Below are 55,958 nucleotides of genomic sequence, written 5' to 3'. Positions count from 1 at the left end.
ACCTGAACTGGCGGCCGACATGGCCCGGCAACTGCTCGAGCCGTCCGCGCTGGATATCGGCCTGCGTTCCGGATTGTTCCTGTCTGGCCTGCGGCGCACCGGCAAGACCACCTTCCTCAGGAACGACCTGATCCCGGCGCTGGAGGCCAAGGGCGCGCTGGTGATCTACGTCGACCTGTGGAGCGACACCCAGACCAGCCCGGTGCAACTGGTGCTCGCCGCCGTGCGCAAGGCCCTGCGCGAGCTGCAGACGCCGGCGTCGTCGTTCATGCAGCGGCTCAGGGCCCTGCGCGGCGCCGAGGTGGAGCTGGCCGGGTTCAAGTTCGGCTTCAACCTCGACACCCTGGGCGAGGCGGGCGGCGTGACCTTGGCCCAGGCCCTGGGCGAGGTGGTAGACCAGGCTAAGGCCAATGTGGTGCTGATCGTCGACGAAGTGCAGCACGCCATCACCACCGAAGACGGGCAGCAGATGATGCTGGCGCTGAAGGCCGCGCGTGACGCCATCAACCCACGCCCAGCCCCGGCTGGGCATTTCCTGTTCATCGGCACCGGCTCGCACCGGGCGATGGTCAACGAGCTGACCGCCCGGCGTAACCAGGCCTTCGCCGGCGCCACCAACGTGGCCTATCCGGTACTGGGCGCGGACTATGTGGCGTTCTGGCTTGAACGGCTTGCAGCCGATGGCCTCGACAACCTGCCTTCGCTGGCGGTGGCGACCGAGGCGTTCCAGACGCTGGGCAGCCGCCCCGAAGAGTTCATCCGCGCCCTGCGCCAGTTGATTCATTCGCCCAGCCTGGCTTCTGGAGCGGATGTGGTGTTGCCGGTGATCGCCGCCACACTGCGTTCGGCGGCGGCGGACCTGGAGCTGATGAAAGTCGAGGAACTGGGCGTGCTGGCCCAGGCCATCTTCGCCCGCATCGCCTCGGTGGACGGCGAGACACGCGGGGTGTTCTCCGCCGAGGCGGCGGCGCAGTACTCGAAGGTCGTCGGGCGTGAAGTGCGGGTGGAAGAAGTGCAGCCCGTGGCCAACGACCTGCTGGCGGCCAATCTGATCATTCGCCGTGGGCATGGGTTGTATGGGGTGACGGATCCGTTCGTGCAGGAGATCTGGCGGGAGCGTCAGGCGATGTTGGGCAAGCGCTGAGTCGGCTGCGGTAGCCGATGCTCAAATGACAAGGATGTTGGTGTGAGTGATACCCCTTCGATATTCAAAAAACTGGCTGTACGGCTGCTGGGCTTGTGCGTGGTACTTCCCGTGTTGTTGGTTACGGGATACTGGGGCCTGTTCGCCGTGGTCTTGCTCCCTGGGATGATCTACAACGGCTTCGATGACCCTTGGGATTACCAACTGACCCGTATGGGGCTGGTCATCGTCACTGCGATGGGCTTGTGGGGCGTATACACAGGGCTACGGCTTTATCGGCACTTCCTGCAAAGCACGCGCCCACCAGCGTGGGCCCGCTCTGCCTGGGCGGGGCTGGCGTGCGGCACGGTGGCGAATCTGGCGATCCTCGCCTGGTTGCCGGAGTCGTTGCTGTTCCTGGGGTGGCCTTTGATCGGCAGCGCGGCGTTTGCCTTGCTGTTGCTGCACAGAACCAGGTTTAGCCCGCGCTACCGATGCAGCCCTTGATCAGCCGTTTGTGCTCGGTCAGTGCCTGGTTGAAATCACTGAGCGCGAAGCTCACCGGCTTGCTGTCTGGGTCCCAGTGCGTGGAAGCACCCACTTCCAGCCCGCCAGTGGCGCTGTGCCCGAACCGCCGCCAGTGCACGGTATCGTCGTCGATCACCTGTTCGGTCATCAGTGCAAGCAGTCGAAGTCCATGTCGTCGCTGCACACCAGCAGCGGTACCAGGGTAGAGGTGCCGTCCGCAGCCGGGATGATGCGCCGGTTGGCCAGGGCGTCTTCTTCCTCGTCCAATAACCACATCAAGGACAGGCCGCTGCGTTCCAAGTCAGGTTGGTCCAGGTGCTTGGCAAGCCAGATCTCGATGGGTACGTCATCGATGGCCAGCCAGGCACAGGCGCTGCGCGAACAGCTGGCTTGGTGGCAGAGGGCGGTGAGGCGATGGTGCATGGGATGTCCTTGAAACGAGGTGCTGAGCCGTTGTAATACAGGAAACGCCTGACGATGCCAATGTCAGGTCTGGCTGATCGCGTCATGCCTGTCTTTGTAGGCAATCAGGTCGGGGAACGTGATACCCCGCTCACCGTCGACGCAGGTATGAGGGATTGCCCCCTCGTCCAACTGCTTTGCCAGATACTCGCAAGAAACGTTGAGCGCGTGTGCCGCTTCCGAAATGGTCAGCGTGGGCTTTTCCATGACAATGGTGCGCTCTACACCATGGAATTCATCACGAAGCTTCCGATACCCCAGCCGCGCGTAGAAGCCTTGGGCTGTGATGGACGAAGGAACGCGCAATGCGCTGACGCCAGCCCTGATCGCCGCTGTGTGGATAGCCTTCATCAGCTGCCTGCCGATACCTTCCCCATGATGGATCGGCGCGACAAACACTGTCCTGACGACCTCCCCATCGAGACTTGCCGTCCCCAGCAGATCGTTCTGCTTGACCGCCACGAACACCAACCGGCTATCGAGCAAGGCACTGACCGCCGCAGGTGAAAAGCTCTGCTCTACCTGGGCGATCACCTCTGCCGGGTAATCCTGTGAGTTGGATTCGTGCAGCGCCGCGATCACGAGGCGGCTAATGGCTTGTGCGTCTTCGCGCTTAGCGCGACGGATATGACATTCCATGGACGTATCCCGAACTGATGTCCCCAAAGCCTAACCCGTGTCGAGCGGCCTTGTACTGCGAAGGGGCCGCAAAGCGGCCCCATGCACCTGTGAAGTCAGTGCTTCATCCCCAGCTCCGCATCATCCATCAGCGCCTTGGCCAGCGCGCTCAGGTAATACGATGCCCAGATCAGCTGAGATTTTTCCTCCATGATCCCGGTGATGGTCAGGTCGCACACGCAGCCCATCAACTCCGAAGCCTGTTCCCGTGCGTGCTGGCAAGGGATGCCGGGTTCGATGCAGAACAGCGGGTCGGTATGCCCTTCACCCTGGTAGAACCGGGTCTTGCCCACGGTGGTGTGGGGCGTGGTGTCGTCTGTGCTCATTGCTCAATCTCCCTGAAATGATCGGTGCCTGGGCGAGCTCTCACAGTTAGATCCGCTATCAGCTACACAGCATCTGCCGCGCAATCACGCCGATCCCCTGTGGGAGCCGGCTTGCCGGCGATGAGGCCAGCCCAGGCAACCCATGGCTAACGGCCTAGTGCAGTGTGCGAGGCTCCACCTGCGGCATCTGCACCTGAATCAACGCTGATTCGAGCAGCACCCGCAGCGCCTCCATTTCATGCATCGCGGCCATGACCAGAATCGACACGGGCGATTTGGGATGCAGCAGAACAGCCTGATGCGCCACGGTCTGCGCGCACAGGGCGTACTCCGTGGCCTGGATGATGGTGTCTTCGAGGGAGTGGTGGTTGTGGGGTGGATCGGGGACGATCTTTAGCATCTTCTTATTCCTTCTGGGGACTGCCACCTTTCTGCTGTCAAACAGAAGGGTGGCAGCTGTACGTGGGTTGACAGACCGGCGGAATAAGCAAAGTTCCGGCGCACGCAAGCGTGCCCGCACGTACAGCTACCATTGAGGGCTAGCCGTATGCTTAATACCGTTGCGACCTGTCAAAGTCGATCGCTGAGTTCAGCGACTTGCCGAGACTAGGATGAAGCCTGACGGGTCGCAACGGAAAAAAGGCAGCGATAGGATATTTAGGAAATGGACTACAAGGAAGGGGAAAAGTCTGGTAGTCCCTCAGGTAGGGGATTAAAGGATGGCTTGGGATGCGATGAAAATCTTCGGGGTCTTTCTTTTGTTGAGTAGTTTAGGCAGAATCTATCTATTTGGTCTGGTGAGGAGTTTGTGATGGCAGGGTTGCTTGAGTCAATCCAAGATTTTCCGGTGATTGTTCAGGGCGCTATGGGCTCTGCTCTGTTCGCGCTAGTGCTTTACATCGGGCAAAAATGTACGGGCTACTGCCTTAATAGCTTTCGTTTGGTTTCAAAGCGATCTCGGCTTAGTCAGCTGCGAGAACAGCATATTCGGCTAAAAGCATCAAAGGCAGGTGAGATTTCGGAACAAGGTAGCTTTGCGGCCTTGATGTGGATGAGAGCTTCTCGGCATGTCATAAAGGGTTTGATTTGGTTGGTGTTGGGTATGGCGTTTGATTTTGTCTTAGGCCCTTTAAGTGTGGTTGGTTATATGGGGGCTATTTATTATTTGTTTATGGCGCTCAATATTGTTAGGCCTATTTCTTATGAGCATGACGTCGATGAAAAAATTGCTAAGGTGTCGGGTGAGATGAAAGAGTTATATAAAGATGGCGTTGGGGGTAATAATTGAGAGTTCTGTGTTCTTTTGACTTGTAGGGTTTAGTTGTTTCTGATTTGCTTGCGGCATTGCTGTTCGATGCTTTGTTGAGTTTGTTTAAATTATGTTTTGGTGGTGGGTTCGGGGGCTGTTGGTGGCCCCCTGTCGAGGTAAAGCAAGGTTGTTTGATGGGTGTTACTTTATGTGTGCCGACTAGGTTTTTACTACGTCCTTTGAGGTTGCGCTTAATTTCCTAAAAAAGCAGCCTCCAACAACTGCTTCGTATACCCATGCTTCGGCCCATGAAAAATTTCCCCCGCATCCCCCTGTTCCACTACCTGCCCATGCTTTATCACCACCAACTGATGACTCAACGCCTTGACCACCGCCAGGTCATGACTGATGAACAGATAAGTCAGGTTGTACTTAACCTGCAAATTCCGCAGCAACTCAACCACCTGCCGCTGCACCGTCCGATCCAGCGCCGAGGTCGGCTCATCCAGCAGAATCAACGCCGGCTTCAACACCAACGCCCGAGCAATCGCAATCCGCTGCCGCTGCCCGCCGGAAAACTCATGGGGATACCGATGCCGCGTCCGCGGATCCAGCCCCACTTCCTCCAACGCCGCGATAATCGCCGCTTCCTGCTCGGCCGGCGTGCCGATCTTGTGAATCCGTAACCCTTCGCCAACGATATCCGCCACGCACATGCGCGGGCTCAGGCTGCCAAAGGGGTCCTGGAACACCACCTGCATCTCCCGCCGCAGCGGCCGTACTTCCTTCTGGTTCAGCCCCTCAAGATTCTGCCCATGAAAGCGAATCCCGCCCTGGCTGGAAATCAACCGCAAGATGGCCAGCCCCAAGGTGGACTTGCCCGAACCACTCTCGCCAACGATCCCCAGCGTCTGCCCCTGTGGCAGGCTGAAGTTCACCCCATCCACGGCCTTCACATGGTCCACGGTGCGGCGCAGCAGCCCCTTCTTGATCGGGAACCACACCTTCAAGTCCTTTACCTCCAGCAATGGCGCACCTTCGGCATTCGCAGCCGGTGCGCCGCTGGGCTCGGCGTTGATCAGCATCTGCGTATACGGATGCTGCGGCTTGCTGAACAGCGTGGCGCAATCGGCCTGCTCGACGATCTTGCCGCACTGCATCACGCACACGCGGTGGGCGATGCGGCGTACCAGGTTGAGGTCGTGGCTGATCAGCAGCAGGGCCATGCCCAAGCGCGCCTGCAACGACTTGAGCAGGTCGAGGATCTTCAACTGCACGGTCACGTCGAGCGCCGTGGTGGGCTCGTCGGCGATCAGCAGTTCGGGTTCGTTGGCCAGGGCCATGGCGATCATCACCCGCTGGCGCTGGCCACCGGACAGCTCGTGGGGCAGGGCTTTCAGGCGCTTGTGCGGCTCGGGAATACCGACCAGCTCCAGCAGCTCCAGGGTGCGCGCCGTGGCGGCCTTGCCGGTGAGGCCCTTGTGCAGCAAGAGGATCTCGTTGATCTGCTTCTCGATGCTGTGCAGCGGGTTCAGCGAGGTCATCGGCTCCTGGAAGATCATCGCGATGCGGTTGCCGCGAATGCGCTGCATGGGCTTCTCGCCCAGGTGCAGCAGGTCCTTGCCGTCGTACTGGATGCTGCCGCTCGGGTGCCGCGCCAGGGGGTAGGGCAGCAGGCGCAGGATCGAGTGGGCGGTCACCGACTTGCCCGAGCCGCTTTCGCCGACCAGGGCCAGGGTCTCGCCCTTGCGGATGTCGAAGCTGATGCCGTCGACCACGCGGTTGACCTGCTCGCCAGTGACGAACTCCACCGCCAGGTCGCGGACTTCGATCAGGGTGTCTTGGCTCATGTCATTTCCTCGGGTCGAAGGCGTCGCGGGCGGATTCGCCGATGAATACCAGCAGGCTCAGCATCACCGCCAGCACGGCGAAGGCGCTGATGCCCAGCCACGGGGCTTGCAGGTTGGACTTGCCCTGGGCCACCAGTTCGCCCAGCGAGGGGGAGCCGGCGGGCAGGCCGAAGCCGAGGAAGTCCAGGGCGGTGAGGGTGCCGATGGCGCCAGTGAGGATGAACGGCATGAAGGTCATGGTCGAGATCATCGCATTGGGCAGGATATGCCGGTACATGATCGCGCCGTTGCGCATGCCCAGGGCGCGGGCGGCGCGCACGTATTCCAGGTTGCGCCCGCGCAGGAACTCGGCGCGCACCACGTCCACCAGGCTCATCCACGAGAACAGCAGCATGATGCCCAGCAACCACCAGAAGTTGGGCTGCACGAAACTGGCGAGGATGATCAGCAGGTACAGCACCGGCAGGCCGGACCAGATCTCCAGGAAGCGCTGGCCGGCCAGGTCCACCCAGCCGCCGTAGAAGCCCTGCAGGGCGCCGGCGATCACGCCGATGATCGAGCTGGCGATGGTCAGCGTCAGGGCGAACAGCACCGAGATGCGGAAGCCGTAGATCACCCGGGCCAGCACGTCGCGGCCCTGGTCGTCGGTGCCCAGCAGGTTGTCGGTGGAGGGCGGCGCGGGGGCGGGCACTTTCAGGTCGTAGTTGATGCTCTGGTAGCTGTAGGGGATCGGCGCCCACAGCACGAAGGCGTCTTTCTTGGCCAGCAACTCGCGGATGTACGGGCTTTTGTAGTTGGCCTCCAGCGGGAACTCGCCGCCGAAGGTGGTCTCCGGGTAGCGCTTGAAGGCCGGGAAGTACCACTCGCCGTCGTAGCGCACGGCGATGGGCTTGTCGTTGGCGATGAACTCGGCGCCCAGGCTGAGCACGAACAGCACCAGGAAGATCCACAGCGACCACCAGCCGCGGCGGTTGGCCTTGAAGCGCTCGAAGCGCCGGCGGTTGAGGGGGGAGAGGGCCATGTCAGTGCTCCCGGCTGGCGAAGTCGATGCGCGGATCGACCAGGGTGTAGGTGAGGTCGCCAATCAGCTTCACCACCAGACCGAGCAGGGTGAAGATGAACAAGGTGCCGAACACCACCGGGTAGTCGCGGTTGATCGCCGCTTCGAAACTCATCAGGCCCAGGCCGTCGAGGCTGAAGATCACCTCGATCAGCAGGGACCCGGTGAAGAAGATGCCGATGAACGCCGAGGGGAAGCCGGCGATCACCAGCAGCATGGCGTTGCGGAACACATGGCCGTAGAGCACGCGGGTGCGGCTCAGGCCCTTGGCCTTGGCGGTGACCACGTACTGCTTGTTGATCTCGTCGAGGAAGCTGTTCTTGGTCAGCAGGGTCATGGTGGCGAAGTTGCCGATCACCAGGGCAGTGATGGGCAGCACCAGGTGCCAGAAGTAGTCGAGCACCTTGCCGGTGGTGCTCAGCTCGTCGAAGTTGTTGGAGGTGAGCCCGCGCAACGGGAACCAGTCGAAGTAGCTGCCGCCGGCGAACAGCACGATCAGCAGGATGGCGAACAGGAACGCCGGGATGGCGTAGCCGACGATGATCGCCGAGCTGGTCCACACGTCGAAGTGGCTACCGTGGCGCACGGCCTTGGCGATCCCCAGCGGGATCGACACCAGGTACATGATCAGCGTGCTCCATAGCCCGAGGGAAATGGACACGGGCATCTTCTCGGCGATCAGGTCGATGACCTTGGCGTCGCGGAAGAAGCTGTTGCCGAAGTCCAGCTGGGCATAGTTCTTGACCATGATCCACAGCCGCTCGGGCGCGGATTTGTCGAAGCCGTACATGCGCTCGATCTCGGCGATCAGGGCCGGGTCCAGGCCTTGCGCGCCACGGTAGTTGGAGCCGGCCACCGAGACTTCGGCGCCGCCGCCGGCGATGCGGCTGGTGGCGCCTTCGAAGCCTTCGAGCTTGGCGATCATCTGTTCCACCGGGCCGCCGGGGGCGGCCTGGACGATGATGAAGTTGATGATGAGGATGCCGAACAGGGTGGGGATGATCAGCAGCAGGCGCCGCAGGATATAAGCCAGCATGTCAGTTGGCCTCTTCCGGAACGGTGGCTTCGCTTACCGCGGGCGTGACGTCGGGCTTGATCCACCAGGTGTCGATGCCGATGTCGTACTTGGGTGATACGGCGGGGTGGCCGATATGGTTCCAGTAGGCCACGCGCCAGGTCTTGATATGCCAGTTGGGGATCACGTAGTAACCCCATTGCAGCACGCGGTCCAGGGCGCGGCAGTGCTCGATCAGGCTCTGCCGGGAGTCGGCGTTGATCAACTGCTCCACCAGCTGGTCGATGCCAGGGTCGCGCAGGCCGATGAAGTTGCGGCTGCCGGGGTTGTCGGCGGCGGCGCTGTTCCAGTACTCGCGTTGCTCGTTGCCGGGCGAGTTGGATTGCGCGAAGCCGCCGACGATCATGTCGTAGTCACGCGAGCGCAGGCGGGTGATGTACTGCGACACGTCCACGCGGCGGATCTCGAGGTTGATGCCAAGGTCCGCGAGGTTGCGCTTGAACGGCAGCAGCACGCGCTCGAACTGGGTCTGGGCCAGCAGGAACTCGATGGTCATCGGCTTGCCGTCTTTATCGACCATCTTGTCGTCGACGACCTTCCAGCCGGCCTCCTGCAGCAGCTTGTAGGCCTGGCGCTGCTGGTCGCGGATCATGCCGCTGCCGTCGGTGACCGGGTTGTGGAAGGCGCCGTTGAACACCTCGTCCGGCACCTTGCCGCGCAGCGGCTCGAGGATCTTCAGCTCGGCGGGGCTGGGCAGGCCGCTGGCGGCCATTTCGGAGTTCTCGAAGTAGCTGCCGGTGCGGGTGTAGGCGCCGTTGAACAGCTGCTTGTTGGTCCATTCGAAGTCCAGCAGCAGGCTGATGGCGTGGCGCACGCGGATGTCCTGGAACATCGGCTTGCGCAGGTTGAAGATGAAGCCCTGCATGCCGACGGGGTTGCCGTTGGGCAGCTCTTCCTTGATCAGCCGGCCGTCGCGCACGGCGGGCACGTCGTAGGCGGTGGCCCAGTTCTTCGCGCTCACCTCCAGGCCGTAGTCGAACTGGCCGGCCTTGAGGGCTTCGAGGGCGACGGTGTTGTCGCGGTAGGAATCGAAGGTCATCACATCGAAATTGTAGAAGCCGCGGTTGATCGGCAGGTCCTTGGCCCAGTAGTCCTTGACCCGCTCGTAGCGGATCGAGCGGCCGGCCTTCACCTCGGCGACCTTGTACGGGCCGCTGCCGAGCGGGATCTCCAGGTTGCCGCGGTCGAAGTCGCGGCCTTGGTACCAGTGCTTGGGCAGCACCGGCAGCTGGCCGAGGATCAGCGGCAGCTCGCGGTTGTTGTTGTGCTTGAACTTGAACAGCACCGTGAGCGGCGTTTCGGCGACTACTTCTGCGACGTCGGCGTAGTACTGGCGGTACAGCGGCGCGCCGTCCTTGATCAGGGCGTTGAAGGTGAATACCACGTCCTCGGCGCGCATCGGGTGGCCGTCGTGGAAGCGTGCCTCGGGGCGCAGGTAGAAGCGCACCCAGCTGTTGTCGGGGGCCTTTTCGATCTTGCCGGCCACCAGGCCGTACTCGGTGAAGGGTTCGTCCAGGCTCTGGCGCATCAGGGTGTCGTAGATGGCGCCGACGTTGTCGGCGGGCACGCCCTTGTTGATGAACGGGTTGAGGCTGTCGAAGCCGCCGAAGCTGGACTGGCGAAAGGTGCCGCCCTTCGGTGCGTCGGGGTTGACGTACTCGAAGTGCTTGAAGTTGGCCGGGTATTTCGGTGCCTCGTCGTACAGGGTCAGGGCGTGTTGCGGGGCGGCCACGGCCGGGAGCGTGAGGCAGGTCAGCAGCAGGCTCGCGGCCAGGCGGCGCAGGGTCGGCGTCATTTGGCTTTCTCCGAAGGCTTCTTGATCCACCAGCTGTTCAGCCCGAGGGTGTAGGGCGGCGTGATGACGAAGGCGAACCGGTTGCGGTAGGCCAGGCGGTGATTGTCGAGGTACCAGTTGGGGATCATGTAGTACTGCCATGAGAGCACGCGGTCCAGGGCGCGCGCGGCGGCAATCTGGTCATCGCGGCTGCGGGCGGCGAGCAAGGTGTCGAGCAGGTGGTCGACCACCGGGTCCTTCACGCCAGCATAGTTCTTGCTGCCCTTGGTGGCGGCCTGGCTTGAGTGGAAATACAGCCACTGCTCGAGGCCCGGGCTCAGGGTCTGGTTCAGGGTCATCAGGATCATGTCGAAATCGAACTGGTCGAGCCGTTGTTTGTACTGGGCGCGGTCCACGGTGCGCAAGCGCGCATCGATGCCGATGCTGGCCAGATTTTCGACATAAGGTTGCAGGATGCGTTCGAGGTTGGGGTTCACCAGCAGCAGCTCCAGCCTGAACGGTTGGCCTTTGCTGTCGACCAGGCGCTGGCCGTTGAGCTTCCAGCCGGCCTGGGCGAACAGGGCCAGGGCCTGGCGCAGGGCGGGGCGGCTGATGCCGCTGCCGTCGGTGTGGCTGACCTGGTAGGGCTCGGTGAACAGCTTGTCCGGCAACTGGTCGCGGAATGGCTTGAGCAGCAGCCATTCCTTGCCGGTGGGCAGGCCGCTGGCGGTGAAGTCGCTGTTCGGGTAATAGCTGGTCGAGCGGCGGTAGGCGCTGCTGAACAGGGCGCGGTTGGTCCACTCGAAGTCGAGCATCAGGCCTAGCGCCTGGCGCACCCGTGGGTCGCTGAACGCGGCGCGGCGACTGTTCATGAACAGGCCTTGGGTTTGCGTGGGGATCTTGTGCGGAATCTGCGCCTTGATCACCTCGCCACGGCGTACGGCGGGGAAGTTGTAGCCGTTGGCCCAGTTCTTCGCCTGGTGCTCGATGTAGATGTCGAATTCACCGGCCTTGAACGCTTCGAAGGCCACGGTGGCGTCGCGGTAGAACTCGTATTCGACACGCTTGAAGTTGTACTTGCCGCGGTTAACCGCCAGGTCCTTGCCCCAGTAGTTCTTCACCCGTTCGAACACCAGGCGTCGGCCCGGCTGCACCTCGGTGATGCGGTACGGGCCGCTACCCAGTGGTGGTTCGAAGGTGGTGGCCTTGAAGTCGCGCTTGGCCCAGTAGTGCTTGGGCAGCACCGGCATCTCGCCCAGGCGCAGGATCAGCAGCGGGTTGCCAGCGCGCTTGAACACGAAGCGGATGCGCAGCGGGCCGAGGATATCGACCCGGGCCACTTCCTGCAGGTTGGTGCGGTAGATCGGGTGGCCGTCCTTGAGCAGCGTGCGGTAGGAAAACGCCACGTCCTGCGCGGTGATCGGCACACCATCATGGAAGCGCGCCTCGGGGCGCAGGTTGAACACCACCCAGCTGCGGTCCTCGCTGTACTCGACCGAGCGGGCGATCAGGCCGTAGCTGGAGGTGGGTTCGTCGCCGGACGGGTCGTACATGCCGGTGCCGACCATCAGCGGCTCGTTCAGCTCGCTGATGCCGTACTGCAGGAAGTTGGGCGTGGTGACCGGGCTCGAGCCCTTGAAGGTGTAAGGGTTGAGCGTGTCGAAGGTGCCGAAGGCCATGGCCCGCAACGTGCCGCCTTTGGGGGCTTGCGGGTTGACCCAGTCAAAGTGGGTAAAGCTGGCCGGGTACTTGAGCGTGCCGAACTGCGCGTATCCGTGGCTTTCGCTCACCATCGCGACGGCGGGGAAGCTCAAGGCCAGGCTGAGTGACAGCAGGAGGGGACGTATCAAGTCGGCATCCGATCCAGAGGGCGTTGGGCTTGGTTCGGGGTACAGTAACAGCTTGTCTGGAATGGAAAAAGGGTAGGGCGCGGGGCTTTGCTTCAGCCTTCAAAGCATCGTGGGGCCAGCCCGCTCCCACGCTGATCGTGACTGGCGTGGGAGGGGGGCTGGCCCCGCTATCGAGGTATCAGCGCGCGAGGTAGACGGTCAGGGTCTGGCCTGGCTTGAGCGCATGCCCGGTACGTGGGTTCCAGCGCTTGAGGTGCTTCATCTCGACGTTGAAACGCTTGGCCACCAGGTAGTACGAGTCGCCCTTACGCACCTTGTACTGGGTGGAGCGTTGCTTGGAGTCGGCCACGCGGTTGGCTGCCGCGCTCGGCGCGCTGCCGCCACGCAGGGCCAGGACCTGGCCGACCTTGAGGTTGTTGCCACGGATGCGGTTCCAGCTTTGCAATTGCTTGACCGACACCCGGTTGGCCTTGGCGATGCTGCCCAGGTTGTCGCCACGCTTGACCCGGTAGCTGCGCGCCGCGGGTGCCTTGGCCTCGGCCAGGGCGGCCTGGAACACGGCCTTGTTCGGTTGCAGGCTGACCAGTTCCTCGGGCTTGAGGTTGGACATGCGGTCGCTGAGCAGTTGCGCCTTGGCGGTCGGCACCAGCAGTTGTTGGGGGCCGTCCACGGTCATGCGCTTCTTGAAGGCAGGGTTGAGCTGGATCAGTTCGTCTTCGTCGATGTCGGCGAAGGCGGCCACGCGGGACAGGTCGAGGCGGTCGTTGATGGCGACGGCTTCGAAGTACGGCTCGTTGGCAATGGGGTTCAGGTTGACCCCGTAGGCGGCTGGGGTGTTGACCACCTGCGACAGGGCCAGCAGCTTGGGCACGTAGTCGCGGGTTTCCTGCGGCAGCGGCAGGTTCCAGTAGTCGGTCGGCAGGCCCAGGCGCTCGTTGCGCTCGATGGCGCGGCTAACCGTGCCTTCACCGGCGTTGTAGGCCGCCAGGGCCAGCAGCCAGTCGCCGTTGAACATGTCATGCAGGCGGTTCAGGTAATCCAGCGCGGCGTTGGTCGAGGCGGTGACGTCGCGACGGCCATCGTAGAAGTTGGTCTGGCGCAGGTTGAAGTGGCGCCCCGTGGACGGGATGAACTGCCACATGCCGGCGGCATGCGCCCGGGAGTAGGCCATCGGGTTGTAGGCGCTCTCGATGGCCGGCAGCAGGGCCAGTTCCAGCGGCATGTCGCGTTCTTCGAGGCGCTCGACGATGTAGTGCAGGTAGAGGCTGCCGCGCTCGCCGGCGTTCTCGAGGAACGACGGGTTGCTGGCGAACCACAGGCGCTGCTGTTCGATGCGCGGGTTGACGTCCATGCCGTCCTGCAGGGCGAAGCCCTGGCGCATGCGCTCCCAGACGTCCTGGGGCGGTGCCTGCTCCTTGGGCTTGACCACCAGCGGCGCCGGTTTGTGCTTGATCCGCGCCTGATAGTTGTGCGCGCGAACGCTGTCGGCTTCGTCGAGCTGACGGGTGCTCTGGCAGCCGACCAGGGTGGCGGCCAGCGCCAGTGCACTGATCTGGGCCAGTCGCGTCAGGGCGACCGAATGAGAGGTTCTGCGGCTACGGGAAGACATCGGCTGGGACGGTTATCCGGGCGAAAAAGTTGGGCGATTCTAGAAACCGCTCCCCGCCGGGTCAACCATCGGGCCTATGATGCGATATATCTTGGGGTTATCAGAACACGTCCTTCCAAGACCTCAAGGCAGCAAAAACAGTGGCTTGGCTGGGGTTGGAATGTCCCTTCCATTCGTCTGCTTTTTGTTTAACGAATGTTTCAGCGGTGCGCAAAAACGGGTTGGTCAGGCGCTCCAGGCCAATGTTGGAGGGCAAGGTGATGCGATTGTCGGCGCGCAACCGGGTAACGTCCTCGAACCGTTGGCGAACGTGTTCATTGTCGGGTTCCACGGCACGGGCGAAGCGCAGGTTGCTCAGGGTGTATTCGTGGGCGCAGTACACTTCGGTCGCGGCGGGCAGGGCGGCCAGGCGTTGCAGCGAATGGTGCATCTGCTCGGGCGTGCCTTCGAACAAGCGGCCGCAGCCGGCGGCGAACAGGGTATCGCCACTGAACAGTAGCGGTGTGGGCGATTGCGCAGTGTAATAGGCGATGTGCCCCAGGGTGTGGCCGGGCACGGCCAGGACCTCGAATGCAAGGCCCAGCACCTCGATGCGTGTGCCGTCTTCCAGGGCGATATCGCGGCCCGGGATCGCTTCGCTGGCCGGGCCGTACACCCGGGCGCCGGTGGCCTGTTTCAAGGCTTCGACGCCGCCGACGTGGTCATGGTGGTGGTGGGTGACGAGGATTGCCTGCAATGCCCAGTCCGGGTGCTGCTCCAGCCACGCGCGCACCGGCCCGGCGTCACCGGGGTCGACCACTGCGCAGTGGCGATTGGCAGTATCCTGTAACAACCAGATGTAGTTGTCGTTGAAAGCGGGTAGGGCATCGATCTGTATCATGTGCGGATCCGTATCGCCAAGCCTGGACATTGAGGGCATCTTAGCCGCGATGGCGCGAGCGGAGAACCTTCGAGGGAGAACGCAATGACCGACCAAGCCTTCGCCCAGGCCGACCCCGACTGGGTCGAGCTGATCCGCCTGGCCCGCGACTGGTTCGATGGGCCTCTTGGGCAGTTGATGCTCAAGGAAGAGGAAAAGTTGCTCGAAGAAGAGCTGCGGCGCTTCTTCGGTGGCTACCTTGTGCACTACGGCCCCTGTGCAGAACCCCCGCCCAATGCCCCGCAGGTGCAGCGCAACGTGCGCCTGGGCGCGCCGCTGCCGGGGGTGGAGATCGTCTGCGAGGAGCAGGCCTGGCCGTTGTCGGAGCACGCCGCCGATGTGGTGGTGCTGCAGCATGGCCTGGACTTCAGCCTGTCTCCCCACGGGCTGCTGCGTGAGGCCGCCAGTTCCGTGCGCCCGGGGGGGCACCTGCTGATCATCGGGATCAACCCCTGGAGCAGTTGGGGCGTGCGTCATTTCTTCAGCCACGGGGCCTTGCGCAAGGCCCGTTGCATCTCGCCGTCGCGGGTTGGCGACTGGCTCAACCTGCTGGGCTTCGCGCTGGAGAAACGCCGCTTCGGGTGTTATCGTCCGCCGCTTGCCTCGCCGGCCTGGCAACAGCGCCTGGCTGGCTGGGAGCGCGTGGCCGGGGGCTGGCAAACTGCCGGCGGCGGTGTCTACCTGCTGGTGGCGCGCAAGATGGTGGTGGGCCTGCGGCCGTTGCGTCTGGAGCGCCGCGAGCCGATGGGCAAGCTGCTGCCGCTGCCGCTGGCCAAGGTCAACCGCAGCGCCACCCATCCCGAATCCGAAAAGCACTGAACATGAGTGGTACATGAGCGATAGCGTCGAGATCTACACCGATGGTGCCTGCAAGGGCAACCCTGGCCCGGGCGGCTGGGGTGTGCTGATTGTCTACAAGGGCGTCGAGAAGGAATTGTGGGGCGGCGAGCGCGAGACCACCAACAACCGCATGGAGCTGATGGCGGCGATCGAGGGCCTCAAGGCGCTCAAGCGCGAGTGCGAGGTGCTGCTGACCACCGACTCGCAGTACGTCATGAAGGGCATCAACGAGTGGATGGTCAACTGGAAGAAGCGCGGTTGGAAGACCGCGGCCAAGGAGCCGGTGAAGAACGCCGACCTGTGGGTGCAGCTCGATGAGCAGGTCAACCGGCACAAGGTGACCTGGAAGTGGGTCCGTGGGCATATCGGCCATCCGGGCAACGAGCGCGCCGACCAGCTGGCCAATCGTGGGGTTGATGAGGTTCGCGCTCAGCGTTGATCCGATTGGGGCTGCTGTGCAGCCCATCGCGGCTGAAGCCGCTCCTACCCCGATCCACGCGCTTTCTGTAGGAGCGGCTTCAGCCGCGATGGGCCGCAAAGCGGCCCCGATTTCGTTATACTCCCACCCCGAATTCAAGCACCGCCAGTTGGAGTCCCCGCGTGGAGCAGCAGCAAGACAAACGGTTCGTCATCCTCGACACCGAGACCACCGGCATGCCGGTGGCCGAAGGCCACCGCATCATCGAGATCGGTTGCGTCGAGGTCGTGGGCCGGCGCTTGACCGGGCGGCACTTCCATGTCTACCTGCAGCCCGACCGTGAGAGTGACGAGGGCGCGATCAACGTCCACGGCATCACCGATGCTTTCCTGGTCGGCAAACCGCGTTTCGGCGATGTGGCCGAGGAGTTCTTCGAGTTCATCCAGGGCGCCACCCTGGTCATCCACAACGCGGCGTTCGACGTCGGCTTCATCAACAACGAGTTCGCCCTGATCGGCCAGCAGGATCGTGCCGATATCTCGCAGCATTGCCCGATCCTCGACACCCTGATGATGGCGCGCTCGCGCCACCCGGGGCAGCGCAACAGCCTCGATGCCCTGTGCAAACGCTACGGCATCGACAACTCCGGCCGTGAGCTGCACGGCGCACTGCTCGACTCGGAACTGCTGGCCGACGTCTACCTGGCGATGACCGGTGGCCAGACCAGCTTGTCGCTGGCGGGCGAAGGGGCGGGCGACGAGGATGGGCAAGGGGCAACCGGTAGCGAGATTCGTCGTATCGTCGGGCGTGCGCCGGGGCGGGTGATCCTGGCCAGCGAGGAAGAGCTCGAGGCCCATGCCGAGCGTTTGGCGGCCATCGCCAAGTCGGCGGGTGGGCCGTCGATGTGGCAGGCATTGACCGAGCCAGCCGCCAGCTGACTCGAAGGCAGGCCCGGCCCATCGCTGGCAAGCCAGCTCCCACAGGGACCGCATCCAGCGCTGCACCTTGTGAGCCGGCCTGGCGATGACAGCATCACACTCGACTACCCTGAGGGAAATTACCCGCAGAGGTAGCCGCCCGATGTACAAGGACCTGCAGTTCCCGATCCTCATCGTCCACCGGGCCATCAAGGCCGACAGCGTCGCTGGCGAGCGGGTGCGCGGCATTGCCGATGAACTGGTGCGTGACGGCTTTGCCATCCTCGCCGCCGCCGACCAGGCCGAAGCGCGGCTGGTGGCTGCCACTCATCATGGCCTGGCCTGCATGCTGATCGCCGCCGAGGGCGTCGGCGACAACAGCCGGCTGCTGCACAACATGGCCGAGCTGATCCGCCTGGCGCGGCTGAGGGCGCCCAACCTGCCGATCTTCGCCCTGGGCGAGCAGGTCACCCTGGAGAATGCCCCGGCCGAGGCCATGGGTGAACTGAACCAGCTGCGCGGCATTCTCTATCTGTTCGAAGACACCGTGCCGTTTCTCGCCCGCCAGGTGGCGCGGGCCGCGCATAACTACCTCGACGGCCTGCTGCCGCCTTTCTTCAAGGCCCTAGTGCAGCACACCGCACAATCCAATTACTCCTGGCACACACCGGGCCACGGCGGTGGCGTGGCTTACCGCAAGAGCCCGGTGGGGCAGGCCTTCCATCAGTTCTTCGGTGAAAACACCCTGCGCTCGGACCTGTCGGTCTCGGTGCCGGAACTGGGCTCGCTGCTCGACCACACTGGCCCACTGGCCGCCGCCGAGGCGCGGGCGGCACGCAACTTCGGCGCCGACCATACCTTCTTCGTCATCAATGGCACCTCCACCGCCAACAAGATCGTCTGGCACGCCATGGTCGGGCGCGGTGACTTGGTGCTCGTGGACCGCAACTGCCACAAGTCGGTGGTGCACGCGATCATCATGACTGGCGCCATTCCTATCTACCTGTGCCCGGAACGCAACGAGCTGGGCATCATCGGACCCATACCTCTTGATGAGTTCAGCCAGGTGTCGATCCAGGCAAAGATTCAGGCCCACCCGCTGGCCCAGGGAAAGCCTGCGAAGATCAAGCTGGCCGTGGTCACCAACTCTACCTACGACGGCTTGTGCTACCACGCCGGGATGATCAAGCAGGCCCTGGGTGCCAGCGTCGAGGTGCTGCACTTCGACGAGGCCTGGTTCGCCTACGCTGCCTTCCATGAATTCTTCGCCGGCCGTTTCGCCATGGGCACGCCGCGTGCCGACGATGGGCCGCTGCTATTCAGCACCCATTCTACCCACAAGCTGCTGGCGGCCTTCAGCCAGGCCTCGATGATCCATGTGCAGGACGGTGCCAGCCGCCAGTTGGACCGTGACCGTTTCAACGAAGCGTTCATGATGCATATCTCCACCTCGCCGCAATACAGCATTCTCGCTTCGCTGGACGTGGCCTCGGCGATGATGGAAGGCCCGGCGGGGCGTTCGCTGCTGCAGGAGATGTTCGACGAGGCCCTGAGCTTTCGCCGGGCGCTGGCCAACCTGCGCGAGCACCTCGCCGCCGATGACTGGTGGTTCAGCATCTGGCAGCCGCCGACGGTGCAGGCCGGTGAGCTGCAGGCGGCGGATTGGCTGCTGCAACCGGGGGCGGAGTGGCATGGCTTTGGCGGGTTGGGCGACGACTATGTCTTGCTCGACCCGCTCAAGGTCACCCTGGTGATGCCGGGCGCCGCTGGCGCAGCGGAGGGCCATGGAATTCCCGCGGCAGTGGTGGGCAAGTTTCTCTGGGAGCGCGGGCTGGTGGTGGAAAAGACCGGCCTGTACAGCTTCCTGGTGCTGTTCTCGATGGGGATCACCAAGGGCAAGTGGAGCACGCTGCTCACCGAGCTGCTGGAATTCAAGCGCCACTACGACGCCAATACCGCCCTGGCCGACTGCCTGCCCAGCGTGATGGTGGAGCAGCCGTCACGCTACCAGGGGCTGGGGCTGCGCGACCTGTGCCAGCAACTGCACGGTTTCTACCGTGGCAATGCCACATCCAGGCAGCTCAAGCAGCTGTTCACCCGTTTGCCCGAGGTGGCGATGACTCCGGCCGGGGCCTATGACCGGATGGTGCGCGGGGAGGTGGAGGCGGTGCCTATCGAGCATCTGCTGGGCCGGGTCGCGGCGGTGATGCTGGTGCCCTATCCCCCGGGAATCCCGTTGATCATGCCGGGCGAGCGCTTCACCGAGGCGACCCGATCGATCCTGGTCTACCTGGACTGCGCCCGGGCCTTCGACCAGGGTTTCCCAGGCTTCGTCGCCGACGTGCACGGCCTGCAGCGGGAAGGGCAGCTGTATACGGTGGACTGCGTCAAGGAATGCGAATGATCTCGACGCCGGTCTGGGCCAGCTCGAAACGGTCGTCGCCCAGGTGATTGACGCGGTCGCCGATAGCCAGGCGATAGCTGGTAACCGGCGCGCCGAGGGTGCTGCCGTCGGCCTGGAGGGTTGACTCCTGGAACTCGTGGACCGGGTAGATACGGCCTTCGGCGTCGCGGGCGTGGAACTGGCCGACCATTACTGCTGCCATTTAGGTGGAAACCTCTGAATCGTGTAGGAAATGTCTGTAGGCATAGACCAGTGAATCGCCCGGGAAGTTTTCAGCCGAATGGAAAAAAACCGCGAAGCCGAGGAACGGTCATCTATAACTAACTGGTCCCATTCCCAGAGCAGAGGTTGCAAAACGCCATGAGCCAGGTCTATTCGGTAGCGGTCGTCGTCGGCAGCTTGCGCAAGGACTCCTACAACCGCAAGGTGGCCCACGCGCTGTCTGAGCTGGCGCCGTCCAGCCTTGCCCTGCGAATCGTCGAGATCGGCGACCTGCCGTTGTACAACGAAGATGTCGAGGCCGAGGGCGCCCCTGAGGCGTGGAAACATTTCCGCGACGAGATCCGCCGCAGCGACGCGGTGCTGTTCGTCACGCCGGAATACAACCGTTCGGTGCCGGGGGGGTTGAAAAATGCCATTGATGTAGGATCGCGTCCCTATGGGCAGAGCGTGTGGGCTGGCAAGCCGGCGGCGGTGGCCAGCGTGTCGCCGGGGGCGATCGGCGGGTTTGGTGCCAATCATGCGGTGCGCCAGTCGCTGGTGTTCCTCGATATGCCGTGCATGCAGATGCCCGAGGCTTACCTCGGTGGGGCGGCAACGTTGTTCGATGACAGTGGCAAGTTGAGCGACAAGACCCGGCCGTTCCTGCAGGGGTTCATCGACAAGTTTGCCTCGTGGGTGAAGCTTAACCGGGCGGTCTGAAGATGCCTCATCGCCGGCAAGCCGGCTCCTGTGGGAGCCGGCTTGCCGGCGATGGCCATCACGCGGACGATCAGCAAGCCTGCGGCATCTCCCCCTTGGCCAACCGCCGGTTGATATCGGCGATTACCTCAGGCAGCTCGTTGATGGTGTCGATCAGGTAGTGCGGGCGCGACCCTGCAAACATCGCGTGAATGCGCTTGCGCTCGCTCTCCAGCTTTTCCGCGCTCAGGGCCTGGTAACCTTCCCAGGTCAGCCCCAGGGCATTGCCCGAACACACCAGTGCCACGGTCCACATCCCGGCGCGGCGGCCTTCGAGAATCCCCGGTACGGTGTCGTCGACCTTCACGCAGGCGGCCACATCGTCGATGCCCAGGGCAATCACGTTGGCCAGCGCCTGGGCGGGCCACGGGCGACCGTTCGGTGTCTCGTCGGTGGCCACCACGTGATCGGCCACATAGCCGTTCTGCGCTGCCAGCTCGACCACCTTGTCCATCACCACCTTCGGGTAGCCCGAGCATGAGCCGATTTTCAGGCCGTCCTTGCGCAGCCCGGTCAGGGTATCCAGGGCGCCGGGGATCAGCGCCGAATGCACGGCGATCTTCTCAATCTGCAGCGGCATGAAGCGCTCGTAGATGGCGGTCACATCGTCATCGGTCGGCGTGCGGCCGAACACCTTGCGGTAGCGCTCAGCGATCTCCGGCACGTCGCACAGGGTGCGGATGTGGTCCCACTTGCCCATGCCCATCGGGCCACGGGCCTCTTCGATGGAGACCTGTACGTCGAACTCGGCGAAGGCTTCGACGAAGATCTGCGTCGGAGCGAACGAGCCGAAATCGACCACGGTGCCGGCCCAGTCGAGGATGGCGGCTTGCAGCTGGGTGGGGTTGCTGTAGTTCATGTGCGCGTTTTCCTTGAATTGGGTGGGCAGAGGGTCAGATGTCCAGTACTTCCATTTCCCGCAGCACTTCGGCCACGGCGTTCACGGCGGCCAGCATGCCCTCGGCACCGACCACGCCGATGCAGCCGACGCGGAAGGTCTCGACCTGGGTCAGCTTGCCGGGGTAGAGGATGAAGCCCTTGGCCTTGACGCGCTCGTAGAAATCCTTGAACTGGTAACGCGGGTCTTTCGGCGCGTGGAAGGTGACGATGATCGGTGCCTGGATTTCGGCGGGCAGGAAACTCTGCAGGCCGATTTTTGCCATGCCGTCGAGCAGGGTCTGGCAGTTGTCGGCGTAGCGCTGGTGGCGGGCGGGCAGGCCACCCTCTTCGTTGTATTGCTGCAGCGCTTCGTGCAGGGCGGCGACCACGTGGGTCGGCGGGGTAAAGCGCCACTGGCCGGTCTTGGTCATGTAGGCGTGCTGGTCTTGCAGGTCCATGGCCAGGGAGTGGGCATTGCCTTCGGCGGCGGCCAGGGCGGTTTTTTCAGCAAAGACGAAGCCCATGCCGGGTACGCCTTCCAGGCACTTGCCGGAGGCGGCGATCAGCGCTTCGAAGGGAATCTTGCGGGCGTCGATTGGCAGTGCGCCGAACGAACTCATCGCGTCGATGATCAGGCGTTTGCCATGACGCTTGATCACCTGGGCGATCTCTGGCAGCGGGTTGAGGATGCCGGTGCTGGTCTCGCAGTGGATCAGTGCCACGTGGGTCACGGCGGGGTCGGCGGCCAGCAGGCGGTCGACGTCCGCGGCGGTGGTTGGCTGGTCTTCGGCGGTCTCGAAGGTGCTGTACGCGCGGCCCAGTACCTTGCAGATCTTGGCCAGGCGTTGGCCGTAGGCGCCGTTGATCAGCACCAGTACCTTGCCGTCCCGGGGTACCAGGGTGCCGATGGCGGCCTCGACCGCGAAGGTGCCGCTGCCTTGCAGGGGCACGCAGTGATGGCTGGCGCTGCCGTCGAGGATGGCCAGCAGCTGCTCGCACACGCTGGCGGTCAGTTGGTTGAAGTCGCGGTCCCACGAGCCCCAGTCCACGAGCATGGCCTGGCGGGTGCGGATCGAGGTTGTCAGTGGACCGGGGGTCAGCAGGATCGGGGCGTTGCTCATTCCGTGGTTCCTCACTTGCGGTGGGCTGGAAGCTAGTGGGGCTAGGTTGCAATTCACCGTGTCATCAATCAAATTGTTTGTAGATATGCCAGCCATAAGTCAGGCCGATAGATATGAACCTGTTCCAGCTCCGTGCCTTCGATGCCGTCGCCCGCGAGGGCAGCTTCACCCGTGCCGCCGAGCGCCTGTTCATCAGCCAGCCGGCGGTGACCGGGCATGTAAAGGCGCTGGAGGAGCATTACCAGATCACGTTGCTGCGGCGAACCGCACGGCGGGTCGAGCTGACCGAGGAGGGCACGCGCCTGGCGGCCATCACCCGGGCCATGTTCGGCCTGGCCGAAGAGGCCCAGGCCATGCTCGAGGCCAACCGGCAGTTGCTCACCGGGCGCCTCGAGGTGGCGGCGGACGGGCCGCACCGGGTGATGCCGATGCTGGCGCAATTGCGCGAGCGCTACCCCGGTATCACCGTCAACCTGCGCCTGGGCAACGCCCAGGAAACCTTGGCCGCGCTGCTGTCGGAGCATGCCGACGTGGCCGTGCTGACGGAGATCGAGCCACGCAAGGGCCTGCACCTGCAGGGCCTGTGCGAGTCGCAACTGTGCGCGTTGCTGCCGGTGGGGCACGCCTGGGCGAGCAGCGACGGCGACTTGCCCCTGGCCGTGCTGGACAGGCAGATCATGGTGCTGCGCGAGCCAAGCTCGACCACTCGGCGCACCTTCGACAAGGCCTGTGCCGACGCAGGCGTGCAACCCCGGGTGTTGCTGGAGCTGGACAGCCGCGAGGCGGTCACCGAGGCGGTGGCGGCGGAGCTGGGCATCGGCGTGGTGTCCTCCACCGAGGTGGCTCATGACCCCCGGGTGGTGGCCCGCCCCCTGGCCGGCCAGGGGTTGGTCAACCAGCACATGGTCGGTTGCCTGGAGCGCCGCCGCGAGCTGCGCCTGATCCAGGCATTCCTGGGCCTGGCCGCCGGCCAGTGATTGGCGGCTGACGTTTTCTCCATGGCGGCTTAAGATGGCCACCACAGCGCAGACTGGATTGTCGATGAGCGAGAAGGACACCATTTCCATGCAGCTGGTGCGCGAAGCCCTGTTGCAGACCTGCCCGGCAGGGCAACCCGATGTCGGTGTACTGCGGCGTGCCGGTATCGACCCGGCGCAGCTTGAGCTGCCAGAGGCGCGGGTGAGTGCCGATGCCTACGCGCAGCTTTGGCGGCTGCTGGCGCGGCGCTGCAACGATGAATTCTTTGCCATGGACCCACGTGGCCTGCCCGTCGGTAGCCTGGCCTTCATGACCCGCGCAGCCATGGCTCAGCCGACCCTCGGTGAGGGGCTGGACGTCGCGCTGGGTTTTCTCTCGTTGATGCTCGAGGACCTGCATCCCACCCTGATACGCCAGCAGAGCCTCGCCGAAATCGTCATCAACGAACCCCGCGAAGCGTCCCGCCGAGCCTTCACCTATTTCACCTTCTGGATGATCGTGCACGGCGTCGCCTGCTGGTTGGCCGGCCGGCGCATCCCGATCCTGGCCATCGACCTGCGCTGCGGCGAGCCTTCATTCTGCGATGACTACCGGGTCATGTTCTCGGAAAGCTTGCAATTCGACCGGCCGCGTACGCGGATGATCATTGCCGCCGACAGCCTTGACCTGCCACTCAAGCGTACGCCGCAGGAACTGCAACGCTTCCTGGCCGAAGCGCCCGGCAACATTCTGGTCAAGTATCGCGATCCTGCCAGCCTGGGGCGGCGTATACGCAACGACCTGTTGCATCGACACCCCAATCAGTGGCCTGACGCCGACGCCCTGGCGCGGCAGCTGTGTCTGTCGCCTTCCACCCTGCGTCGGCGCCTGGCCGAGGAGGGGCAGACCTACCAAGGCCTCAAAGACAGCGTGCGACGTGAATTGGCGATTGCCTGGCTCAGCGAGGCTGAACCCGCCATGGCGGACATCGCCGAGCGTTTGGGGTTTGCCGACAGCAGTTCGTTTTACAAGGCCTTTCGCAAATGGTTCGGCTGCAACCCCGGCCATTACCGTGCGCTGGTCCAGGCGCGCGATGCTCACTGCTGAGCGACCGCAGCTCCCGAATCGCCGTGGCAGCTGTTTCGCTTCCCTCTGAAGCTTCGCCGCAATGAGTGAAAGATTGTGCCCTCTCATCAGCACAGAGGGCTCTTCATGCGAACATTTCCGACTGTACCCAGTACCCGCAACGGCGTCTCTGCCAAGGATATGCAAACGGCTGCTGCCGCTTTCACCCAATCGCTCCCTCGATGGATCTCAGGTACCTCTGCAGCCAACATCTACACGTTGCGGGTATTGATCGCCAGCCATAGAGCCAGCCAGATAGCCGTGGCCAGCGCGACCAACGCAGTCGTACCGCTGCATGTGTTCGCCGAGAGCAGATTCTCCGAAGCCCTGGCAGGCATGCTGCCGAATGGGCAAACACTGACCAGTTTGCAGTGGCGAAGAAAGATGCGTGAAGAGGTGGGGCATTCGGTTCCCCATTTCGAAGATTCTTTTGAAGTTCAGCCAGCGCTGTCGCGCCTGGCGCAGAATTTTGCCGATAGTGCCACCCCTCTGAGCGGCAGTGGCTTGGTTGTTCAGGTTGGCGATGATCAGGTCATTGGCAACACGGCGCAATTGATCGAAACGTGCCGCCAACTGGATGCGGGAAAGCAGTACCAGGCACTGCTTGATCAACATCTCACCCAGAACAAGGCGCTGCTGGTCGCGGACAAGCTTGCGGGCTTCAAGCTGGCCGTGCATGTCGCATTTCTCAAGGGCAAGATCGACAGCGATGTGAGCGCCGCACTGGAGCACTACGCTGAAAGCCCGAACGGCACGAGTACCGAGCCCAGGCTCACGGCGTATCCAGGGCTGATGTCCATGCTGGGGGTGCTGGTCCATGAGGCATTGATCATCCAGTTGAAAACTGTCGATGGCGATAATGCAGGTGTCGTGACCTACATGCCTGGCGATGCCGACAATCCACTGCGCTGGCACAGCTCCACGCAGGACTTGCAAGTTGAAATGGTCTCTCACCTACGGCGCCAGGGTTATCTGCGCGAACTCCTGCAATTGATCGCGCTGGATGCACGCAGCGCGTTCTTCCGGCAGTTGCAGTTGCGCTTGATGGATGCAGCGCCTGACCTGCAGCTAGATGGCATGACCGGTCATGGCACAGTCTTCACACGCTGGGTGGATGAGCAGGTCGAGCGCGTGCGCGCGGATGCCAAAGCGCTGCTTGTACCTACCGCAGACGCTGATGCCGAGGCCAGCCGTAAACGCCTGGAGGATTGGAAGTCGCTTGGCTGGGAGCTGATCGGGCTGGCCGGGTTCTTCATTCCGGTGGTAGGGGCCGTGCTGTTGGGGGCGTTGCTGAAGGATGTTTGCGCCCAGGTGTTCGAGGGCGTTACAAATTGGGCCAAAGGGCATGATCACGAAGCATTGCAGCATGCACTGAACGTGGCGCAGGTTGTTGCCGCCACGTCTGTTGGTCTGGTTGCAGGCGCCGCTGTGGGCCGTTTGGTCGACAGGGCGCTGGTCGAGGGCCTGGAAGTGGTTGCGTTGGACGATGACAGCCAAGGGCTGTGGAACGGCGACCTGAGTATCTACGCGCGCGAGTTGCCGGATGACGCGACCCTGGGCGCAGATGGCTTGTATTTCCAAGGCAGCCGCCGTTGGCTGAGGGTTGAGGAGCATTATTACGAGGTTCATCAGCCGAGTGAGAACGGGGCCTGGCGGTTGCTCCATCCGGATCGGCCACAGGCTTACGGGCCGGTGTTGCAGCACAACGCTGAGCGCCTGTGGCTGCTACCTGACGACTCGCCCATGGACTGGAAGGATGCACGGCAGATGCTTGGCCGTCTCTGGCCACAGCAACGTCCGCTCGACCCGCAACGCGCCAAGCAGGTCCTGCAGGCGGCTTGCAGCGATGTGGATGAACTGCGAGGGATTCTGGTGGAGAACCGCCCTTTGCCGGCCAACCTGCGCGATACGCTGCGCCGTTTCGAGGCCGATGAAAAGATCGAGCGTTTCTTCGAGTCGCTGGCCTGCGGTGAGTCTGTGCACGATGACCCAGCGCTGCTTGAATGGTGCGAGAAGCACCCCGGTTTAGCTGGGCTGACGGCCGCCGAACGACCTGGAGCTATCCTCGACCAACAGATCGAGCTACGTCATGGCCTGTTCGATTACCTGACAGCCGTCGAGCCAGGTTCTGATCCTGTTGTTCAAGTACTCCGACGGGATTTCCCAGGCCTGCCCACCGATTACGCCATCGAATTGGCCTGTCAGGTCAGCGGCGACGAGCGAGAAGAGGTCGAGTTGCTGCAGCGCCTGCCGTTGCCTGTCGCCACCAGAGCGCGCTCCCTGCTTCAGCTTGCCAGGCTGAATCAAGCCGTGCAGGGCGTGATGCTGCGCAACGCCTACAGTGATGTCGGTGATGAGTTGGCGCTGGGATTGTTGTCGAGGCTTGGCCATTGGTCTTTCTCGCGGCGCGTGGAGTTGCGCCTCGGTTCTGCGGAGGGGCGCCGGCTGGCAGTTATCAACGTGCAGGCTCCGGAAGCCGATCAGATAACCCTGGTGCGGCATGCGGGCGCGTTCGTGCTGTATGACGCTCAAGGCCTTGAGTTGCCAGAGCAGAGCTGCGCCCCTGATGACCTCTTCCAGGCCCTAGTCACAGTACTGACAGCAGAGCAGAAAGCCGCCCTTGGCCTAGGCAGCGAGCACCCGGCTGGCGAGCTACGGCGACAGGTCGTCAATCTGCTGCCCATAGGTCGGCAGAAGCTGGTGAAACAACTGGCCTGGCGGGAACAGCAGGGCTGGTTCAATCCGGGGCAGCGCTTGGGAGACGGCCGTGTAGGGTATTCGCTGGGCGGCAGCGTATCTCAAGTGCGGGGGCCTGGGTGGCGGGTTCGGCGGCGATTGGTCAGGCTCTATCAGGGTGATACGCCCAGGCAGATCGATGAGCATCTGTTTCGCATTCTGGACGCTGCCAACCCCTACGCCGCGCTGATTCTGGAAGAGCAGAACTACCATATGCTCGACCATTACCTGGAAACATGGATTTCTGCCGGGTCAGGAGGAGAACGGGCAGCGCGTCGCATGCTTGGCCGAAGGTTGCTACAAGCCTGGCGCCGGCAATTACCGGTCGATGTCCATGAAAATGCCGTGCGCGGCTTTGTTCTGGACCTGAGCGGCCATCGTGTGAGCAGCCTGCCTCTACTGGAGGACGCGATCGACTTCCATTACGTCACCTCCCTGGCAATGGTCAATACGCCCCTGCAGATGGTTCCAGATGCCTTCTTCAGTTGCTTCGGGCATGTTCGCCGTCTGAGCATGGCGCGCAACCGTCTGGAAGCATTGCCGGTCGGCATTCGGTACCTGCGATTTCTTGAAAGACTGGACCTTTCGTACAACGGTATTCGCAACGGCGAGCGCGTATCCGAGGCGCTGAGTTCACTGACTCGCCTGCGGGAGCTGGACCTCAGTTTCAATCCGTCGATTCGCAGTCTGTACCTGGGCGATTGGGCTTCAGGCCTGAGGCGCTTGAGCCTGAGGCTGTGCGGATTGACGCAATGGCCTGCAGGGTTGGAACGGTGTCAACTGCTGCGCTGGATCGACCTGAGTTCCAATAACCTGGTCAACGTACCCGCCACCATCCAGGCAATGCCGTATAACTATCGTACTTCGATTCTACTGGGTCGAAACGCCATTGATCAGGTGCAACTGGAGCGCCTGTATGCGCGCCCTGCACCTGTCCATCCGCCAGCCCCACAACCCGCCCCTGAGCTGCTGGCTGCCAGGGCAGTCTGGGTGGTCGGAGAGCAGGCGCAAGCGCGTGGGGCGACCTGGGATCGATTGTTCGCTGACCCAAGAAGCCGCGAACTGGAAACGATCCTGCGCCGGCTGCAGCAAAGCAGCGACTATCGCAATCAGGCCTACCACCGTGTGCTGGATGCTCGAGTGTGGACGCTGCTTGACGCCATGGATACTGACACGGCGCTGGCAGACGACGTCCACGCCCATGCGGTTGGCAACGTTACCTGTGCAGATGATGTCGCCGATCGCTTCAGCGAGCTGCATCTGCTCGCATTGGTGAACAACGCAAAGCGCTCGACAGCAGTGGCCGAGCAGCAACAGGCACTGCTCGACCTGGGGCAGGGTTTGTTCCGCCTCACGCTGCTGAAGGAACATATCGGCAGGTACATCGCTGAGAAGACGCTGAGCACCCCGCATCTTGATGCCGTCGAGGTCAGCCTTTATTTTCGCTTGGCGTTGGCCGAAGAGATGAAGCTGCCAAGCCAGCCGCACTCGATGTTGTTTGGCGCGATAGCCAACGTCAGCGAGGCGGACCTGGCGGCCGCACGGGTCTTTGTAAGGGATGCGGCCACCGTCGAAGCAAAAGCCGCTTTCTTGAGCCAGCAGAAATTCTGGAGCCAATGGCTGGAAACGCAACAGGCGGAAGCGTTCGCGCCCATCCTCGAGCAATCCCAGGACAGTCTGGACCAGCTATATGACCGGCAGTCCGAGATGACCAGCCAGCAGTATCTGGAGCAAACCGCTGAGGTGGCCGAAAAGCTTGATTACCTGAAAAACCGTCTGGTCATCTTCTTGACAACACCTTTGCTGAGGCCCGACGCGGATTCAGTCCTGCCACCTGGCGACCAAACCGGTCATCCAGATTGACAGCTTTGGCCATTGCTCGTCAGGGCCTCTAGCGACAACATCGTCAGACCAATGGTGCACTCCAACAATAACTAACAACCAGGAGTCTGACGATGCGTGATTACGCCGATGCCGCCCGTTCGTTTGACCATGCCCAGGCTGCCCGCGCAGCACTGCACGGGCAACTGACGGCCCTCAATGCCTGCGTCGAATGCTGTGACCGCCATGTCGGCAGCGGCAAGCCGGCGCTGCTGTGGGAAGGCCGTGATGGCGACAGCAAGCGGTACACCTTCGACGAGTTGGCGCCCTGGGTGGCCCGCTTTGCCAACGTGCTGAAAGCCCAGGGGGTGGGCGCGGGCGACCGTGTCGCCGGCTTGATGCCACGCATTCCCGAGTTGCTGGTGACCATCCTCGCCACCTGGCGCCTGGGTGCGGTCTACCAGCCGTTGTTCACTGCCTTCGGGCCGAAGGCCATCGAACATCGCCTGGAGCAGTCCGCAGCACGCGTGGTGGTGACCGACCAGCAGAACCGTGCCAAGCTCGATAGTGTGAGTGATTGCCCGAAGATCATCACCGTTAAGGCACGCGCTGGCGAACTGGATTTCCATGCCAGCCTCGAAAGTGTCGCGGGCGACTGTGAACCTGTCATGCGCACGGGTGACGACCCTTTCCTGCTGATGTTCACCTCGGGTACCACCGGCCCGGCCAAACCCCTGGAGGTGCCGCTGCGCGCCATCGTCGCCTTCCAGGGCTACATGCGTGATGCCATCGACCTGCGCCCGGAAGACAACTTCTGGAACCTGGCCGATCCGGGTTGGGCGTATGGCCTCTATTACGCAGTTACCGGCCCCTTGTCGCTGGGCCATGCCACGACCTTCTACGATGGCCCGTTCAGCGTCGAGAGCTGCGCGCACATCATCAACAAACTGGGCATCAACAACCTGGCCGGTTCGCCAACGGCTTATCGACTGCTGATCGCTGCGGGCCGAGCGTTTTCCGCGCCAATCCAGGGCCGCCTGCGGGTTGTCAGCAGTGCTGGCGAGCCGCTCAATCCAGAGGTCATACGCTGGTTTGCCGACGAACTGGGAGTGACCATCCACGATCACTATGGCCAGACCGAACTGGGGATGGTGCTGTGTAACCACCATGGCTTGAAGCACCCGGTACACCTGGGGTCTGCCGGTTTCGCCATTCCAGGCCACCGTATCGTCGTGCTCGATGAGCAGGGCGCGGAGCTGTCGGTCGGGCAACCTGGGATTCTGGCCGTGGACCGTGAGCAATCACCCTTGTGCTGGTTCGGCGGTTATCGCGATGTACCTACCAAATCGTTCGTCGGCAAGTATTACCTCAGCGGCGATACCGTCGAGCTCAACGCCGACGGCAGCATCAGCTTTGTCGGCCGCAGCGACGATGTGATCACCACCTCCGGTTACCGAGTCGGTCCTTTTGATGTGGAAAGCGCGCTGATCGAGCACCCCACGGTGATCGAAGCGGCAGTCATCGGCAAGCCCGACCCGGAACGCACCGAGCTGATCAAGGCCTTCGTCGTCCTGGCCCAAGGTGTGACAGGCACGGCCGAGCTGGAAGATGCCTTGCGCCAGCACGTGCGCCAGCGACTGTATGCCCACGCCTATCCGCGTGAAATCGAATTCGTCAGCGAGCTGCCCAAGACGCCGAGCGGCAAGCTGCAACGTTTCATCCTGCGCAATCAGGAAATCGCCAAACAACAAGCGCAGCTGGCCACACGCGCCAGCGCCTGAGGAACCACACATGCAGATCAACCACAAACATTTCATCGTCAGCGGCGCGGCCTCCGGGCTGGGCGCCGCCACCGCGCAGATGCTGGTCGAGGCGGGCGCCAAGGTCATGCTGGTCGACCTCAATGCCGCGGCCGTCGAAGCCAAGGCACGTGAACTGGGTGACAGCGCCGGTTTCGCGGTTGCCGATATCAGTGACGAGCAGGCCGCAAAGGCGGCGGTCGACGCTGCTGTCAGTGCATTCGGCAGTATTCATGGCCTGATCAACTGTGCCGGTATCGTCGGCGCCGAGAAGGTGCTGGGCAAGCAGGGCCCGCATGGCCTGGCCAGCTTCACCAAGGTCATCAACGTCAACCTGATCGGCAGTTTCAACTTGCTGCGCCTTGCAGCGGCAGCCATGGCCGAGGGCCAGCCTGACGAAGGAGGGGAGCGCGGCGTGATCATCAACACCGCCTCCATCGCCGCTTATGACGGGCAGATTGGCCAGGCTGCCTATGCGGCATCCAAAGGCGCGATTGCCAGCCTCACGCTCCCTGCGGCCCGTGAGCTGGCGCGTTTCGGGATCCGGGTGATGACCATCGCCCCTGGCATCTTCGAGACGCCAATGATGGCCGGCATGACCCAGGAGGTTCGCGACTCCCTGGCCGCCGGCGTACCGTTCCCGCCGCGCCTGGGCCGCCCACAGGAGTACGCAGCTCTGGCCCGCCACATCATCGAGAACAGCATGCTCAACGGCGAGGTAATCCGCCTTGACGGCGCCCTGCGCATGGCTGCCAAGTAAGGAGCATTGAACATGACCCTCGTCAACGACCCAATTGTCATCGTTAGCGCCGTGCGCACGCCCATGGGTGGCCTGCAGGGCGATCTCAAGAGCCTCACCGCACCACAACTGGGCGCAGCGGCGATCCGCGCGGCTGTCGAACGCGCCGGTATCGATGCCGGCAGCGTCCAGGAGGTGCTGTTCGGCTGCGTGCTGCCGGCCGGGCAGGGCCAGGCCCCGGCGCGCCAGGCGGCCCTCGGCGCCGGGCTGGGCAAGCACACCACCTGCACCACGCTGAACAAGATGTGCGGCTCGGGCATGCAGGCGGCGATCCTGGCCCACGACCAACTGCTGGCCGGCAGCGCCGAAGTGATCGTCGCGGGTGGTATGGAGAGCATGACCAACGCTCCATACCTGCTGGACAAGGCCCGTGGCGGCTACCGCATGGGCCACGGCAAGATCATCGACCACATGTTCATGGACGGCCTCGAGGACGCCTACGACAAAGGGCGGCTGATGGGGACGTTCGCCGAAGACTGCGCGCAGAAAGGCGATTTCAGCCGCGAAGCCCAGGATGCCTTCGCCATCGCCTCGCTGACCCGTGCGCAGGATGCGATCACGAGCGGCCGTTTCGCTGCCGAGATCGTCCCGGTGGAAGTCACCGAGGGCAAGGACAAGCGCGTCATCAAGGATGACGAGCAGCCGCCCAAGGCGCGCCTGGACAAGATCCCTCAGCTCAAGCCGGCCTTCCGCGAAGGCGGCACCGTCACCGCCGCCAACTCCAGCTCCATTTCCGACGGTGCCGCGGCGCTGGTGCTGATGCGCCGTTCCGAGGCCGAGAAGCGTGGCCTCAAGCCGTTGGCGCTGATCCATGGCCACGCGGCCTTCGCCGACACCCCGGCGCTGTTCCCCACCGCGCCCATCGGCGCCATCGAAAAGCTGCTCAAGCGCACCGGCTGGACACTGGCCGAGGTGGACCTGTTCGAGATCAACGAGGCCTTCGCCGTGGTCACCCTGGCAGCCATGAAGCATCTCGACCTGCCCCATGAGAAAGTGAACATCCACGGCGGCGCCTGTGCCCTGGGCCACCCGATCGGCGCCTCGGGCGCGCGCATTCTCGTGACCCTGCTGTCGGCGCTGCGCCAGAACAACCTGCGCCGTGGCGTGGCGGCCATCTGCATCGGCGGTGGCGAAGCGACGGCCATGGCCGTCGAATGCCTGTACTGAGGTGAATCATGCTGGTAACTGACGAGCAACAACAGATCGCCGACGCGGTACGTGACTTCGCTCAGGAGCGCCTGAGGCCGTTTGCCGAGCAATGGGACAAGGATCACCGCTTCCCCAGGGAGGCCATCGAGGAGATGGCCGGCATGGGGCTGTTTGGCATGCTGGTGCCAGAGCAGTACGGCGGCAGCGACACGGGCTACGTGGCCTACGCCATGGCCCTGGAAGAAATCGCCGCCGGTGACGGCGCCTGCTCCACCATCATGAGCGTGCACAATTCGGTGGGTTGCGTGCCGATCCTAAAGTTCGGCAACGAGGCGCAGAAGCAGCAGTTCCTGGCGCCGCTGGCCAGCGGCGCGATGCTCGGCGCGTTCGCCCTGACCGAGCCCCAGGCCGGCTCTGATGCCAGCAGCCTGAAGACCCGCGCTCGCCTGGACGGCGACCATTACGTACTCAATGGCAGCAAGCAGTTCATCACCTCCGGACAGAATGCCGGGGTGGTGATTGTCTTCGCCGTCACCGACCCGGATGCCGGCAAACGCGGTATCACGGCCTTCATCGTGCCCACCGATGCACCGGGTTACCAGGTGGCGCGGGTCGAGGACAAGCTCGGCCAGCACGCCTCCGACACCTGCCAGATCGTCTTTGACAACGTGCGGGTACCGGTGGCCAATCGCCTGGGCGAGGAAGGGCAGGGTTACAAGATCGCCCTGGCCAACCTCGAGGGCGGGCGGATCGGTATTGCCTCGCAGTCGGTGGGCATGGCCCGCGCCGCCTTCGAGGTGGCCCGCGACTACGCCAATGAGCGGCAAACTTTCGGCAAGCCATTGATCGAGCACCAGGCGGTGGCTTTCCGTCTGGCCGACATGGCGACTAGGATCGCCGTGGCCCGGCAGATGGTGCTGCACGCCGCGGCCCTGCGCGACGCCGGGCGCCCGGCGCTGGTGGAGGCCTCGATGGCCAAGCTTTTCGCCTCGGAAATGGCCGAAAAGGTCTGTTCGGATGCCTTGCAGACGCTTGGCGGTTATGGCTATCTGAGCGACTTCCCGCTGGAGCGCATCTACCGCGACGTGCGGGTCTGCCAGATCTACGAAGGCACCAGCGACATTCAGCGCATGGTCATTGCGCGCAATCTTTGAAGGAGCAGACTGCATGGCATTCGAAACCATCCTGTTGGACATCCACGGCAAGGTCGGCCTGATCACCCTCAACCGCCCGCAGGCGCTCAACGCGCTGAACGCGCAGATCGTCGGCGAGATCAACCAGGCCCTGGACCAGCTCGAGCGTGACCCGAACATCGGCTGCGTGGTGCTCACCGGCTCCGCCAAGGCCTTCGCCGCAGGCGCCGACATCAAGGAAATGGCCGAGCTGCAATACCCGCAGATCTACGTCGACGACCTGTTCAGCGACGCCGACCGCATCGCCAACCGGCGCAAACCCATCATTGCCGCGGTATCGGGCTTCGCCCTGGGTGGCGGCTGCGAGCTGGCGATGATGTGCGACTTCATCCTCGCCGCCGACAATGCCAAGTTTGGCCAGCCGGAAATCAACTTGGGCGTGTTGCCGGGCATGGGCGGTACCCAGCGCCTGACCCGCGCGGTGGGCAAGGCCAAGGCCATGGAGCTGTGCCTGACCGGGCGCCTGATGGGCGCCGAGGAAGCAGAGCGCGCCGGTCTGGTGGCGCGCATCGTGCCGCAGGCCGAGTTGGTGGAGGAGGCGTTGAAAGTGGCAGCGGCTATTGCGGCCAAGTCGATCCCGGTGAGCATGATGGTCAAGGAGAGCGTTAACCGGGCGTTCGAAGTCACCCTGAGTGAGGGCGTGCGCTTCGAGCGCCGGGTGTTCCACGCCGCCTTCGCCACTGAGGATCAGAAGGAAGGCATGGCCGCCTTTATCGCGAAGCGCGAAGCGCAGTTCAACGACCGTTGAGCGCGGGTCCTTGAGCTGCAGCGGCCTTGCCGACTCATAGCGAGAAGAAGTACTTGGCCGCTGCGGCGCTGGAGATGGACCCACGGTGGATCGCTATCGGGTTGCCGGTAGTCGGGTCGATCGCGGTACTCCCTGCCAGTTGGCGTTGCGCGGCGGTTTTCAGGTGGCCAGCGAGGAACTGGGACTTGTCGGTGTCGAGCGCCGCGTAATGGAAGTGGGCGTACCACTGCGGCTGCTGTTGGTAGCGGATCACATACTCGTCAAGATAATCGGCCGCACGCCCCTTTACTTTGGCCAGCAGCTTGCGCGTGCCAAGTGCATGGACGGTCACTTTGCCGTTGTCGATCAGATGCTGCACCCACACCATCTCGGGGTTCTGCCGTAATGCCGCCTGGGTTCGTAGTTCGTCCGCCTGGCGCTCCAGAGTCAGGCTCAAGTCGTTCAGCGCCTTGGTGATACGTGCCGCGTCCTGGTCCGCGGCGGCCTCGTCGGTCTGGTTGTCATCGGTCAAGTGCTTTTCGATGGCATTCGACTGCTCCATCAGCCGTTTCTTCTGCGATATCAGCAAGTCATATATTTCGTTGGGTAGATATCTGGAGGATTTTGCGCGTTGAACTTGCTCCAGCTCGGCGCGTGCACGGGTCATCAGTTTGCCACTTTCCTTGAGCAGGCTTTTCAGTCCTGCCTTGGAGGGGGGGGGCGGTAAATTGGCGGAAGCGATCTCGATACCGGCTTCGTTCTCCCTGCGATAGGCGACGGGAGGACTGTCCGGATCGGGGCCGGCGACATCGATAATTGTGTCATCGTCTTCGCGGGGGACGCCGAGCATCAGCCCGTGGTCTTCAGTCTCGATCAGGCCGGGTATGTGCTTGCGCAGTTGCGCAACAGTGATGGAGGGAGGGTAGTCGGGGTATTCGGCTAGCTCGACACGGACTTTTTCCTGTAGGTAGGCCACGTCCTTCTCGATTTGTTCGAGTAACGCGGGGGCGTCGTTGTCCTGCGAGCGTTCCTTGAAGTTGGCCAGCTGTCGTTTGGCATCGTTCAGCCATTCGTCGATGCCCTTGAGCAGACGCGTGGCCAGTTCGGCGTTCGGTTGGTCCAGCGCCGCCAACTGCCTGTGCTGGCTGATCGCGCGTCCCACATTGTCATTGGCCAGGCTTAGCCAGAAGGCACTGCCGGTCGGGTTGCTGTCGTCGATCGGGTGGCGAGTGAATAGCTGGTTGAAGTGGTTTTCCAGGCGCAGGTAGCGGCAGGTGAACGGGGCGTTTGGGCTGGTCCAGGTCTGCTTGAGCGTTTCAAACATCTTCTGGATGCTGTCCTGACCGCGGTTGGTCAGTTTCTTGAGCTCCATGTGGATCTCGCTCATGGCGTCTGCATTGACCACCATCTGGTCGAACAACGGGGACAGCTCGGCGAGACGTCGGCTGTAGATGGCCAGGTCAGAGGGGGTCATGCTGCCTTTGTAACTGCTGAGGAATTGGGCAAGCTGATTGCGGCGAGGCGTGCACAGGCGTTTGAGGGTCAGGTTGACCATCTGTTCGCTAAGTGCGCGCTGGGTCAGGGCGTTGGCGCGCTCCACCTTGAAGCCGTTGCGTGGTGACAGGGCGTTGCGGCTGTTCAGGCGCTCCAGGTGGGCTTCCCAGAACAAGGATGCGTCCTGGCAGGACTTGAGGTGATCCCGTAGAGCTGCGTCGGAGGTGCTGTCAGCGAACTTTGCCGCATCGGCCCGCATGAGTTTCAGCTGCGCCAGGCCTTGTGCCAGGTCGCGGTCGAGCTGCTGGTCGAGATCGGCCAGCGCCTGGCGGTTCGCCTCACGCAGGCGGGCTATGCGCGATCCTGAGCGCATGCCGCCACGCAGGCGCAGGCGCAAGTCAAGCTGCCAGCGGCCAGCTTCGTCACGCATCAGCCAAGGCCCCAGTTGCGGTTCGGCGGTATTGCTGACGATGCGTGGCTCTTCACCCGACTCGTCGAGCAGGACTTTGTACACCTTGCCTTGCAGGTGCACCCAGCATTCATCCTGCGCCAGGTACAGGCCTGCCAGATGCCCGGATGGAATCGGCGTACCAAGGGACTGTACGCTGACATCGGCGTGCAAGGCCTCCAGTTCCGAGCGCCGCTGAGCATCCAGAGTGGGGGCGGGGCTTGCCCAGTTGAAGTCCGCGGCATCGACGGATGGTGCGGTGACAATGTGTGCGGGTTTAATCAGAATCGCCGATGTGGTGTCGGGTACCTCTCGGGCCAAGGGACCTTCCTGGCCTTCTTCCAGTTTCAATTGCCAGGAGGTGTGGGACAGCAGTAGCAACGCAACGTTGAGCAGCAAGTTGACCATGGCGATGCGATGGCCTTCGGGGTCACGATTACTGACTGACTCGACGGCCTGAACCAAGGCGACTTCCATCTGCACGAGCCAACCGACCTTGCCCAGTGTGCTGCCAGCCAGGGGTAGCAGCGTATTGAACAACAGCCAGCCCAGTTCCTTCCAGCTGTTCCAGCGCGTTTCGGCGCTAGTGCTGGCGTGTGCCTGGAACCGCTGAATAGACTCCTGGACGCTCGCCAGGTAAATAGCTTTGCCAATATCGTCGACGGCGGCTTCGAGGCTCAGGGTGGCCGGTGGGGGCGTACCGAAGGGCACCGCGAAGGTGTCGTCCAGGGGGTAGAACACGTGAGGTTCGAGGAAGCCGCCGTGCGCGTAGACCTTGCGGTCTGCTTCCGGCAGGCGTTGCAGGATGTCATCCTGCAGTGCGCCAGGGGTACACATGGCGACAAACAGCGCCAGGCGGTCGTCATACTGCAGCAACGGCTGCTGGTGCAGTGGGCGATAGAGCAGACATGGACTTGCATCCGGTGTCGCCAACTCGATGATCCAGGCATTGAGAGGATGATCAGCAGAGGCGTCGACCTGCTTGAGCAGCCCCAGTGGACGCATCACCCAATGATTCTCGCCACCACTGACGGTTGCGTTGAAAATCTGTGCCACACCTTTGACGCAGACTTCGCTGATACCCATCCCGCGCAGATGCTGCTCCAGTGCCAGGGCCGGCAACTGTTTGCGTAGCTGATCGCCAAGCAGCTTCTGGCGGGTTCGCTGCTGTTCGACGTCGTCCAGCAGTTTGCCGCGCAACATTCGCGGGTATGCGCTGGCGATGTCCAGCTCGGTGACGAGGGTGCGCAGATAGTTTTCATTCATCCATTCGGGCAAGGGGGCCGTGGTCTTCGACGCCAGTTCCACACGGCCGGGTTTGAGCAGGCCGAGATTACCGATTGCCAGTTCGGCAAAGCTGAACTCCACTATTTGCGTGTCGCCCGAGGCAAACAGGGCATCTTGTCCAGCCGCCGCCGCGGTCACCTGATGGTTGATGATCCGCACATCTTCGGGCAGCAGTGCGCTACCGGGATGGTCGGTGGTAAAGCGCTGGGCCAGCTGGCGGTTCGCAAAGGCCTGTGCGGTGTCGACACCATCGAGCCAGAACTCGCCATCGGCATCATGGTAGGCCTGGGCCACATCGACCAGCATCTGCGCGTAGTGCACCTGGTCATCCACCTTGGCGTCCCTTAACCATGCCGGTAGATGTTGGCTCAGGGTCAGGCGTTGAGCGCGCTCCTTGCGATCGCACAGGTCGACCAGGGATGTCAATCGATCGAGATCCTGGCTCAATGGCAGTGCGTACGCCTCCCCATGGTACTTACGGGAAACCACGTCGGCGACGCGCAGCTGCTGTTGGAGCAGTTCCAGTGCCTGGGCCTCGAAGGGGGCCTCTGCCAGCGGCACAATGTGCACCTTGTGTGGGGCTGTCGTGTCATTGGCAGGCCAGAGTCTGTTGAATATCGCCAGCATGGTCGGGCGAGAAGGGAACACCAGCAATTTGCCGACCAGCGTATACAGCAGGGTACTTGAGCCCGTTGTGCTGGTGCGCTCGATGAGCAGGGCGCTGCCCAGGTCAACATCGATCTTGCTGATGGAGGAGAAGTCGGTGCTCAAGAGTGCGACCGAAGTCCCCGCCATAGTAGGCGCGGGACGCGCCGTTTTTGAGAGTAGCTGGTTTACGTTGGCGGCCTCCAGAGCGCTCAGTCTGTTGTCTTGGATATTGCAAGCAACAGTCTTCTCAAACTGTTTCTGCAGGTGGTCGGCATACCATTGCCACGGTGTTTGTCCGCCGCTATCGAAATTACCCCAAAACTCCACCAGCTCTTCACGGTAGCGCTCAAGCAACAGGGGGCCGCATTCGTTGATCAGCAGCTCGACGGCATGCAAGTCGATGTCCAAGGCCCACGTTGGGTTGTCCACGGCATGGCTGCTGATGAAGTCTTCGCCCTGCGTCAAGTTGAGGGTGGCGCGCCCACAGAATCGTTCGGTCAGCGCGAACGCCAGCGGGCGAATCCAGGCACCCGAACCGCCAGGGCGGCGGCTGATCAAGTGCAGCGTCAGGGGGGCGTGGGACAAGCCAATCCGACGTTGTTGCCATTGTTCACTAAGCATGGTGCTGGCGATATCACCCAGCATGGGGCGGCCTTGGAATCGCTTGGCGACGGCGCAATCCAGATCGCTGAATTCGAGAAGTTGTTGCTGCAGGTTCATTGTGTGAGACTCCGGTGTTCTGAAGCCTGATGAGACGGTAGATACACCACGCCCAGGTGATACTTGGGTATCGCCCGGATTGCTTCTGGGGGCTCGTGCCGAGTTCTCCGTGGCTGGCCATGGGCCGGCAAGGCAAAACGTCAGGCATCAAGAAGAGCGCTTGCCAGGGTTTGGCCGGCCAAATGGTGGGGCCGACATATCGTCGGCCCATGCTTTATGAGGCGCGCAACGTCAGAAATGTAAGTAGCCAGTTGGCGGATTCCTTGCTGATTCGGCCAATTCGCCGTCATTTCTGTTGCCCACCGTCGCTTGGCGCCTTAGACTGCCGCCCCCTGTAAAAGAGTGCCGGTTGGCGCTTGAAGAATTCCGCTGCCGGCGAAGCATCGCAGGCAGCACCCGAATCGCCCAAATGCACATTTTTTCATAGAGAAATCGATGACCAAGGAACAGTTGCTGGCCATGTCGGCCGATGACTACATGAATGCCGAACAGCTCGCGTTCTTCACCAAGCTGCTGCAAGCGATGAAAGTCGAAACGCACGAGCGCATCGAACTCAGCCGCACCGCCATCGAAAGCCTGGATACCCCGTCGGATCCCGCTGACGTGGCGTCGGTCGAGGAAGAACGCACCTGGTTGGTCAATGCCATCGACCGCGACCAGCGTCTGCTGCCGCAACTGGAGATGGCGCTGGACCGCATCACCGACGAAAGCTTCGGCTGGTGCGACGACAGCGGCGAGCCGATCGGCCTGAAGCGCCTGCTGATCAGCCCGACCACCAAGTACTGCATCGAAGCCCAGGAGCGTCACGAACAGCTCGACCGCCACCAGCGGCAGATCTGATCCAACGCCTTGTGCAAGGCCCCGCGGAGCGATCCCTGGGGCCTTCGTGTTTTCTTGCCTTGCATCAAGCATGGCTGTCGCCATCGAGGCGCCACGTGCCGGCGAGCACGGACGTCGCTTCGCGGTGGCCGATGAGCTGGGTACCGGGGTGAACAAACCGGTGTGCAGCTTGCACAGATTAGGGGACTGGCAGCCCGTGTCGAAGGCCAGGTCCGCGCAATTGGATTGAGCGGATTTGTTGCCGGAATTGCAATACAGCTGTACCTGGCGGCGCTTTTTCCCAGGCAGGGCAGGCCGTATCATGCGCGTATCGTTAGGTTGCTAATTAAATTCCGGAGGGAATGATGAATAGCCAAGTCGATGTCGCCGTCATGATCGGGACTGGCGTGCCGCGCTCAATGCAGGCCCTGGGCAACCGTGTGTGTTGGGTGGTACTGGTCGATGGCGAGCGTCGCGGCACAGCATTCGCCAGCCGCGCCGAAGCCTTGGAATGCCGGGATGCCTGGCTGGCCCTGCTGGACAGCTGCAACGCGGCCTGAGGCGTTCAGCGCTCGAATTGTCGGGCCAGTGCGCAAGCCTGCTCGTGGCACTGGCGAAAACCCCTGACCCGGCCCGTATCGCGTTCGGCGATGTGGTAGAAGGCGACACCGGCGGGAATGACGATATAGCGAGGCATATCATGGCCGGAAATGTTACGTGCCTCTCGACGGGTTTCAGTGTTTTCGTGCATATTCGCTCTCCTGTAATGCGCGACTGAAGGCCAGCATTCCTTTCTGGCGAAAGAACTGGTGCTGCTTGTCGCATCCTTTCCGGCATTTGTGCTGTCGGACATTACGTTTCCCTTTGCGGAATCGAGCCGAAGCTTACTTCGCATCGCCGGGCGGTGGCTGGGTGAACTGCTTCCTGGTTGCCCTTGCGCCGTTGCGCGTGGACGCTTTGTCGCTTGTTTCCACGGTCCTGCGGACCTTGACTAAAAAGTGCCTGTCACCTGACGCAACTTGTGTCCGTGGCGTGGCCGTTGCAATCGATGTGAGGAGCCCTTCATTGGCAGTCAGTACACTGGATACCCATGCGTTGTTCGCCCTGGGCGACTTGCGCGCACAGCTGGTCAAGCTGTTCCACGGGCGTTTCATCTATGTCACCGAGCAAAACCCGGAAGGCCTGTACATGGCCGAAATCGACACCGAAGAAGCCATGGTGGTCGACGACAAGCAGCGCCTCGAATTGAAGGTGGGTGACCACTTCCGCGCCGCGGTCTTGCCCAGCCGCGAAGGCGGCAAGCTGGAATTGCGCTTTCGCGAGATCAAGCTGAACGTCTATGGCCAGGGCGACTACGCCTTCGTCTCGGTACCGGAAGGCGACGGTATCGTGTTCCGCGACGGGCATGGCGTGATGCTGGTGTTCGCTGCCCAGCAACAGGTGCAGGAAGGCCTGGGCAAACTGCTCAAGGCGGTGACCGGCAAGGTCGCCAAATGGCGCAAGGGCGAGTTGACCACCTTCAAGGCCAGCGAATGATCGACGAGCCCACCGCGGGCTCGCGGGCCGACTTTCACCGCCTGCACCAGGCCCGTGCGGTGGAGGAGGCCGAGCGCCTGCTTGCGCGCCGAGAGGCGCTGCACGGCGGCTGGCTGGCCTGGGTCGCCGGCGAGCTCTATCGGATGAGCCCGCCGCCTTTTGCCGCCATGGTACGCCGCGAGTTGCAGCGCTTGAGCCAGGCATGAGGCTCAGTTGCCGCGATCGCGCCCGCTGCTGACTTCCTCAGGTACGTTTTCACCCGAGGTGCGTTTGCGAAACAGCGCGGCCCTGGCCAACAGCAGCGTGGTCACCGGCACGGTGATCGACAGCAGGATCGGGATCAGCCACGCATGCAGCACCGGGCTCTGCTTGAGCACCGAGAAGTACAGCATCGAGGCCAACGCCACGCACCATGCGCCGATGGTCGAGGCCAGCGCGGGCGGGTGCATGCGCTGGAAAAAGTCCTGCAGACGGACCAGCCCGATGGCGCCGATCAGGGCGAACAGGCTGCCCAGCAGCAGCAGCGTGGACACCAGCAGTTCCAGCCAGAACGGCAGTTCGATAGCTTCGTTCATTCGATCACCTCGCCACGCAGCAGGAACTTGGCCAGGGCGAACGAGCCGACGAAGCCGAACAGGGCGATCAGCAGCGCGCCCTCGAAGTAGGTGTCACTGGCGTAGCGAATGCCCAACACCAGCATCATCAGCATGCCCAGGATGTACAGGTAGTCCAGTGCCAGTACGCGGTCCTGGGCGGACGGGCCGCGGAACACCCGGATCAGTGCCAGGGCCATGGCAATGGCGAAGATGAACAGGCTGGTGAGGACGGCATAGGCAAGCAGGCCGCTCATTCGAAGATCTCCATCAGCGGACGTTCATAGGTGTGCTTGAAGTGCTCGATGAAGGCCGCTTCCTCTTCAAGATCGAACACGTGCAACAACAGTACGCTGCGATCCAGGGCCAGTTCCGACCAGATGGTTCCCGGCACCACGGTGGTTATCATCGACAGTGCCGCCAGACCGTGGGCGTCGCGCAGGTCCAGCGGAATATGCACGAATGCCGAGCGAGGCGGCGTGCTGCCGACGCGCAGCACGCCACGAGCCACCAACAGGTTGGAATGGATCACGTCGAGGCCCACTCGGCCAACCAGCTTGGCGATTGCCCAAGGGCGGCGCACATGGGCGTGCTGCGGGCGCAACGGCGCCATCAGGATAGGTGCGAGGATCCCCAGCGCGGCACCTAGCAGCAGGTTGCCCGGGCTGACCGAGAGGTTGAGCAGCAGCCACAGTGCCAACAGTGCGACGGACAGCAGTGGTGCGGGAAACAGTCGGCTCATGGCTGCGCCTCCACGCTAAGGGTGGTCGGGCCAGGCAGTGGCCGGGTGGCCATCACCGCCTTGACGTAGGCCTCCGGCGTGCTCAGGCTCGCGGCGGTGTCCTGGGTGTAGCGCAGCAGCGGCTCAGCCTTGAGGCTGAGGAAGATGCACAGGCCCAGGAGAATGACGATAGGCACGCATTCATAGCGACGCAGCACCGGCGAGGGGCGTTCCTCAGGCTTCCAGAAGCGCTGGATGCCCACCCGGCCGAAGGCGATCAGCGAGGCCATGCCGGACAGCACCAACAGGGTGACCAGGGTCCAGCCCGCGACGCCCAGCGGCTGCTCCGGGCTGACGCCCATGCCTTGCGGGTTGAACAGCGCGCTGATCAGGTTGAGCTTGCCGATGAAGCCCGATAGGGGAGGCATGCCGATGATCAGCAGGGCGCAGGCGATGAAGGCAAGGCCCAGGAAGGCCATGGTCCAGGGAATGATCTGGCCGATCACCACCTGCTGCTCGTCGTCCAGGTTGATGCCCTTGGGCGGGTGCAGGGACTCCAGAGGCGAGGGCATTGCGCCTTCTTCATCCTCCAGCGGCGCCTCGTTGGCCGAGCGCGAACGCTCCACCAGCTCGGCCAGCAGGAACAGCGCGCACAGGGCCAGGGTGGAGCTGGCCAGGTAGAACAGCGCGGCGCCGGTCAGGATCGGCTGGCCGAAACCGACGGCGGCCAGCAGTGTGCCGGCGGACACCAGGATGCTCAGCGCTGCCAGGCGCTCCAGGCGCTGCGCGGCGAGGATCGACACGGCCGCCACGGCAAGGGTCGCCAGGCCGCCATACACCAGCCAGTCCCCGCCGAAGAACGCCGAGGCGCCGGCCTGGCCGGAGAACAGCAGCATCCACAGGCGCAGGATGGCGTACAACCCGACCTTGGTCATGATCGCGAACAGCGCGGCTACCGGCGCACTGGCCGACGAATACGCCGGTACCAGCCAGAAGTTCAACGGCCAGACCCCGGCCTTGGCCAGGAAGGCGACCGCCAGGATCGCCGCGCCGGCATGCAGCAGGCCGCGATCGGCTTCTGGCGCCAGCGGCACTTTCAATGCCAGGTCGGCCATGTTCAGGGTGCCGGTCACGCCGTAGAGCATGGCCGCGCCCACCAGAAACAGCGACGAGGCGAACAGGTTGATGGCGATGTAGTGCAGCCCGGCCTTGACCCGTGCCCGCCCCGAGCCATGCAGCAGCAGGCCGTACGAGGCCGCCAGCAGCACCTCGAAGAACACGAACAGGTTGAACAGGTCGGCCGTGAGGAAGGCGCCGTACAGACCCATCAGCTGGATCTGGAACAGCGCGTGGAAGCTGGCACCGGCACCGTCCCAGCGGGCCCGGGCGAACAGCAGGGCGCTCAGGCCGATTATACCTGTCAGCGTCAGCAGCAGCGCCGACAGGTGGTCGAGCACCAGGGCGATGCCGAACGGCGCCGGCCAGTTACCTGGCAGGTAGACGCCGATGGACTCGGCCTGGCCTTGGGTGCGCACCCACATCAGCAGGGTCACGGCGATGCCCAGGCCGAGGGCGGTGGACAACAGGTTCAGGCGCGCCTTCAGCCAGCGGTGCTTCTCACCAATCAGCAGCATCAGCGCCGCGGTGAGCAGCGGCAGCAGGATCGGCGCAATGATCAGTTGGTTCATCCCGCTCATTCGTCACGCTCCCGGCCATCGACGTGGTCGGTGCCGGTCAGGCCGCGCGAAGCCAGCAGCACCACCAGGAACAACGCGGTCATGGCGAAGCTGATGACAATGGCCGTCAGCACCAGCGCCTGGGGCAGCGGGTCGGTGTAGTGCAGCAAATCGTGGGGCACGCCGTCCTTGATGATAGGCTCCTTGCCGATGAACAGGCTGCCCATGCTGAAGATGAACAGGTTGACGCCGTAGGACAGCAGGCACAGGCCCATGATCACCTGGTAGGTACGCGGGCGCAGGATCAGCCAGACCCCCGAGGCGGCGAGGACACCGATGGCGACTGCTATGACTTCTTCCATCAGGCGGCTCCTGCTTGGCTGGACTTGGCGGGGCGGTAGGCACGCACCGACTGGTGGGCCAGCGCGGTGAGGATCAGCAGGGTCGAGCCGACCACCACGGTATACACGCCGATGTCGAAGAACAGCGCGCTGGCCACATGCACGTCACCCAGCAGCGGCAGGTGCAGGTGGGCGGTGTGGGTGGTGAGGAACGGGTAGCCGAGCAGCATCGCGCCGGCGCCGGTAAGGGTGGCGCAGAGCAGGCCGGTGCCCATCCAGCGCAGCGGGCGCAGGCTCATCTGCGCCTCGACCCACTGGGTACCGGCGACCATGTACTGCAGGATGAATGCCACCGACATCACCAGGCCCGCGACGAAACCGCCGCCGGGCTGATTGTGGCCACGCATGAACAGGTACATCGACACCAGCAGGGCGATCGGCAGCAGCAGGCGCACCAGAGCGGCCGGCACCATCATGAAGCCCAACGCGGTGTCGGTGGCGTGGCGCGGGTTGACCAGGTCGGTGACCACGTCCGGTGCCAGCTGCCGCTGCTGAGCCGGCAACTGCATGCTCTCCTTGGGTGGGCGGAAACGGCGCAGCAGGGCGAACACGGTCAGCGCCACGGCCACCAGCACGGTGACTTCACCGAGGGTGTCGAAGCCACGGAAGTCCACCAGCATCACATTGACCACGTTGGTGCCCCCGCCCTCTGGCAGGGCGCGGCTCAGGAAGAACGAGGAAATGTCGTTGGGCGTCGGGCGGGTGAGCATGGCGTAGGACAGCAAGGCCATGCCGCCGCCGACCAGCACCGCCAGCAGCAGGTCGCGCAAGCGGCGCAGACGGGCGCGGTCCTGGCTGCCGGGCAGCGGCGAGACACCTTCGATACGCCGGGGCAGCCAGCGCAGGCCGAGGAGGATCAGCACGGTTGTCACCACTTCGACCGCCAGCTGGGTCAGGGCCAGGTCGGGCGCGGAGAACCAGACGAAGGTGATGCAGGTCATCAGGCCGCAGACGCCGACCATGATCAGCGCCGCGAGACGGTGGTATTTGGCCTGGTAGGCGGCGCCGATGGCGCAGGCGATGGCGATCAGCCAAAGCGCGACGAACACCCCGGAGCCGGGGATCTTCGGTCGGTCGCCCCAGCTCAGGCCGCTGTACAGCAGTGGTGTCAGGCCGGCGATGAAGGCCGCCAGCACCAGCATGAACAACTGCGTCTGCAGGCGGCGGGTAGTCAACAGGCGCTCGATGTGCCGGGCCAGCAGCATCAACCGCACCAGGCCATGCTCGAACAGGCGCTTGCCATTGAAGCGCTCGATCAGCGGCGGGTGGGGGAAGCGACCGCGCTGCAGCTGCTTGCGCAGCAGCAGATAGAGGATGATGCCGCCACTCATGGCGATCAGGCTCATGATCAATGGCGCGTTCCAGCCATGCCAGATGGCCAGGCTGTACTCCGGCAGGGTGCCACCCACCACCGGCAGGGCGGCGGCGGCCAGCAGCGGGCCGACCGATTGGGCCGGGAAGATACCGACCACCAGGCACGTGAGCACCAGTAGTTCGACCGGTGCGCGCATCCAGCGGGGAGGCTCGTGGGGCGTGTGTGGCAGATCGTCGGCCGCGGGCCCGAAGAACACGTCGACGGTGAAGCGCAGCGCATAGGCCACGCTGAAGGTTCCGGCGAGGGTGGCGATCACTGGCAGGGCGGCCTCGACCCAGGCGGTCGAGGTGATGAACACGGTCTCGGCGAAGAACATCTCCTTGGACAGGAAGCCGTTCATCAGCGGCACCCCGGCCATCGAGGCGCTGGCGACCATGGCCAGGGTGGCGGTGAACGGTATCAGGCGGAACAGCCCGCTGAGGCGGCGGATGTCGCGGGTGCCGCTTTCGTGGTCGATGATCCCCGCGGCCATGAACAGCGAGGCCTTGAAGGTGGCGTGGTTGAGAATATGGAACACCGCGGCGACGGCGGCCAGCGGACTGTTCAGGCCGAGCAGCAGGGTGATCAGGCCCAGGTGGCTGATGGTCGAGTAGGCCAGCAGGCCCTTGAGGTCGTTCTGGAACATCGCGGCGAAGGCGCCGAGCAGGAGGGTGGCGGCACCGGCGCCGCCGACGATCCAGAACCACTCCTCGCTGCCCGACAACACCGGCCACAGGCGGGCGAGCAGAAACACCCCGGCCTTGACCATGGTCGCCGAGTGCAGGTAAGCCGATACGGGAGTGGGCGCCGCCATGGCATGGGGCAGCCAGAACTGGAAGGGGAATTGCGCGCTCTTGGTCAGGGCGCCGATCAGGATGAGGGGCAGCAGCACCGGGTACAGCGCATGCTGGCGGATGATGTCGCCGGCAGCCAGGACCTTGTCCAGGTCATAGCTGCCGACCACATGGCCGAGCAGCAAGGCCCCGACCAGCAGGCACAAACCGCCGGCCCCCGTCACCATCAATGCCATGTAGGCGCCGCGGCGGGCGTCGGCGCGGTGGTGCCAGTAGCCGATCAGCAGGAACGAGAACAAGCTGGTCAGTTCCCAGAAGAACACCAGCTGGAGCAGGTTGCCGGAAATCACCAGGCCGAGCATGGCGCCCATGAATGCCAGGAAGAAGGCGAAGAATCGCGGCACCGGGTCCTGCGGCGACATGTAGTAGCGCGCGTACAACGCCACCAGGCTGCCGATGCCCAGCACCAGCAGGCTGAACAGCCAGGCAAAACCGTCCATGCGCAGGACCAGGTTCAGGCCCAGGCTGGGCAGCCACAGGAATTCCTCGCGAATCACCCCGCCATCGGCCACCTGTGGGTACAGCAACGCCACCTGGACGGTACCGACCAGGGCCACGAGCCCGGCGAGAATGGACTCGGCGTTGCGTGCGTTGTGCGGCAGGACAGCCGCCAGGCAACTGCCCACGAAGGGCAGAAGCAATAGCACAATCAATGACATAGCGTTCTGTTCTGAGAAGTTTGCCAAGGATCATACGTGCCGGGGGGATGATCACCAACACGCAAGCAGTTGCAGGATCGTACAAAGGTGCTGTGACAAGCTGTTTTTTTATAACAGTTTTTTACAAAGCATAGCGGGTGAGCGCGTAGCCGTGGGGCTGCTTTGCAGCCCCGAGGATGTGCAGGAGGGCTACAATCCCGTCTCGCGCTGACGCGCGTCATCGTCCGGCAACGCCTCTGCCTCATCCTGGCGACGAATCTTCAGCTCGCTTACCACCACCGCCAGCACGATCAGCACCCCGCCGATCAACGCCACGCCAGGCAAACGCTCGCCGGCAATCCGCCCGACAATACCTGCCCACACTGGCTCGCCGGCATAGATCAGCGTGGCGCGGGTCGGCGAGACCGACTTCTGCGCCCAGTTCATCGCCACCTGGATCACCGCGCTCATGGCGCCCAGGCCCACCGCGCTGGCCAGCAGCAGCCAGGAGAAGTCGGGGAGCTGCTCCTGGGTCGGCACGATCATCAGGAACGACAGCGCCGAGGCGGTGGCCAACTGCACCACGGTGACCCGACGCACATCCACCTTGCCCGCGTAGCGGCTGATCAGGATGATCTCGCCGGCGATTGCCACGGCGCTGACCAGCGTCACCAGCTCGCCTTCGCTGAAGTGCAGCGCGCCGCCCTCGGGGCCAGCCAGCAGCATCAGCCCGGCGAAGGCCAGGCCGATGCCCAGGCTCGGCATCAGGCCTGGGCGGCGGCCCAGCACCAGCCATTGCAGCAAGGGCACGAAGGGCACATAGAGCGCGGTGATGAATGCCGACTGGCTGCTGCTGATGGTCTGCAGGCCCATGGTCTGCAAGCCGTAGCCGAGCATGATCGACACGCCGATCAGCACCCCGGCCTTGAGTTCGGTGGCGGTCAGCCCCGCCAGCGAGCGGGCCGACACCAGGCCGACGAACAGCGCGGCGGCAGCGAAGCGCAGGCCGACGAAGAACATCGGGCCACTGACGCTCATGACGTTGTGCACGATAAGGAAGGTGCCGCCCCAGAGCATGGTGATGAACACCAGCACCAGTTCGGCCTTGCTCAGGCGGAAGGTGACGGCGGGCTTGCTGGAGGAGGCCTGGCTCATGGTCTTGCGCACTCGGAAGGGGCGGCGCACAATTCGCCGCAAAGTGGGCAGTATACTGCGCACCCCCTACCAGTGAGCAATATAGTGCACAAAGATTCCGAGCACCGGGCTTCGGTGCTGCAGCATGTCAGCCAGAATGTTCGCCGCCTGCGCGGTGACGCCGGCCTGAGCCAGGCCGCCCTGGCCGAACGCTCCGGGGTCAGCCGGCGCATGCTGGTGGCCATCGAGGCCGGCGAGAAGAATGTCAGCCTCACCACCCTGGACCTGATCGCCGAAGCGCTCGGGGTAGCGTTCAGCACCCTGATCCAGGCGCCCGATCGCCGCGACCCCAGCCGTATCGACGAGCTGGCCTGGGCCGGCGTGCACCCTGCCAGCCGGGCCGTGCTGCTGGGCAGCAGCCCGGCCCGGCGCGAGGTCGAGCTGTGGGAATGGACCCTCGCCCCTGGCGAATGCTACGCCAGCGAGGCAGATGCCGCCGGCTGGAGCGAGCAGATCTATGTGACCGAAGGCCGCCTGACGCTGATCATCGAAGGCGGCGAGCGGCAGTTGGGCAAGGGCGAGTTCTTCGTCTTCCCCAGCGATTGCCGCTACGCCTATCGCAATGATGGCGAGGAGGCGGTGCGTTTCGTGCGTAATGTGGTGATCTGAGGGGTAGAGCGGGTGCTGAAGACATCGGCATAGGCGAACGCCAACGCGGTCATCGGTCTTCAGCGCCTGATCCTCAATCCTGGCTCGGTGGGTGGGGGCCGGGGCCTTCATCGGCCAGGCGATCATGGTGGTTGCGCAGCGGGCACTCTTTCAGCGACATGCAGCCACAGCCGATGCAGCCATCGAGCTGGTCGCGCAACATCACCAGCTCGTCGATACGCCGGCTCAGGTCGTCGCGCCAGCGTGCCGAGAGGCGCTGCCAGTCGTCGGCGGTGGGCGTGTGGTCGCAGGGCAGGGTATCCAGGGCGTTGGCGATGTCGGCCAGGGGGATGCCCAGGCGCTGGGCCATCTTGATTACCGCCACTCGGCGCAGCACGGCCCGTGGGTAGCGCCGCTGATTGCCGGCGTTGCGGGTGCTGTGGATCAGGCCCTTGGTCTCGTAGAAGTGCAGTGCGGTCACGGCCACGCCGCTACGGGCGGCCAGCTGGCCGACGCTGAGCAGGCGTTCCTGGGAGGAAGGGGGTTTCATCGTCAACAAAATCCTTGACCTTGAGTTAGCTGGAGGTTTTACCCTCCACGACCATCTGCTGCAAGAGCCCGAAACGAGGAGAAGCAACATGACGGCCAACACCCATTCCCTGTGGTTCACCCAGATGATCGAGTACGACGTGCCACCGCTGCGCCAGGATGCGCTGGCCGAGGCGCTGGTGGTGCGCAGCGAGCACCTGGCGCAACGCTGCGACGGCTTGCTGAGCGTCAGCATCCAGGTTAGTGACGACGGCCGGCGGGTGCTTCAGCTCCTGCGCTGGCAATCGCGCCAGGCGTGGGCGGCAGCCGCGGGAAGCTTCATCGAGGAGCCGTTCCTCGACCTGCTGGGCGAGCATCAGGCGCGGGGGGTGAATTTCGCCGCCTACCAGACCCTGCGCAGCCTTGTGCGCGGCGCGAATGGTGGCCTGCACTGCCAGTTGGGCTGCGCTCAGGCATACCAGGGCGCATAGTGCGGGTAGCGGTCCAGGCGGGCACCAATGACCATCTCGCCGATCCAGGACGTGAGTATCGCGCTGTAGGCCTTCTGGCTTTCTTCGCTGGACAGGGCATGGTCGGCGCCGTCTACCAGGCGGTGGGTCATCGAATGGGCACTGACGAACGCCGAGCGGTAACTCATCAACGTGCTGTGAGGTACGTAGTCGTCCTGCTCGGACTCCACCAGCAGTACATCGCCGCCAAACTCGGCGCAGGCTGCCAGGGCGCGGTTGTCGGCCGGGCCAAGGCTACGCTGGCGGTAGGCGTTGAGGCGCTGGCGGTCGAGGGCCTGCTTGGGCGCGTCCCATTCGTCGTCCCAGTAGAGGGCGGGCACCCTGAGCGCCAGCCATTTGACCGGCCGGCGCGGGGTAAGCAAGGTGGCCAGGTAGCCACCGTAGCTACTGCCGATCACGGCAATCGCGGCGGGGTTCACCGAAGGGTGGCTGGCGAGCCGGTCGTAGGCGGCCAGCAGGTCGGCGAGGTTCTGCTCGCGGGTGACGCTCAGGCGCTGGCTTTCGGTCTTTTCATGGCCGCGCAGGTCGAAGGTCATGCAGACGCAGCCTAGCCCGGTGATCTGCCGGGCACGGGCCAGGTCGCGCTGCTGGCTGCCGCCCCAGCCATGGACGAAGAGAATCCCTGGCATGCGGCTGCCGGGGCTGACCAGGGTGCCGGCAATGCTTTCCCCTTCGACTTGCAGCTCCACGGTTTCACTCTCGATGGTCATGGTCGCGTATCCGTGCATATTTGCTGAGTTGTCCAAGTTCACTGTCATGCCCCTGATAGAACAGCGTGGCGTCGGCGGGCAGTCGCGCCTGGCCGAACACCTCATGGGTCGATGCGCATAGCCGCTGCAGGGCCGGATCCTCGGCGAAGGCCGTCAACGCCAGGACCTCGGCCGGGCTGGCGCCCCCGATGCGCCACGACTGTTCGAGCACGCCGCTGCGCAGATGGCCTTGGCGGTCGTTGCCCCGGGCGATGTCGTAGTTGCGGCGCGAAGCGATGAAGCCAGGGAAGTAGCGTTCGGCGGCCTGTTCGTAGGCCATGGCCTGATTGATGGCCAGGCGCAGATGATCGTCCAGCGGCAGTTGCAGCAGTTGCAGGTAGTCGCCCCGCACCATCACCAGGTCGGAGCCGCCGTAGACCTCGGTCCCTGCGTGGTCGCGGGTTAAGTGCTGGGTGCCGTGGTAACTGAGGGTGAGCCCGGCCACGCGCACCTGGCCGACGCTGAAGGTCTCGACCGCGTCCAGGTCCTCTTCCAGCACCAGGCCCCACAGCCCCAGGGCCTCGTCGTCCATTGCCTGCAGTAGCGGTTCCAGGGCCTGGGAATCGTTGATCACCTGCTGGCCTCTGCCTGCACAAGCCAGTACCGGCTTGACACGCACCGGGCCGTCGCGCAGCAGCAGCTCGGCGGCGCGGCGCGCGTCTGCCTTGGAGAACACCGTGTAGCCGCGCAGCAGGGCGTCGCTGGCCAGTTGGGCGAAGGCATCCGTCCAGCCGGGTGGAAAGCTGGCATCGGCTGGCAGGGGATGGGAAATCGCCTTGGTGGCCATGTGTGGATGGCTGACCGCACCGCCGAATAGGTCCTCTTCGCCATGGATGCCGAGTGCCATCTGGCGCGTCGGGTCGACCAGGGTGTCGCTCGGCACGTAGTAACAGCGGGCATCGGCGCTGGGCACGGGCGCTGACTCGACCCGATCGATGCCCAGCAGGTGTGCCAGGTACTGGGCGATTTTCAGGTGCGTCGCCTGCTCATGGTCCGGCGTGTGCGCCCGGGTGTCGAGGAGCACGACCGCGGTTTTCGGTGCGCGGGAGTGGGGCATGGCCAACCTCGCGTTCGCAGGGCGTGTAAGGGGTGTGAAGGCGCGTAGGCTGTTTAGTTCAGGAGGAAGGATCGACGGTCGGCAGGGCACTTGGGGCAATGCATGCCTTGTTACGGTCGTGGTGATTGCGGGCGCCTGCCAGCTGTTTCATTATCAACGGCTTGGACCCGTCGACACCTATCCGCAGGAGTGCGCATGAACAGTCAGTCCCCGCTTCACGAACCCGTACCGGCGCGCCTTGCCCGTGTGCGCGAGGCCATGGCCCGGGAGGGCGTGGCTGCCTTGCTGGTGCCTTCGGCCGACCCGCATTTGTCCGAGTACTTGCCTGGCTATTGGCAGGGGCGGCAATGGTTGTCCGGCTTCGAGGGGTCGGTGGGCACGTTGGTAGTCACGGCGGATTTCGCTGGGCTCTGGGCTGACAGTCGCTATTGGGAACAAGCGAACAAGGAGCTGGCCGGCAGTGGCATCGAGCTGATGAAGCTGCGGCCCGGCCAGCCAGGCGCGTTGGAGTGGTTGGGTGCGGAGGTCGACGGTACCGTTGCGGTGGACGGTGCGGTCATGGCAGTGGCCGCAGCCCGCCAGTTAAGCGAGCGTCTGCAGGCGCGGGGCGCAAAGTTGCGTACGGACATCGATCTGCTGGCCGGGGTCTGGAGCGAGCGGCCATTGTTGCCGGGCAATCCGGTCTACCAGCACCTGCCGCCCCATGCGACCGTCAATCGTGCGCAAAAGCTTGCCGAGCTGCGGGGCACTCTGCAGGAAAAAGGCGCCGACTGGCATTTCATTGCCACGCTCGACGATATCGCCTGGCTGTTCAACCTGCGTGGCAGCGACGTTTCCTACAACCCTGTGTTCGTCTCTTTCGCGTTGGTCAGCCAGGACAAGGCGTACCTGTTCGTCGGGCGTGACAAGGTCGATGGGCACCTGCGCGACGTATTGGCGGCCGATGGTATCGAGGTCCGTGACTACGCAGCGGTCGGCGACGCGTTGTCGGCGATTCCGGCCACGGCCAGCCTGCTGGTGGATCCGGCGCGGGTCACCCGTGGGTTGCTGGATCACCTGCATGGGCAGGTTCGGCTGGTCGAGGGCATCAATCCGACGACCTTGAGCAAGTCGCGCAAGGGTGAAGGGGATCTCGCCCATATCCGTCAGGCCATGGAGCAGGACGGCGCGGCGCTGTGCGAGTTCTTCGCCTGGCTTGAAACGAGCTTGGGGACGCAACGCATTACCGAACTGACTATCGACGATCAGCTCAGCGCGGCCCGTGCCCGCCGTCCGGGTTTCGTGTCGCTGAGTTTTTCCACCATTGCGGCCTACAACGGCAATGGCGCCATGCCGCACTACCGCGCCACCGAGCAGTCACATGCCGTGATCGAGGGCAATGGCCTGCTGTTGATCGACTCAGGTGGGCAGTATCTAGGGGGAACCACCGATATCACCCGAATGGTGCCGATCGGCGAGCCGAGCCGCGAACAGAAGGCGGATTGCTCGCGGGTGCTCAAGGGCATGATCGCGCTGTCCAGGGCCAGGTTCCCGCGTGGGATCCTCTCGCCTCTGCTCGATGCAATCGCCCGCGCGCCGATCTGGGCTGACCAGGTCGATTACGGGCATGGCACCGGCCACGGTGTCGGCTACTTCATGAATGTGCACGAAGGCCCGCAGGTGATCGCCTACCAGGCAGCTGCCACGCCGCAGACAGCCATGCAGCCGGGGATGATCAGCTCGATCGAGCCTGGGACCTACCGGCCGGGGCAGTGGGGGGTGCGTATCGAGAACCTGGTGGTCAATCGCGAGGTCGGTACCAGTGAGTTTGGCGAGTTCCTGGCGTTCGAAACCTTGACCCTGTGCCCGATCGACACGCGCTGCCTGTTGGTCGAGGCGCTGGGCAGGGAGGATATTGCCTGGTTGAACAGCTATCACCAGACGGTGCGCGAGCGGCTTGCCCCTTTGCTGGAAGGTGAAGCGCTGGCGTGGCTGGAGCGGCGGACCGCGCCCCTCTGAACGTGAAAAGGGCAGCCCTTGGCTGCCCTTCATGCATCTGTTACTTGCAAATCACGATCATGCTGCGGCTGGTGTAGCCGGCAGGGTTGATGCCGAAAACGTAATCGCCAGGCTCTTCGTCGGAGTCACCGGAGCGGGCGATGACCTTGTAGCCCTTGCTGCTACAGGAACTGGCGGCCTTGCTGTAGCACTTCTCCCACGATGAGGAGAGTCCCGAGCAATTGATATGCAGGCCTTTCTTCCCTCGTTTTACCTCGGTATTGGCTGTCGCGGCACATCCAGCGATGGCCAGGATGCCCAGGATGAGCAAAATACGTTTCATTCCTGTCCTTATACGGCCCGACTACATTAACGGACCTGACGTTTGCGCGTTTCCTCTTCCTTGATGATCCCCGGCGTCCATGTACCGCTCAGTAGATAGCGTCAAGATTATGATCTGGTGACAGCTTAATCAGCCACGCCGGGCGGTACAAGGCTACAGGTTGGCTAAATGAAAATATTTCTCAAATCAGTCGGCAGCCACGGGTGGCGCCACTTCCCGTTTCATGGAAAGGGTAGCGCCCACCGAGGCGGTGATGATGGCGAGAATGGCCAGCCACTGCCAGAGCGTGAGCTGCTCGCCCAGGAACAGCAATCCGGACAATGCGCCGAAGGCTGGTTCGATGCTCATCAGGGTGCCGAAGGTGCGTGCGGGCATGCGGGTCAGGGCCACCATTTCCAGGCTGTAGGGGAGCGCCGTGGACAAGATCGCCACGCCCAGGGCTACGGGCAGCAGGGCAGGGGTGAGCAGCGCGGTGCCGGCATGGGCGATACCGATGGGGGCGACGAACAAGGCAGCGATCACTACGCCCAGTGCGGCAGTCTGGATGCCGTTCTCGGCACCGGCTTTCTGCCCGTAAAGGATATACAGCGCCCAGCACACACCGGCCCCTACGGCGTAAGCGGCGCCGATCGAGTCGAGCCCACCACCGGTCTGGCCTACGGGGATCAGCAGCAACAGCCCGGCGACTGCCAGGGCGATCCACAGGAAGTCCAGCGCTCGTCGCGAGGCCCACAGCGCCACCGCGAGCGGCCCGGTGAACTCGAGTGCCACGGCGATGCCGAGAGGCACGCTGCGCAGGGACATATAGAAGAGGAAGTTCATGCCACCCAGGGCCATGCCGTAGATGATCACGCTGCGCAGGGTGCTGGCGTCCAGGCGCGCGCGCCAGGGCCTCAATATAAGCAGCATGATGATGCTGGCGAAGATGAGGCGCAGCGCTGTGGTGCCTTGGGCTCCTACAATAGGGAACATGCTCTTGGCCAGCGAGGCTCCGGACTGGATGGAAGCCATGGCGATCAGCAGCAGGCCGATGGGAAATAGCGTGGTGGCCAGGCTGCGGTGCGGGGTATTCATGTTGGGGTCCGTTGTTGTGCGCGCAAGGGTGCGCAATATAGTGCGCAGCAGGGTGTGGATTGGCAAGGTCGGGTGTGGTTTCAGTAAACGAGGCTCAGAATAATGGAGCTCCTGGCAGCCTTCCTGCGGTCCAGCATCATATTCCTGTAATAAAAGGTTGACGGGCTTTCAGATCTCCTTATAATGCGCCCCACTTCCGACGTAGTCGAAACGCAAAACCTCTTGTTAATCAATAAGTTGAGTGTTTCAGGTAGTATCGAAAGTGCTTCGGTCATCTGATCGGCAGCGGTGAAAAAGGCAGTTGACAGCAGGTTGTAACGCTGTATGATTCGCCTCCCGCTACGAGAGATCGCAGCGAGTCAAGTGTTTGAAGTTGAACGG

The 55,958-nt window shown here is 63.5% G+C and carries 51 protein-coding genes and 1 pseudogene (1 of these 52 cut by a window edge); 23 read left to right on the top strand and 29 right to left on the bottom strand.

Annotation, left to right across the window (positions count from 1 at the left end; translation table 11 throughout):
* Window positions 1–1,144: the 3' portion of an AAA family ATPase gene (locus ACZ9C1_RS10075; protein WP_476253942.1), read on the top strand. The gene continues 20 nt to the left of window position 1, outside the view; the window shows 1,144 of its 1,164 coding nt (coding positions 21–1,164); its start codon lies beyond the left edge, outside the window; it ends in the stop codon at window positions 1,142–1,144.
* 42 nt (window positions 1,145–1,186) lie between these two features.
* On the top strand, window positions 1,187–1,630 hold the full coding sequence (locus tag ACZ9C1_RS10070) for a hypothetical protein (RefSeq protein WP_476253941.1): 444 nt from the start codon (window positions 1,187–1,189) through the stop codon (window positions 1,628–1,630).
* Here ACZ9C1_RS10070 and ACZ9C1_RS10065 read toward each other — a convergent pair.
* The 5 genes and pseudogenes from ACZ9C1_RS10065 to ACZ9C1_RS10045 all read right to left on the bottom strand — a co-directional run bounded on the left by ACZ9C1_RS10065 (window position 1,602) and on the right by ACZ9C1_RS10045 (window position 3,517).
* Window positions 1,602–1,799, bottom strand: a complete 198-nt coding sequence (locus tag ACZ9C1_RS10065) for a hypothetical protein (protein WP_476253940.1) — start codon at window positions 1,797–1,799, stop codon at window positions 1,602–1,604. The genes ACZ9C1_RS10070 and ACZ9C1_RS10065 overlap by 29 nt on opposite strands.
* Window positions 1,799–2,074 (bottom strand): hypothetical protein, encoded by a 276-nt coding sequence (locus ACZ9C1_RS10060; RefSeq protein WP_476253939.1) that lies wholly within the window; start codon window positions 2,072–2,074, stop codon window positions 1,799–1,801. The genes ACZ9C1_RS10065 and ACZ9C1_RS10060 overlap by 1 nt, the downstream gene beginning before the upstream one ends.
* A gap of 237 nt (window positions 2,075–2,311) precedes the next feature.
* Window positions 2,312–2,752: pseudogene (locus ACZ9C1_RS10055) on the bottom strand (GNAT family N-acetyltransferase); the annotation flags it as partial.
* 95 nt (window positions 2,753–2,847) lie between these two features.
* Complete coding sequence (locus ACZ9C1_RS10050) at window positions 2,848–3,117, bottom strand: DUF3077 domain-containing protein (RefSeq protein ID WP_476253938.1); 270 nt, start codon at window positions 3,115–3,117, stop codon at window positions 2,848–2,850.
* A 154-nt stretch (window positions 3,118–3,271) separates the two neighbouring features.
* On the bottom strand, window positions 3,272–3,517 hold the full coding sequence (locus ACZ9C1_RS10045; RefSeq protein ID WP_011534689.1) for a hypothetical protein: 246 nt from the start codon (window positions 3,515–3,517) through the stop codon (window positions 3,272–3,274).
* Window positions 3,518–3,928: 411 nt separating this feature from the next.
* Between ACZ9C1_RS10045 and ACZ9C1_RS10040 the strand changes: the two genes are divergently transcribed.
* A complete protein-coding gene (locus ACZ9C1_RS10040) occupies window positions 3,929–4,405 on the top strand; it encodes a hypothetical protein (protein ID WP_476253937.1) in 477 nt (158 codons plus the stop codon).
* Between the two features lie 212 nt (window positions 4,406–4,617).
* Here ACZ9C1_RS10040 and ACZ9C1_RS10035 read toward each other — a convergent pair whose 3' ends face one another.
* The 7 genes from ACZ9C1_RS10035 to gloB form a co-directional block, all read right to left on the bottom strand.
* Window positions 4,618–6,216: an ABC transporter ATP-binding protein gene (locus tag ACZ9C1_RS10035; protein ID WP_476253936.1), complete on the bottom strand. Its 1,599-nt coding sequence runs from the start codon at window positions 6,214–6,216 to the stop codon at window positions 4,618–4,620.
* Between the two features lies 1 nt (window position 6,217).
* Window positions 6,218–7,237, bottom strand: a complete 1,020-nt coding sequence (locus ACZ9C1_RS10030; RefSeq protein WP_102683696.1) for an ABC transporter permease — start codon at window positions 7,235–7,237, stop codon at window positions 6,218–6,220.
* 1 nt (window position 7,238) lies between these two features.
* The gene (locus ACZ9C1_RS10025; protein ID WP_046854817.1) at window positions 7,239–8,312 is read right to left on the bottom strand and encodes a microcin C ABC transporter permease YejB; all 1,074 of its coding nucleotides are present in this window, start codon (window positions 8,310–8,312) and stop codon (window positions 7,239–7,241) included.
* A gap of 1 nt (window position 8,313) precedes the next feature.
* Window positions 8,314–10,146 (bottom strand): extracellular solute-binding protein, encoded by a 1,833-nt coding sequence (locus ACZ9C1_RS10020; protein ID WP_476253935.1) that lies wholly within the window; start codon window positions 10,144–10,146, stop codon window positions 8,314–8,316.
* A complete protein-coding gene (locus ACZ9C1_RS10015; protein WP_476253934.1) occupies window positions 10,143–11,975 on the bottom strand; it encodes an extracellular solute-binding protein in 1,833 nt (610 codons plus the stop codon). The genes ACZ9C1_RS10020 and ACZ9C1_RS10015 overlap by 4 nt, the downstream gene beginning before the upstream one ends.
* 178 nt (window positions 11,976–12,153) lie before the next feature.
* Window positions 12,154–13,584 (bottom strand): lytic transglycosylase domain-containing protein, encoded by a 1,431-nt coding sequence (locus ACZ9C1_RS10010; protein WP_046854819.1) that lies wholly within the window; start codon window positions 13,582–13,584, stop codon window positions 12,154–12,156.
* A 100-nt stretch (window positions 13,585–13,684) separates the two neighbouring features.
* On the bottom strand, window positions 13,685–14,464 hold the full coding sequence (gloB, locus tag ACZ9C1_RS10005) for a hydroxyacylglutathione hydrolase (RefSeq protein ID WP_476253933.1): 780 nt from the start codon (window positions 14,462–14,464) through the stop codon (window positions 13,685–13,687).
* 84 nt (window positions 14,465–14,548) lie between these two features.
* Between gloB and ACZ9C1_RS10000 the strand changes: the two genes are divergently transcribed.
* The 4 genes from ACZ9C1_RS10000 (at window position 14,549) to ACZ9C1_RS09985 (ending at window position 19,082) form a co-directional block, all read left to right on the top strand.
* Window positions 14,549–15,322 carry a methyltransferase domain-containing protein gene (locus ACZ9C1_RS10000; RefSeq protein ID WP_038706475.1) on the top strand — a complete coding sequence of 258 codons (774 nt, stop codon included), beginning with the start codon at window positions 14,549–14,551 and terminating at the stop codon, window positions 15,320–15,322.
* A 13-nt stretch (window positions 15,323–15,335) separates the two neighbouring features.
* Window positions 15,336–15,782, top strand: coding sequence for a ribonuclease HI (rnhA, locus tag ACZ9C1_RS09995; RefSeq protein ID WP_023629443.1), 447 nt, complete (start codon window positions 15,336–15,338; stop codon window positions 15,780–15,782).
* Window positions 15,783–15,943: 161 nt separating this feature from the next.
* On the top strand, window positions 15,944–16,699 hold the full coding sequence (gene dnaQ, locus ACZ9C1_RS09990) for a DNA polymerase III subunit epsilon (protein ID WP_023629444.1): 756 nt from the start codon (window positions 15,944–15,946) through the stop codon (window positions 16,697–16,699).
* Window positions 16,700–16,841: 142 nt separating this feature from the next.
* Entirely contained in the window at window positions 16,842–19,082 is a 2,241-nt protein-coding gene (locus ACZ9C1_RS09985) for an Orn/Lys/Arg family decarboxylase (protein WP_457378714.1), read from the top strand.
* Here the strand turns inward: ACZ9C1_RS09985 and ACZ9C1_RS09980 are convergent.
* Window positions 19,066–19,284, bottom strand: coding sequence for a hypothetical protein (locus ACZ9C1_RS09980; RefSeq protein ID WP_028690532.1), 219 nt, complete (start codon window positions 19,282–19,284; stop codon window positions 19,066–19,068). The two genes, ACZ9C1_RS09985 and ACZ9C1_RS09980, sit on opposite strands and share 17 nt — an antisense overlap.
* A 158-nt stretch (window positions 19,285–19,442) precedes the next feature.
* Here ACZ9C1_RS09980 and ACZ9C1_RS09975 point away from each other — a divergent pair, with 158 nt between their 5' ends.
* Complete coding sequence (locus tag ACZ9C1_RS09975; RefSeq protein ID WP_476253932.1) at window positions 19,443–20,003, top strand: NADPH-dependent FMN reductase; 561 nt, start codon at window positions 19,443–19,445, stop codon at window positions 20,001–20,003.
* A gap of 70 nt (window positions 20,004–20,073) precedes the next feature.
* Here ACZ9C1_RS09975 and phnX read toward each other — a convergent pair whose 3' ends face one another.
* Complete coding sequence (gene phnX, locus ACZ9C1_RS09970) at window positions 20,074–20,901, bottom strand: phosphonoacetaldehyde hydrolase (RefSeq protein ID WP_139669799.1); 828 nt, start codon at window positions 20,899–20,901, stop codon at window positions 20,074–20,076.
* A 34-nt stretch (window positions 20,902–20,935) separates the two neighbouring features.
* On the bottom strand, window positions 20,936–22,042 hold the full coding sequence (locus tag ACZ9C1_RS09965; protein WP_277505044.1) for a 2-aminoethylphosphonate--pyruvate transaminase: 1,107 nt from the start codon (window positions 22,040–22,042) through the stop codon (window positions 20,936–20,938).
* A gap of 113 nt (window positions 22,043–22,155) precedes the next feature.
* Between ACZ9C1_RS09965 and ACZ9C1_RS09960 the strand changes: the two genes are divergently transcribed.
* The 8 genes from ACZ9C1_RS09960 to ACZ9C1_RS09925 all read left to right on the top strand — a co-directional run bounded on the left by ACZ9C1_RS09960 (window position 22,156) and on the right by ACZ9C1_RS09925 (window position 34,369).
* Window positions 22,156–23,019 (top strand): LysR substrate-binding domain-containing protein, encoded by an 864-nt coding sequence (locus ACZ9C1_RS09960; RefSeq protein WP_258600284.1) that lies wholly within the window; start codon window positions 22,156–22,158, stop codon window positions 23,017–23,019.
* Between the two features lie 64 nt (window positions 23,020–23,083).
* The gene (locus tag ACZ9C1_RS09955; RefSeq protein WP_258600285.1) at window positions 23,084–24,106 is read left to right on the top strand and encodes an AraC family transcriptional regulator; all 1,023 of its coding nucleotides are present in this window, start codon (window positions 23,084–23,086) and stop codon (window positions 24,104–24,106) included.
* A gap of 105 nt (window positions 24,107–24,211) precedes the next feature.
* Window positions 24,212–28,723 carry an NEL-type E3 ubiquitin ligase domain-containing protein gene (locus tag ACZ9C1_RS09950; RefSeq protein WP_476253931.1) on the top strand — a complete coding sequence of 1,504 codons (4,512 nt, stop codon included), beginning with the start codon at window positions 24,212–24,214 and terminating at the stop codon, window positions 28,721–28,723.
* A 92-nt stretch (window positions 28,724–28,815) separates the two neighbouring features.
* Window positions 28,816–30,462, top strand: coding sequence for an AMP-binding protein (locus ACZ9C1_RS09945; protein WP_198755572.1), 1,647 nt, complete (start codon window positions 28,816–28,818; stop codon window positions 30,460–30,462).
* A 10-nt stretch (window positions 30,463–30,472) separates the two neighbouring features.
* Window positions 30,473–31,240, top strand: coding sequence for an SDR family NAD(P)-dependent oxidoreductase (locus ACZ9C1_RS09940; protein WP_139669811.1), 768 nt, complete (start codon window positions 30,473–30,475; stop codon window positions 31,238–31,240).
* 12 nt (window positions 31,241–31,252) lie between these two features.
* Entirely contained in the window at window positions 31,253–32,446 is a 1,194-nt protein-coding gene (locus tag ACZ9C1_RS09935) for an acetyl-CoA C-acyltransferase (protein ID WP_139669813.1), read from the top strand.
* Window positions 32,447–32,454: 8 nt separating this feature from the next.
* Window positions 32,455–33,582 (top strand): acyl-CoA dehydrogenase, encoded by a 1,128-nt coding sequence (locus tag ACZ9C1_RS09930; RefSeq protein ID WP_198755574.1) that lies wholly within the window; start codon window positions 32,455–32,457, stop codon window positions 33,580–33,582.
* A gap of 13 nt (window positions 33,583–33,595) precedes the next feature.
* Window positions 33,596–34,369: an enoyl-CoA hydratase gene (locus ACZ9C1_RS09925; protein ID WP_277505040.1), complete on the top strand. Its 774-nt coding sequence runs from the start codon at window positions 33,596–33,598 to the stop codon at window positions 34,367–34,369.
* Window positions 34,370–34,403: 34 nt separating this feature from the next.
* On the opposite strand, the gene ACZ9C1_RS09920 is transcribed toward ACZ9C1_RS09925, so the two are convergent.
* A complete protein-coding gene (locus tag ACZ9C1_RS09920) occupies window positions 34,404–38,945 on the bottom strand; it encodes a hypothetical protein (RefSeq protein ID WP_476253930.1) in 4,542 nt (1,513 codons plus the stop codon).
* A gap of 435 nt (window positions 38,946–39,380) precedes the next feature.
* Here ACZ9C1_RS09920 and ACZ9C1_RS09915 point away from each other — a divergent pair, with 435 nt between their 5' ends.
* Both ACZ9C1_RS09915 and ACZ9C1_RS09910 read left to right on the top strand, forming a co-directional pair.
* On the top strand, window positions 39,381–39,785 hold the full coding sequence (locus ACZ9C1_RS09915) for a TraR/DksA family transcriptional regulator (RefSeq protein WP_277505038.1): 405 nt from the start codon (window positions 39,381–39,383) through the stop codon (window positions 39,783–39,785).
* A gap of 344 nt (window positions 39,786–40,129) precedes the next feature.
* Entirely contained in the window at window positions 40,130–40,324 is a 195-nt protein-coding gene (locus tag ACZ9C1_RS09910; protein ID WP_102683678.1) for a hypothetical protein, read from the top strand.
* Between the two features lie 5 nt (window positions 40,325–40,329).
* On the opposite strand, the gene ACZ9C1_RS09905 is transcribed toward ACZ9C1_RS09910, so the two are convergent.
* Window positions 40,330–40,515, bottom strand: a complete 186-nt coding sequence (locus tag ACZ9C1_RS09905; protein WP_110703556.1) for a hypothetical protein — start codon at window positions 40,513–40,515, stop codon at window positions 40,330–40,332.
* 314 nt (window positions 40,516–40,829) lie between these two features.
* On the opposite strand from ACZ9C1_RS09905, the gene ACZ9C1_RS09900 reads away from it, so the two are divergent.
* Window positions 40,830–41,300 carry a hypothetical protein gene (locus ACZ9C1_RS09900; protein ID WP_102683676.1) on the top strand — a complete coding sequence of 157 codons (471 nt, stop codon included), beginning with the start codon at window positions 40,830–40,832 and terminating at the stop codon, window positions 41,298–41,300.
* A complete protein-coding gene (locus tag ACZ9C1_RS09895; protein ID WP_102683675.1) occupies window positions 41,297–41,506 on the top strand; it encodes a hypothetical protein in 210 nt (69 codons plus the stop codon). The genes ACZ9C1_RS09900 and ACZ9C1_RS09895 overlap by 4 nt, the downstream gene beginning before the upstream one ends.
* 3 nt (window positions 41,507–41,509) lie before the next feature.
* Here ACZ9C1_RS09895 and ACZ9C1_RS09890 read toward each other — a convergent pair whose 3' ends face one another.
* From ACZ9C1_RS09890 to ACZ9C1_RS09860, 7 genes are all read right to left on the bottom strand, one after another.
* Entirely contained in the window at window positions 41,510–41,875 is a 366-nt protein-coding gene (locus tag ACZ9C1_RS09890) for a Na+/H+ antiporter subunit G (RefSeq protein ID WP_139669821.1), read from the bottom strand.
* Window positions 41,872–42,150: a K+/H+ antiporter subunit F gene (locus tag ACZ9C1_RS09885; RefSeq protein WP_258600296.1), complete on the bottom strand. Its 279-nt coding sequence runs from the start codon at window positions 42,148–42,150 to the stop codon at window positions 41,872–41,874. The genes ACZ9C1_RS09890 and ACZ9C1_RS09885 overlap by 4 nt, the downstream gene beginning before the upstream one ends.
* Window positions 42,147–42,635: a Na+/H+ antiporter subunit E gene (locus tag ACZ9C1_RS09880; RefSeq protein WP_139669823.1), complete on the bottom strand. Its 489-nt coding sequence runs from the start codon at window positions 42,633–42,635 to the stop codon at window positions 42,147–42,149. The genes ACZ9C1_RS09885 and ACZ9C1_RS09880 overlap by 4 nt, the downstream gene beginning before the upstream one ends.
* Window positions 42,632–44,311 carry a monovalent cation/H+ antiporter subunit D gene (locus ACZ9C1_RS09875; RefSeq protein ID WP_476253929.1) on the bottom strand — a complete coding sequence of 560 codons (1,680 nt, stop codon included), beginning with the start codon at window positions 44,309–44,311 and terminating at the stop codon, window positions 42,632–42,634. Before ACZ9C1_RS09875 ends, ACZ9C1_RS09880 begins: the two co-directional genes overlap by 4 nt.
* On the bottom strand, window positions 44,308–44,652 hold the full coding sequence (locus ACZ9C1_RS09870; protein ID WP_023632557.1) for a Na+/H+ antiporter subunit C: 345 nt from the start codon (window positions 44,650–44,652) through the stop codon (window positions 44,308–44,310). The genes ACZ9C1_RS09875 and ACZ9C1_RS09870 overlap by 4 nt, the downstream gene beginning before the upstream one ends.
* Window positions 44,652–47,558 carry a monovalent cation/H+ antiporter subunit A gene (locus ACZ9C1_RS09865; RefSeq protein ID WP_277505033.1) on the bottom strand — a complete coding sequence of 969 codons (2,907 nt, stop codon included), beginning with the start codon at window positions 47,556–47,558 and terminating at the stop codon, window positions 44,652–44,654. The genes ACZ9C1_RS09870 and ACZ9C1_RS09865 overlap by 1 nt, the downstream gene beginning before the upstream one ends.
* Before the next feature lie 189 nt (window positions 47,559–47,747).
* Window positions 47,748–48,692 (bottom strand): DMT family transporter, encoded by a 945-nt coding sequence (locus ACZ9C1_RS09860; RefSeq protein WP_476253928.1) that lies wholly within the window; start codon window positions 48,690–48,692, stop codon window positions 47,748–47,750.
* A gap of 84 nt (window positions 48,693–48,776) precedes the next feature.
* Between ACZ9C1_RS09860 and ACZ9C1_RS09855 the strand changes: the two genes are divergently transcribed.
* Window positions 48,777–49,340, top strand: coding sequence for a helix-turn-helix domain-containing protein (locus ACZ9C1_RS09855; RefSeq protein WP_139669831.1), 564 nt, complete (start codon window positions 48,777–48,779; stop codon window positions 49,338–49,340).
* Between the two features lie 73 nt (window positions 49,341–49,413).
* On the opposite strand, the gene soxR is transcribed toward ACZ9C1_RS09855, so the two are convergent.
* On the bottom strand, window positions 49,414–49,869 hold the full coding sequence (soxR, locus tag ACZ9C1_RS09850) for a redox-sensitive transcriptional activator SoxR (RefSeq protein WP_110703565.1): 456 nt from the start codon (window positions 49,867–49,869) through the stop codon (window positions 49,414–49,416).
* 88 nt (window positions 49,870–49,957) lie between these two features.
* Here soxR and ACZ9C1_RS09845 point away from each other — a divergent pair, with 88 nt between their 5' ends.
* Window positions 49,958–50,338, top strand: coding sequence for an antibiotic biosynthesis monooxygenase (locus ACZ9C1_RS09845; RefSeq protein ID WP_476253927.1), 381 nt, complete (start codon window positions 49,958–49,960; stop codon window positions 50,336–50,338).
* On the opposite strand, the gene ACZ9C1_RS09840 is transcribed toward ACZ9C1_RS09845, so the two are convergent.
* Window positions 50,317–51,087 carry an alpha/beta hydrolase family protein gene (locus ACZ9C1_RS09840; protein ID WP_198755579.1) on the bottom strand — a complete coding sequence of 257 codons (771 nt, stop codon included), beginning with the start codon at window positions 51,085–51,087 and terminating at the stop codon, window positions 50,317–50,319. The two genes, ACZ9C1_RS09845 and ACZ9C1_RS09840, sit on opposite strands and share 22 nt — an antisense overlap.
* Window positions 51,071–52,183 carry a DUF3182 family protein gene (locus tag ACZ9C1_RS09835; RefSeq protein ID WP_476253926.1) on the bottom strand — a complete coding sequence of 371 codons (1,113 nt, stop codon included), beginning with the start codon at window positions 52,181–52,183 and terminating at the stop codon, window positions 51,071–51,073. Before ACZ9C1_RS09835 ends, ACZ9C1_RS09840 begins: the two co-directional genes overlap by 17 nt.
* Window positions 52,184–52,378: 195 nt before the next feature.
* Here ACZ9C1_RS09835 and ACZ9C1_RS09830 point away from each other — a divergent pair, with 195 nt between their 5' ends.
* The gene (locus ACZ9C1_RS09830; protein WP_476253925.1) at window positions 52,379–54,181 is read left to right on the top strand and encodes an aminopeptidase P family protein; all 1,803 of its coding nucleotides are present in this window, start codon (window positions 52,379–52,381) and stop codon (window positions 54,179–54,181) included.
* 40 nt (window positions 54,182–54,221) lie between these two features.
* Here ACZ9C1_RS09830 and ACZ9C1_RS09825 read toward each other — a convergent pair whose 3' ends face one another.
* Window positions 54,222–54,503, bottom strand: coding sequence for a hypothetical protein (locus ACZ9C1_RS09825; protein ID WP_198755581.1), 282 nt, complete (start codon window positions 54,501–54,503; stop codon window positions 54,222–54,224).
* Between the two features lie 186 nt (window positions 54,504–54,689).
* Window positions 54,690–55,577 carry a threonine/homoserine exporter RhtA gene (gene rhtA, locus ACZ9C1_RS09820; RefSeq protein ID WP_476253924.1) on the bottom strand — a complete coding sequence of 296 codons (888 nt, stop codon included), beginning with the start codon at window positions 55,575–55,577 and terminating at the stop codon, window positions 54,690–54,692.
* Window positions 55,578–55,958: the final 381 nt, after the last annotated feature.

It is taken from the genome of Pseudomonas sp. TE21435 (assembly GCF_056279265.1).
This window is presented reverse-complemented; position numbering and strand designations above follow the sequence as displayed.

Coding starts and splice junctions, on each gene's coding strand:
- ACZ9C1_RS10065 (WP_476253940.1), bottom strand. CDS start 1,799: ATGACCGAACAGGTGATCGACGACGATACCGTGCACTGGCGGCGGTTC.
- ACZ9C1_RS10060 (WP_476253939.1), bottom strand. CDS start 2,074: ATGCACCATCGCCTCACCGCCCTCTGCCACCAAGCCAGCTGTTCGCGC.
- ACZ9C1_RS10050 (WP_476253938.1), bottom strand. CDS start 3,117: ATGAGCACAGACGACACCACGCCCCACACCACCGTGGGCAAGACCCGG.
- ACZ9C1_RS10045 (WP_011534689.1), bottom strand. CDS start 3,517: ATGCTAAAGATCGTCCCCGATCCACCCCACAACCACCACTCCCTCGAA.
- ACZ9C1_RS10040 (WP_476253937.1), top strand. CDS start 3,929: ATGGCAGGGTTGCTTGAGTCAATCCAAGATTTTCCGGTGATTGTTCAG.
- ACZ9C1_RS10035 (WP_476253936.1), bottom strand. CDS start 6,216: ATGAGCCAAGACACCCTGATCGAAGTCCGCGACCTGGCGGTGGAGTTC.
- ACZ9C1_RS10030 (WP_102683696.1), bottom strand. CDS start 7,237: ATGGCCCTCTCCCCCCTCAACCGCCGGCGCTTCGAGCGCTTCAAGGCC.
- ACZ9C1_RS10025 (WP_046854817.1), bottom strand. CDS start 8,312: ATGCTGGCTTATATCCTGCGGCGCCTGCTGCTGATCATCCCCACCCTG.
- ACZ9C1_RS10020 (WP_476253935.1), bottom strand. CDS start 10,146: ATGACGCCGACCCTGCGCCGCCTGGCCGCGAGCCTGCTGCTGACCTGC.
- ACZ9C1_RS10010 (WP_046854819.1), bottom strand. CDS start 13,584: ATGTCTTCCCGTAGCCGCAGAACCTCTCATTCGGTCGCCCTGACGCGA.
- gloB (WP_476253933.1), bottom strand. CDS start 14,464: ATGATACAGATCGATGCCCTACCCGCTTTCAACGACAACTACATCTGG.
- ACZ9C1_RS10000 (WP_038706475.1), top strand. CDS start 14,549: ATGACCGACCAAGCCTTCGCCCAGGCCGACCCCGACTGGGTCGAGCTG.
- rnhA (WP_023629443.1), top strand. CDS start 15,336: ATGAGCGATAGCGTCGAGATCTACACCGATGGTGCCTGCAAGGGCAAC.
- ACZ9C1_RS09985 (WP_457378714.1), top strand. CDS start 16,842: ATGTACAAGGACCTGCAGTTCCCGATCCTCATCGTCCACCGGGCCATC.
- ACZ9C1_RS09980 (WP_028690532.1), bottom strand. CDS start 19,284: ATGGCAGCAGTAATGGTCGGCCAGTTCCACGCCCGCGACGCCGAAGGC.
- ACZ9C1_RS09975 (WP_476253932.1), top strand. CDS start 19,443: ATGAGCCAGGTCTATTCGGTAGCGGTCGTCGTCGGCAGCTTGCGCAAG.
- phnX (WP_139669799.1), bottom strand. CDS start 20,901: ATGAACTACAGCAACCCCACCCAGCTGCAAGCCGCCATCCTCGACTGG.
- ACZ9C1_RS09965 (WP_277505044.1), bottom strand. CDS start 22,042: ATGAGCAACGCCCCGATCCTGCTGACCCCCGGTCCACTGACAACCTCG.
- ACZ9C1_RS09960 (WP_258600284.1), top strand. CDS start 22,156: ATGAACCTGTTCCAGCTCCGTGCCTTCGATGCCGTCGCCCGCGAGGGC.
- ACZ9C1_RS09955 (WP_258600285.1), top strand. CDS start 23,084: ATGAGCGAGAAGGACACCATTTCCATGCAGCTGGTGCGCGAAGCCCTG.
- ACZ9C1_RS09950 (WP_476253931.1), top strand. CDS start 24,212: ATGCGAACATTTCCGACTGTACCCAGTACCCGCAACGGCGTCTCTGCC.
- ACZ9C1_RS09945 (WP_198755572.1), top strand. CDS start 28,816: ATGCGTGATTACGCCGATGCCGCCCGTTCGTTTGACCATGCCCAGGCT.
- ACZ9C1_RS09940 (WP_139669811.1), top strand. CDS start 30,473: ATGCAGATCAACCACAAACATTTCATCGTCAGCGGCGCGGCCTCCGGG.
- ACZ9C1_RS09935 (WP_139669813.1), top strand. CDS start 31,253: ATGACCCTCGTCAACGACCCAATTGTCATCGTTAGCGCCGTGCGCACG.
- ACZ9C1_RS09930 (WP_198755574.1), top strand. CDS start 32,455: ATGCTGGTAACTGACGAGCAACAACAGATCGCCGACGCGGTACGTGAC.
- ACZ9C1_RS09925 (WP_277505040.1), top strand. CDS start 33,596: ATGGCATTCGAAACCATCCTGTTGGACATCCACGGCAAGGTCGGCCTG.
- ACZ9C1_RS09920 (WP_476253930.1), bottom strand. CDS start 38,945: ATGAACCTGCAGCAACAACTTCTCGAATTCAGCGATCTGGATTGCGCC.
- ACZ9C1_RS09915 (WP_277505038.1), top strand. CDS start 39,381: ATGACCAAGGAACAGTTGCTGGCCATGTCGGCCGATGACTACATGAAT.
- ACZ9C1_RS09910 (WP_102683678.1), top strand. CDS start 40,130: ATGAATAGCCAAGTCGATGTCGCCGTCATGATCGGGACTGGCGTGCCG.
- ACZ9C1_RS09905 (WP_110703556.1), bottom strand. CDS start 40,515: ATGCACGAAAACACTGAAACCCGTCGAGAGGCACGTAACATTTCCGGC.
- ACZ9C1_RS09895 (WP_102683675.1), top strand. CDS start 41,297: ATGATCGACGAGCCCACCGCGGGCTCGCGGGCCGACTTTCACCGCCTG.
- ACZ9C1_RS09890 (WP_139669821.1), bottom strand. CDS start 41,875: ATGAACGAAGCTATCGAACTGCCGTTCTGGCTGGAACTGCTGGTGTCC.
- ACZ9C1_RS09885 (WP_258600296.1), bottom strand. CDS start 42,150: ATGAGCGGCCTGCTTGCCTATGCCGTCCTCACCAGCCTGTTCATCTTC.
- ACZ9C1_RS09880 (WP_139669823.1), bottom strand. CDS start 42,635: ATGAGCCGACTGTTTCCCGCACCACTGCTGTCCGTCGCACTGTTGGCA.
- ACZ9C1_RS09875 (WP_476253929.1), bottom strand. CDS start 44,311: ATGAGCGGGATGAACCAACTGATCATTGCGCCGATCCTGCTGCCGCTG.
- ACZ9C1_RS09870 (WP_023632557.1), bottom strand. CDS start 44,652: ATGGAAGAAGTCATAGCAGTCGCCATCGGTGTCCTCGCCGCCTCGGGG.
- ACZ9C1_RS09865 (WP_277505033.1), bottom strand. CDS start 47,558: ATGTCATTGATTGTGCTATTGCTTCTGCCCTTCGTGGGCAGTTGCCTG.
- ACZ9C1_RS09860 (WP_476253928.1), bottom strand. CDS start 48,692: ATGAGCCAGGCCTCCTCCAGCAAGCCCGCCGTCACCTTCCGCCTGAGC.
- soxR (WP_110703565.1), bottom strand. CDS start 49,869: ATGAAACCCCCTTCCTCCCAGGAACGCCTGCTCAGCGTCGGCCAGCTG.
- ACZ9C1_RS09845 (WP_476253927.1), top strand. CDS start 49,958: ATGACGGCCAACACCCATTCCCTGTGGTTCACCCAGATGATCGAGTAC.
- ACZ9C1_RS09840 (WP_198755579.1), bottom strand. CDS start 51,087: ATGACCATCGAGAGTGAAACCGTGGAGCTGCAAGTCGAAGGGGAAAGC.
- ACZ9C1_RS09835 (WP_476253926.1), bottom strand. CDS start 52,183: ATGCCCCACTCCCGCGCACCGAAAACCGCGGTCGTGCTCCTCGACACC.
- ACZ9C1_RS09830 (WP_476253925.1), top strand. CDS start 52,379: ATGAACAGTCAGTCCCCGCTTCACGAACCCGTACCGGCGCGCCTTGCC.
- ACZ9C1_RS09825 (WP_198755581.1), bottom strand. CDS start 54,503: ATGAAACGTATTTTGCTCATCCTGGGCATCCTGGCCATCGCTGGATGT.
- rhtA (WP_476253924.1), bottom strand. CDS start 55,577: ATGAATACCCCGCACCGCAGCCTGGCCACCACGCTATTTCCCATCGGC.